Origin of the sequence: Enterococcus sp. DIV1316a, assembly GCF_050536915.1 — a bacterium.
Classification (GTDB): domain Bacteria; phylum Bacillota; class Bacilli; order Lactobacillales; family Enterococcaceae; genus Enterococcus; species Enterococcus faecalis.
In genome coordinates this window covers 1,265,586-1,323,256 of record NZ_CP172913.1, presented here as the reverse complement: position 1 = coordinate 1,323,256, position 57,671 = coordinate 1,265,586, and the positions used below count along the sequence as shown (strand labels likewise).

Annotated in this window: 59 protein-coding genes and 1 riboswitch (1 of these 60 only partly in view); of the genes, 7 read left to right on the top strand and 52 right to left on the bottom strand. The window is 38.0% G+C overall.

Translation table 11 applies throughout. The features are described from left to right. Nucleotides 1–207: 207 nt before the first annotated feature. Nucleotides 208–816, top strand: a complete 609-nt coding sequence (locus IGL56_RS06415) for an NUDIX hydrolase N-terminal domain-containing protein (RefSeq protein ID WP_002357557.1) — start codon at nt 208–210, stop codon at nt 814–816. A gap of 47 nt (nt 817–863) precedes the next feature. Here the strand turns inward: IGL56_RS06415 and IGL56_RS06410 are convergent, their stop codons facing one another. The 4 genes from IGL56_RS06410 to IGL56_RS06395 form a co-directional block, all read right to left on the bottom strand. Further along, the gene (locus tag IGL56_RS06410; protein ID WP_002357559.1) at nt 864–2,204 is read right to left on the bottom strand and encodes an NADH oxidase; all 1,341 of its coding nucleotides are present in this window, start codon (nt 2,202–2,204) and stop codon (nt 864–866) included. Between the two features lie 297 nt (nt 2,205–2,501). Continuing rightward, nucleotides 2,502–2,945, bottom strand: coding sequence for a Fur family transcriptional regulator (locus IGL56_RS06405; protein ID WP_002357560.1), 444 nt, complete (start codon nt 2,943–2,945; stop codon nt 2,502–2,504). Between the two features lie 138 nt (nt 2,946–3,083). Beyond that, nucleotides 3,084–4,016, bottom strand: a complete 933-nt coding sequence (gene cysK / locus IGL56_RS06400) for a cysteine synthase A (protein ID WP_002357561.1) — start codon at nt 4,014–4,016, stop codon at nt 3,084–3,086. 228 nt (nt 4,017–4,244) lie between these two features. Then, the gene (locus IGL56_RS06395; protein ID WP_002357562.1) at nt 4,245–5,105 is read right to left on the bottom strand and encodes a glucosaminidase domain-containing protein; all 861 of its coding nucleotides are present in this window, start codon (nt 5,103–5,105) and stop codon (nt 4,245–4,247) included. 354 nt (nt 5,106–5,459) lie between these two features. Between IGL56_RS06395 and IGL56_RS06390 the strand changes: the two genes are divergently transcribed. Then, nucleotides 5,460–6,650 carry an MFS transporter gene (locus tag IGL56_RS06390; RefSeq protein WP_002357563.1) on the top strand — a complete coding sequence of 397 codons (1,191 nt, stop codon included), beginning with the start codon at nt 5,460–5,462 and terminating at the stop codon, nt 6,648–6,650. Between the two features lie 51 nt (nt 6,651–6,701). Here the strand turns inward: IGL56_RS06390 and tkt are convergent, their stop codons facing one another. After that, nucleotides 6,702–8,696, bottom strand: coding sequence for a transketolase (gene tkt / locus IGL56_RS06385; protein ID WP_002357564.1), 1,995 nt, complete (start codon nt 8,694–8,696; stop codon nt 6,702–6,704). Between the two features lie 71 nt (nt 8,697–8,767). After that, nucleotides 8,768–9,010 carry a DUF896 family protein gene (locus IGL56_RS06380; protein WP_002382327.1) on the bottom strand — a complete coding sequence of 81 codons (243 nt, stop codon included), beginning with the start codon at nt 9,008–9,010 and terminating at the stop codon, nt 8,768–8,770. Nucleotides 9,011–9,160: 150 nt separating this feature from the next. On the opposite strand from IGL56_RS06380, the gene lexA reads away from it, so the two are divergent. Next, nucleotides 9,161–9,781 carry a transcriptional repressor LexA gene (gene lexA / locus IGL56_RS06375; RefSeq protein ID WP_002357566.1) on the top strand — a complete coding sequence of 207 codons (621 nt, stop codon included), beginning with the start codon at nt 9,161–9,163 and terminating at the stop codon, nt 9,779–9,781. Nucleotides 9,782–9,794: 13 nt separating this feature from the next. On the opposite strand, the gene queG is transcribed toward lexA, so the two are convergent. From queG to IGL56_RS06260, 23 genes are all read right to left on the bottom strand, one after another. Beyond that, nucleotides 9,795–10,964 (bottom strand): tRNA epoxyqueuosine(34) reductase QueG, encoded by a 1,170-nt coding sequence (queG, locus tag IGL56_RS06370; RefSeq protein ID WP_002381908.1) that lies wholly within the window; start codon nt 10,962–10,964, stop codon nt 9,795–9,797. Between the two features lie 23 nt (nt 10,965–10,987). Beyond that, nucleotides 10,988–11,482, bottom strand: coding sequence for a trimethoprim-sensitive dihydrofolate reductase (gene dfr, locus IGL56_RS06365; RefSeq protein WP_002365665.1), 495 nt, complete (start codon nt 11,480–11,482; stop codon nt 10,988–10,990). Nucleotides 11,483–11,499: 17 nt separating this feature from the next. Further along, a complete protein-coding gene (locus IGL56_RS06360; RefSeq protein WP_002398298.1) occupies nt 11,500–12,447 on the bottom strand; it encodes a thymidylate synthase in 948 nt (315 codons plus the stop codon). 17 nt (nt 12,448–12,464) lie between these two features. Further along, nucleotides 12,465–14,354: an ABC-F family ATP-binding cassette domain-containing protein gene (locus IGL56_RS06355; protein WP_002365663.1), complete on the bottom strand. Its 1,890-nt coding sequence runs from the start codon at nt 14,352–14,354 to the stop codon at nt 12,465–12,467. A gap of 110 nt (nt 14,355–14,464) precedes the next feature. Further along, nucleotides 14,465–16,519, bottom strand: a complete 2,055-nt coding sequence (locus IGL56_RS06350; RefSeq protein ID WP_002360309.1) for a cation:proton antiporter — start codon at nt 16,517–16,519, stop codon at nt 14,465–14,467. Between the two features lie 35 nt (nt 16,520–16,554). Continuing rightward, nucleotides 16,555–16,887 (bottom strand): ACP phosphodiesterase, encoded by a 333-nt coding sequence (locus IGL56_RS06345; protein WP_002357572.1) that lies wholly within the window; start codon nt 16,885–16,887, stop codon nt 16,555–16,557. Nucleotides 16,888–16,964: 77 nt separating this feature from the next. Further along, on the bottom strand, nt 16,965–17,441 hold the full coding sequence (locus IGL56_RS06340; protein WP_002365662.1) for a hypothetical protein: 477 nt from the start codon (nt 17,439–17,441) through the stop codon (nt 16,965–16,967). Nucleotides 17,442–17,452: 11 nt separating this feature from the next. Further along, nucleotides 17,453–17,647, bottom strand: coding sequence for a hypothetical protein (locus IGL56_RS06335; protein WP_002357574.1), 195 nt, complete (start codon nt 17,645–17,647; stop codon nt 17,453–17,455). Between the two features lie 193 nt (nt 17,648–17,840). Continuing rightward, a complete protein-coding gene (locus tag IGL56_RS06330; protein WP_002382324.1) occupies nt 17,841–18,689 on the bottom strand; it encodes a DegV family protein in 849 nt (282 codons plus the stop codon). Between the two features lie 75 nt (nt 18,690–18,764). After that, nucleotides 18,765–19,937, bottom strand: a complete 1,173-nt coding sequence (locus tag IGL56_RS06325; RefSeq protein WP_002365661.1) for an LCP family protein — start codon at nt 19,935–19,937, stop codon at nt 18,765–18,767. Between the two features lie 143 nt (nt 19,938–20,080). After that, on the bottom strand, nt 20,081–20,929 hold the full coding sequence (pheA, locus tag IGL56_RS06320; protein ID WP_002365660.1) for a prephenate dehydratase: 849 nt from the start codon (nt 20,927–20,929) through the stop codon (nt 20,081–20,083). Nucleotides 20,930–20,936: 7 nt separating this feature from the next. Continuing rightward, entirely contained in the window at nt 20,937–21,443 is a 507-nt protein-coding gene (locus IGL56_RS06315) for a shikimate kinase (protein WP_002360319.1), read from the bottom strand. A 19-nt stretch (nt 21,444–21,462) separates the two neighbouring features. Further along, entirely contained in the window at nt 21,463–22,749 is a 1,287-nt protein-coding gene (gene aroA, locus IGL56_RS06310; RefSeq protein WP_002357580.1) for a 3-phosphoshikimate 1-carboxyvinyltransferase, read from the bottom strand. A gap of 6 nt (nt 22,750–22,755) precedes the next feature. Then, nucleotides 22,756–23,850 carry a prephenate dehydrogenase gene (locus tag IGL56_RS06305; RefSeq protein ID WP_002357581.1) on the bottom strand — a complete coding sequence of 365 codons (1,095 nt, stop codon included), beginning with the start codon at nt 23,848–23,850 and terminating at the stop codon, nt 22,756–22,758. A gap of 33 nt (nt 23,851–23,883) precedes the next feature. Further along, on the bottom strand, nt 23,884–25,050 hold the full coding sequence (aroC, locus tag IGL56_RS06300; protein WP_002357582.1) for a chorismate synthase: 1,167 nt from the start codon (nt 25,048–25,050) through the stop codon (nt 23,884–23,886). Between the two features lies 1 nt (nt 25,051). Continuing rightward, on the bottom strand, nt 25,052–26,128 hold the full coding sequence (gene aroB / locus IGL56_RS06295) for a 3-dehydroquinate synthase (RefSeq protein WP_002357583.1): 1,077 nt from the start codon (nt 26,126–26,128) through the stop codon (nt 25,052–25,054). A 22-nt stretch (nt 26,129–26,150) separates the two neighbouring features. Beyond that, a complete protein-coding gene (aroF, locus tag IGL56_RS06290) occupies nt 26,151–27,176 on the bottom strand; it encodes a 3-deoxy-7-phosphoheptulonate synthase (RefSeq protein ID WP_002363948.1) in 1,026 nt (341 codons plus the stop codon). Nucleotides 27,177–27,212: 36 nt separating this feature from the next. After that, nucleotides 27,213–28,079, bottom strand: a complete 867-nt coding sequence (gene aroE, locus IGL56_RS06285) for a shikimate dehydrogenase (protein ID WP_002357585.1) — start codon at nt 28,077–28,079, stop codon at nt 27,213–27,215. Between the two features lie 487 nt (nt 28,080–28,566). Further along, on the bottom strand, nt 28,567–29,022 hold the full coding sequence (locus IGL56_RS06280; RefSeq protein ID WP_002357586.1) for a hypothetical protein: 456 nt from the start codon (nt 29,020–29,022) through the stop codon (nt 28,567–28,569). Between the two features lie 89 nt (nt 29,023–29,111). Further along, a complete protein-coding gene (locus tag IGL56_RS06275) occupies nt 29,112–29,486 on the bottom strand; it encodes a thioesterase family protein (RefSeq protein ID WP_002357588.1) in 375 nt (124 codons plus the stop codon). Then, nucleotides 29,486–30,706 (bottom strand): CCA tRNA nucleotidyltransferase, encoded by a 1,221-nt coding sequence (locus tag IGL56_RS06270; protein ID WP_025189102.1) that lies wholly within the window; start codon nt 30,704–30,706, stop codon nt 29,486–29,488. Before IGL56_RS06270 ends, IGL56_RS06275 begins: the two co-directional genes overlap by 1 nt. Further along, on the bottom strand, nt 30,703–31,482 hold the full coding sequence (dapB, locus tag IGL56_RS06265) for a 4-hydroxy-tetrahydrodipicolinate reductase (RefSeq protein WP_002357591.1): 780 nt from the start codon (nt 31,480–31,482) through the stop codon (nt 30,703–30,705). The genes IGL56_RS06270 and dapB overlap by 4 nt, the downstream gene beginning before the upstream one ends. After that, nucleotides 31,475–31,825 carry a nucleotide pyrophosphohydrolase gene (locus IGL56_RS06260; RefSeq protein ID WP_002363944.1) on the bottom strand — a complete coding sequence of 117 codons (351 nt, stop codon included), beginning with the start codon at nt 31,823–31,825 and terminating at the stop codon, nt 31,475–31,477. The genes dapB and IGL56_RS06260 overlap by 8 nt, the downstream gene beginning before the upstream one ends. Before the next feature lie 123 nt (nt 31,826–31,948). On the opposite strand from IGL56_RS06260, the gene IGL56_RS06255 reads away from it, so the two are divergent. Continuing rightward, nucleotides 31,949–32,833, top strand: a complete 885-nt coding sequence (locus tag IGL56_RS06255; protein WP_002357595.1) for a YitT family protein — start codon at nt 31,949–31,951, stop codon at nt 32,831–32,833. Nucleotides 32,834–32,870: 37 nt separating this feature from the next. On the opposite strand, the gene IGL56_RS06250 is transcribed toward IGL56_RS06255, so the two are convergent. The 10 genes from IGL56_RS06250 to IGL56_RS06205 all read right to left on the bottom strand — a co-directional run bounded on the left by IGL56_RS06250 (nt 32,871) and on the right by IGL56_RS06205 (nt 43,457). Beyond that, complete coding sequence (locus IGL56_RS06250; protein ID WP_002361802.1) at nt 32,871–33,410, bottom strand: ReoY family proteolytic degradation factor; 540 nt, start codon at nt 33,408–33,410, stop codon at nt 32,871–32,873. Nucleotides 33,411–33,419: 9 nt separating this feature from the next. Further along, a complete protein-coding gene (locus tag IGL56_RS06245; protein WP_263306705.1) occupies nt 33,420–34,676 on the bottom strand; it encodes a tetratricopeptide repeat protein in 1,257 nt (418 codons plus the stop codon). 9 nt (nt 34,677–34,685) lie between these two features. Next, entirely contained in the window at nt 34,686–35,726 is a 1,041-nt protein-coding gene (locus tag IGL56_RS06240) for a hypothetical protein (RefSeq protein ID WP_002357600.1), read from the bottom strand. 306 nt (nt 35,727–36,032) lie between these two features. After that, nucleotides 36,033–36,308 carry an HU family DNA-binding protein gene (locus IGL56_RS06235; protein WP_002357604.1) on the bottom strand — a complete coding sequence of 92 codons (276 nt, stop codon included), beginning with the start codon at nt 36,306–36,308 and terminating at the stop codon, nt 36,033–36,035. Nucleotides 36,309–36,555: 247 nt separating this feature from the next. After that, entirely contained in the window at nt 36,556–37,866 is a 1,311-nt protein-coding gene (gene der / locus IGL56_RS06230) for a ribosome biogenesis GTPase Der (RefSeq protein WP_002357608.1), read from the bottom strand. A 173-nt stretch (nt 37,867–38,039) separates the two neighbouring features. After that, on the bottom strand, nt 38,040–39,251 hold the full coding sequence (gene rpsA / locus IGL56_RS06225) for a 30S ribosomal protein S1 (protein WP_002357611.1): 1,212 nt from the start codon (nt 39,249–39,251) through the stop codon (nt 38,040–38,042). Nucleotides 39,252–39,364: 113 nt separating this feature from the next. After that, a complete protein-coding gene (gene cmk, locus IGL56_RS06220; protein ID WP_002357612.1) occupies nt 39,365–40,045 on the bottom strand; it encodes a (d)CMP kinase in 681 nt (226 codons plus the stop codon). A 235-nt stretch (nt 40,046–40,280) separates the two neighbouring features. Then, complete coding sequence (locus IGL56_RS06215; RefSeq protein WP_002357613.1) at nt 40,281–40,904, bottom strand: LysM peptidoglycan-binding domain-containing protein; 624 nt, start codon at nt 40,902–40,904, stop codon at nt 40,281–40,283. Between the two features lie 75 nt (nt 40,905–40,979). Beyond that, entirely contained in the window at nt 40,980–42,422 is a 1,443-nt protein-coding gene (locus IGL56_RS06210) for a RecQ family ATP-dependent DNA helicase (protein WP_430599862.1), read from the bottom strand. Then, nucleotides 42,423–43,457: a helix-turn-helix domain-containing protein gene (locus tag IGL56_RS06205; RefSeq protein ID WP_002357615.1), complete on the bottom strand. Its 1,035-nt coding sequence runs from the start codon at nt 43,455–43,457 to the stop codon at nt 42,423–42,425. Between the two features lie 35 nt (nt 43,458–43,492). Here IGL56_RS06205 and IGL56_RS06200 point away from each other — a divergent pair, with 35 nt between their 5' ends. Further along, a complete protein-coding gene (locus IGL56_RS06200; RefSeq protein WP_002357617.1) occupies nt 43,493–43,711 on the top strand; it encodes a ferredoxin in 219 nt (72 codons plus the stop codon). Between the two features lie 22 nt (nt 43,712–43,733). Here the strand turns inward: IGL56_RS06200 and IGL56_RS06195 are convergent, their stop codons facing one another. From IGL56_RS06195 to IGL56_RS06160, 8 genes are all read right to left on the bottom strand, one after another. Then, entirely contained in the window at nt 43,734–45,065 is a 1,332-nt protein-coding gene (locus IGL56_RS06195; RefSeq protein WP_065813707.1) for a zinc ribbon domain-containing protein, read from the bottom strand. A 255-nt stretch (nt 45,066–45,320) separates the two neighbouring features. Next, nucleotides 45,321–45,986: an ECF transporter S component gene (locus IGL56_RS06190; RefSeq protein WP_002384530.1), complete on the bottom strand. Its 666-nt coding sequence runs from the start codon at nt 45,984–45,986 to the stop codon at nt 45,321–45,323. A 71-nt stretch (nt 45,987–46,057) separates the two neighbouring features. After that, nucleotides 46,058–46,177: riboswitch (FMN riboswitch) on the bottom strand. 153 nt (nt 46,178–46,330) lie between these two features. Next, nucleotides 46,331–47,047, bottom strand: a complete 717-nt coding sequence (locus IGL56_RS06185) for a pseudouridine synthase (protein WP_002357624.1) — start codon at nt 47,045–47,047, stop codon at nt 46,331–46,333. A 3-nt stretch (nt 47,048–47,050) separates the two neighbouring features. Next, the gene (scpB, locus tag IGL56_RS06180) at nt 47,051–47,656 is read right to left on the bottom strand and encodes an SMC-Scp complex subunit ScpB (protein WP_002357625.1); all 606 of its coding nucleotides are present in this window, start codon (nt 47,654–47,656) and stop codon (nt 47,051–47,053) included. Next, nucleotides 47,653–48,447: a segregation/condensation protein A gene (locus IGL56_RS06175; RefSeq protein ID WP_002381915.1), complete on the bottom strand. Its 795-nt coding sequence runs from the start codon at nt 48,445–48,447 to the stop codon at nt 47,653–47,655. The genes scpB and IGL56_RS06175 overlap by 4 nt, the downstream gene beginning before the upstream one ends. Before the next feature lie 64 nt (nt 48,448–48,511). Continuing rightward, entirely contained in the window at nt 48,512–49,402 is an 891-nt protein-coding gene (xerD, locus tag IGL56_RS06170) for a site-specific tyrosine recombinase XerD (protein WP_002357627.1), read from the bottom strand. A 168-nt stretch (nt 49,403–49,570) separates the two neighbouring features. Next, the gene (locus tag IGL56_RS06165; RefSeq protein WP_002357629.1) at nt 49,571–50,500 is read right to left on the bottom strand and encodes an alpha/beta hydrolase; all 930 of its coding nucleotides are present in this window, start codon (nt 50,498–50,500) and stop codon (nt 49,571–49,573) included. Nucleotides 50,501–50,694: 194 nt separating this feature from the next. Next, on the bottom strand, nt 50,695–51,786 hold the full coding sequence (locus tag IGL56_RS06160) for a DUF871 domain-containing protein (protein ID WP_002357630.1): 1,092 nt from the start codon (nt 51,784–51,786) through the stop codon (nt 50,695–50,697). Between the two features lie 181 nt (nt 51,787–51,967). Between IGL56_RS06160 and IGL56_RS06155 the strand changes: the two genes are divergently transcribed. Next, nucleotides 51,968–52,717, top strand: coding sequence for a peptidylprolyl isomerase (locus IGL56_RS06155; RefSeq protein WP_002374887.1), 750 nt, complete (start codon nt 51,968–51,970; stop codon nt 52,715–52,717). A 43-nt stretch (nt 52,718–52,760) separates the two neighbouring features. On the opposite strand, the gene IGL56_RS06150 is transcribed toward IGL56_RS06155, so the two are convergent. The 5 genes from IGL56_RS06150 to obgE form a co-directional block, all read right to left on the bottom strand. Then, nucleotides 52,761–53,135: a YxeA family protein gene (locus IGL56_RS06150; RefSeq protein ID WP_002357632.1), complete on the bottom strand. Its 375-nt coding sequence runs from the start codon at nt 53,133–53,135 to the stop codon at nt 52,761–52,763. 142 nt (nt 53,136–53,277) lie between these two features. Beyond that, on the bottom strand, nt 53,278–53,823 hold the full coding sequence (locus IGL56_RS06145; RefSeq protein WP_002357633.1) for a TetR/AcrR family transcriptional regulator: 546 nt from the start codon (nt 53,821–53,823) through the stop codon (nt 53,278–53,280). A gap of 218 nt (nt 53,824–54,041) precedes the next feature. Next, nucleotides 54,042–55,340 (bottom strand): PTS sugar transporter subunit IIC, encoded by a 1,299-nt coding sequence (locus IGL56_RS06140; RefSeq protein ID WP_430599860.1) that lies wholly within the window; start codon nt 55,338–55,340, stop codon nt 54,042–54,044. Nucleotides 55,341–55,366: 26 nt separating this feature from the next. Continuing rightward, nucleotides 55,367–55,669: a hypothetical protein gene (locus IGL56_RS06135; protein ID WP_002357636.1), complete on the bottom strand. Its 303-nt coding sequence runs from the start codon at nt 55,667–55,669 to the stop codon at nt 55,367–55,369. Between the two features lie 138 nt (nt 55,670–55,807). Then, nucleotides 55,808–57,124 carry a GTPase ObgE gene (obgE, locus tag IGL56_RS06130; RefSeq protein ID WP_002384537.1) on the bottom strand — a complete coding sequence of 439 codons (1,317 nt, stop codon included), beginning with the start codon at nt 57,122–57,124 and terminating at the stop codon, nt 55,808–55,810. Between the two features lie 287 nt (nt 57,125–57,411). On the opposite strand from obgE, the gene gap reads away from it, so the two are divergent. Further along, nucleotides 57,412–57,671 carry the 5' end (the start) of a type I glyceraldehyde-3-phosphate dehydrogenase gene (gene gap / locus IGL56_RS06125; protein ID WP_002357638.1) on the top strand. Its footprint extends 751 nt past the window's final position, so the window shows 260 of its 1,011 coding nt (coding positions 1–260); it begins with the start codon at nt 57,412–57,414; its stop codon lies beyond the right edge, outside the window.

Sequence of the window (57,671 nt, the reverse complement as noted above, 5' to 3'; positions counted from 1 at the left end):
ATTTACAACCTCCTTTTTGTTTACATAACAAAATTATTGTATACCCAATCTTTTTTATTAAATAATAGCATAGGTAGTTTAAAAATGTAAGTTAGTCATTTATTCTTTATTATTTCCTTAAAACGACGCCTTTTCTCGCTAAATCTGCCCTTTCTTTATTTTTTTCTGTTAAACTAAACGTATTAAGTCTATGAGGAGCGTGCGTATATGGATTATCTGAACACTTATAAGCGGTTGCTAGCATTGGCAGATGCTGGTCTTTTTTACGGGAAAGATGCTTTTGATCAAGAACGTTACCAAGAACTACGAGAACTTACGTTACAACTTATTAGCGCAACCGGACACGAAGCGACTGTCTTGCCCGACTTAGAAAAAATCTTAACTAAAGAAGAAGGTTATCCAACACCGAAAGTAGATGTTCGCGGTTTGATAAAAAAAGAGAATCGTTTTTTATTAGTTGAAGATTTACGGACCAAAGAATGGTCATTACCTGGTGGCTATGCCGAAATTGGCTGCTCTCCTAAAGAAAATATTGAAAAAGAAGTATTGGAAGAAACTGGCTTAGTTGTTACAGCAAAAGAATTGCTTGCTGTTTATGATACAGATAAACGAAAAGACATTCCTCAACTATTTCAGTACTATAAAATGATCTTTTCTTGTGACATTCTAGAAAATCATCCCTTTGAAAAAAACATTGAAACCTCGAATTGTGCTTATTTTTCTTTAGATAATCTCCCCTCTCTTTCTATCAAACGAACAACGAAAGAGCAATTAATGGCATTAATGAACCAAACAACTGGAGCGCTTAGTGACTAACAAAAAGGATGAAGAACTTCTGTTCTTCATCCTTTTTCTATTATTAATTACATATTTTCTAAAGCGGCTTGGGCTAATAAGTTTAAGTAGTTCCAAGGGCGATCAAAATGTGGTTGGAAGAAGAAATCAGAAATCGCTAAATCTTCGACAGTCATTTTATTTTGGACCGCTAATGATAAAGTATTGGCAGATTGTGTGATATCATATTTAGACATCAATTGACCACCAACAATGCGTTGTGTTCCTTTTTCATAGACTAATTCCATCAGAACTTTTTCAGTTGTTGGCATAAACTCTGGACGATAGTTATCTTCGAAAACAGTTGCTTCGACATCTAGTCCGTTTAATTTGGCACTTTCTTTTGTCACACCTGTTGAACCAATTTTCCAACCGAATAAATATAAGCCAGAAGTTCCCTGTGTGCCACGATAAGCCAATTTTTGTTCAGTCAAATTACGACCTACTAGCATACCTTGACGAACAGCATTCGTTGCTAATGGGATATAATTTTTTGTTTGACTTGGGTTGTAGTGAACAACTGCACTATCACCCGCAGCAAAAATATCAGGATTGCTTGTTTGCATATACTCATTGACTTCAATTGCACCATTTGGTAACATGTCAACTTTATCTTTTAATAATTCTGTATTTGGACGGAAACCAACACACATAATCACCATATCTGCTTCGAATTCTTGACTTGGTGTAATGACTTTTGCTACTTTTCCTTGCTCATCTGCTACGAATTGTTGGACATTTTCACCTAAAGCTAAATTAACGCCACGATCAACTAATTCTTTTTCTAGAACATCTGTGAATGGCTTATCTAAATATTTATTTAAAATGCGGTCTAACCCGTCAACTAAAGTAACTTGTTTACCTGATTCTACAAAAGCTTCTACTAATTCAATACCAATATAACCGCCACCAACGACAACGACACGTTTGGCATCTTTCGCTTTTTCGATGATCACGTTGGCTTGTGAATAGTTTTTACATAATAAAATATTTTCAGCATCAATTCCTGGAATTGGTGGAATAATTGGCCAAGAACCAGTTGTCATCACTAATTTATCATAAGAAACGGTCTCAGTTGCACCCGTTTGTAAGTTTTTCGCTATAACAGTTTTGTCGTCCACGTTGATTTCTTCAACATTGTGTTCCATCTTCACTGTTGCTCCTAAAGAAGCCAGTTCTTCTGGATTTGAATAAAATAAATCAGCAGCATTTTTAACTACGCCTCCAACGTACAAGGCAATTCCGCAAGATAGGAAGGAAATATTGTCATTTCTTTCATATACAGTGACTTCCGCCTCCGGGTGATTTGCTAAAATACTTTTAACTGCTGAAGTTCCAGCATGGGTACATCCTACGACTACGACTTTCATGTTGTAAATCCCTTCTTTCACAATCTTTGTTTTGCAGAGGTGACGTCTCCCTCTGTCTGTTTAAAATATATCAGAGGAATCAAGCTTATTCGAGTTCTATGCTTGTGAATCGCATATAAAAAAATTCACAAACTGTTGCTAATTCTTAATAATAGCTAGTTAATTTTTTGTTTTTAAGAATTTAAAAGTCAATAACCACACAAAAAAACAAGCATAAGAGTGAAAACTCTTACGCTTGTGAAATTTGCCTAGACAAGTGACTTATCTTTTGATAAATTTTTAACAGTATGTAATTTTTTACACATTCTCCTGTTGTGCTTGTTGGCAATCTGGACATAATCCATATAATTCTAAACGATGTTCATTAATTTCGAAGCCTGTTAATTTACTAGCGGCCATTTCAACGTCCTCTAACCCTGGATAATGAAAATCAACGATTTTACCACATTTTTGACAAATCACGTGATAATGTTTCTTCGAACTAAAATCAAAACGACTAGATGCATCGCCATAACTCATTTCTTGAACGAAACCGATTTCAGTAAATAAACGTAGATTGTTGTAAACCGTTGCTACACTCATATTTGGAAAATGATCTTCTAGTGCGCGATAAATTTCATCAGCTGTTGGGTGTGTATGATTTTCGATTAAATATTCCAAGATAGCATAACGTTGCGGAGTAATTCGGATATTGGCTTCTTTTAATTCAGCAAGTGCATTTTTAACCAATACGTTGTCCATCTTTGTATCCCTCCCCTGTCTATCTTTCTTAAATAATACTATTTCTTATTACGATTGACAAGAATTATTGTAGGATTCTCGTGGAAAAAACGAGCATTTTACTAAACTAAGAGAAATGCTCGTTTTTTGGCGTGTTTTTTATTCTGGAAATTCGTAAAGAGCTGTCGAAAGATAACGTTCGCCGTTATCCGGAACCAGCGCTAAGACACGTTTGCCTGCGCCTAATTCAACTGCCAAATCAATGGCCGCTTTAATTGCTGCCCCTGCTGAGATCCCCACAAGGATGCCTTCTTTTGGCCCCATTAAACGAGCAGTTTCTAATGCGTCTTCACTAGAAACAGCGGCAACTTTTTGATAAACGGTGGTGTCTAAAACTTCTGGGACAAAACCAGCGCCTATTCCTTGGATTTTATGTGGACCTGGTTCGCCACCTTCTAAAACAGGCGACTCCGTTGGTTCTACTGCAACAATTTCAATGTCTGGAAAAATCCGTTTCAATTCATGGCCAACTCCTGTAACGGTTCCTCCAGTGCCAACACCAGAAACAAACGCATCTAAGCCACGTTTACCAAAGACATCAACAATTTCTTTTCCTGTTTTTTGTTCATGTACCATTGGATTAGCTGGATTATTAAATTGCAAAGGCATGAAGTATCCGTGTTCTTCTGCTAATGCTGTGGCTTTTGCAATTGCCCCTTTCATTCCTTCGGCACCAGGGGTTAATAATAAATCAGCCCCATATGCTTGCATTAATTTGCGGCGTTCAATACTCATAGTATCTGGCATCACAATCTTAACTGGATATCCCAACGCAGCACCTACCATTGCTAACCCAATGCCTGTATTACCACTAGTCGGCTCAATAATCGTTTGTCCAGGTTTTAGGCGACCATCTGCTTCGGCTTGTTGGATCATGCTTAAAGCAATTCGATCTTTCACACTGCCACCAGGATTAAAGAACTCTAGTTTAACAAAAACATCTGCAGCTCCTTCTGGTACCATCCGTTTTAATTTCACAACTGGGCTTTGACCAATTAACTCTGTTACTGATTTTACATAACCTTTAGTCATAATCCTACATCCTCCAATTTTACAAACAATATAATAATTCTTTCTCTAAGCATAGCTCAAAAAAACGATTTCTACCAGAAAAACGAATTTTAGTTTGTGAAAAATTAAATAAAAAAACGGATTATACTCATCCAATAATTGCTGCTAGCCCTACCTATTTTCACGATAAAAGACCTTACAAAAACTGCCGCTTTTGTAAGGTCCTTCTTCAACTAAATAATTGCAAAATTAACCGATTTGGATGGTTTGACCCACCGATAAAACAGAATCCAATGTTAATCCATTTAGTGACATTAAATTATCAACTGTCGTTCCAAAACGTGCAGCAATGTCCCACAATGTGTCGCCGTTTGCGACAGTGTAACTTTGACTAGCCACAGTTTCTGCTGTTGCTGTTGCAGAAGCCGCTGTATCGATTGTTGTATCAACGGTTCCCGTTGTATCTGAATAACTAGTGGTTTGAGCGACTGGTGCTCCCCAATCATATTGAGTTAAATTATATGCTTCAATTAACCAATTCAATTTTTCGGCATAGCCTGGATCAGTTGCATAACTTCCAGCTAAAGCGGCTGTTGCATCGCGATAACTGCTAGTATTACTCTTCCAAACGCCTGAATAATGGTATGTATCCCCAAAAGCAGTGGAACGAATAACATTGGCATGATCTTGGAACGATTCCGCATAAGAATTATAACTTCTAAATGCTGCTGTGACGGTCACCCATTGTCCGTCTAAATATTCTTTTGTTGGCATATAAACAGATTGTCCATTATAACTTCCTTTTACACCAAACAAGTTATAGTTCGGTGCAGATGCTAACCCAGAACTACCATAACTACTTTCTAGCAACGCTTGAGCAATCATGACGGAAGCATACATATCATTGCTATTGGCAACGGCTGCTGCTGAATTTCCGATTTCATTAATAAATGCTTGCTGGCTTGATTCTGCTTGGGCAGGTACCGCAGCACCAACCACAGGTGCTAAAATCATTGAAGTCCCCGCAACGGCGGTAGCACGTTTATAAGCTTTTTGCTTTTTAAGAGCTTTTTGAATATGTTTACTACTTCTTGTTAACTGTTCGCTCATTCATTTTTCCTCCTCACTGTCTCACTTTTCTATTTTACCGTTAATTTCCTATTGAAACAAGAAATAAACGTATTAAATTTTGAGTTTTAAAATTTCTGTAATGTAATTGAAATCTTGTTTGTATTTAATTAACCCTCTTCACACTTGTGAAAACAACCACTTCTTCTTTTCATTTTGATGAGATTTTTGTTATTTATCCTCTTACTTTTCTTTATTTATTGTGATAAACTTTTTAATGGACTTGTCACTTTTTGAACAAACTTTATAAGAGAAGTCTGTTTTTGTAGTCAAAACAACTATTACCGAGTAGTTGTTGTATTACAAAATGAATTACATAGAAATGTAGGTGGTTAGATGAAGAAACAACAATCGGGTTTAACAAATCAAGTGACGTTTTTATTAGCGTTAACTTGCGGGGTCGTGGTCGCCAATATGTATTATATTCAACCAATTGGCACCCAAATTGCTCAGGCCTTTCAAGTCAGTATTGGTTCTATTGGTTTTGTTACTATGCTGACCCAATTAGGGTATGCGCTAGGCTTACTTTTTCTTGTTCCATTAGGCGATGTCGTTGATCGCCGCAAATTAATCATTCGAGTAGCTGCGCTCTCCTCGCTGTCTCTAAGTGCTGCGTTTTTTGCACCAAGTTTTCTCCTGTTTGCACTCTCTTCTTTTTTTATTGGGTTGCTCTCTATTGTCGCCCAAATCATTATTCCTTATGCAGCGGTCATGGCGGGGCCAGCGAACCGTGGTAAAGTAACAGGTCGAATGCTTGGCGGACTATTGACAGGGATTTTATTGTCTCGAACGATCTCGGGTTTCATTGCTAGTGCAGCTTCTTGGCGAACAGTCTACCTAATCGCCGTAATATTCGTGTTAGCATTGGTCGTTCTACTTCAATTAAAATTGCCCAAAACAGTGATACATACTCAAACTTCAAATCGATTAACTTATTTAGGTTCTTTGAAAAGTCTTCCTAAGCTAATCAAATCGCAACCTTTGTTAAGAGAAGCAACTGTCAATGGCTTTTTTATGTTTGCAACCTTTTCAATCTTTTGGTCTACATTAATTTTCTTTGTTAGTAGTCCAGCTTATTATTGGGGACCGAAAGAAGTCGGTATTTTAGCAATTTTTGGTTTATCGGGAGCATTCGTAGCACCCATCATTGGTCGTCTATCCGATTATTATCCAGAGCGGAAGATTGTTTTGATTGGCCTGTTGATGCAGTTCGGTAGTTTTATCTTACTTTTTCTAGGTGGAACACATGTGGTCTTACTAATCTTAGCAATTATTGTTTTAGATATCGGTACTCAATTTGGGCAAGTAGCCAATCAAACACGCGTCCAAAATTTGGGAGAAGAAGCCAGCAATCGTAACAATACCGTCTTTATGTTTTTCTATTTCATCGGCGGTTCACTGGGTTCATTGATTGGTACATTAATGTGGCAAAACTATGGTTGGTCTGGTGTTACTTTAACTGGTATTGGGTTCCAATTGTTCGCATTATTTTTTCACTTTATGCTCTTTGCTCCCAAAAAGAAATGAAGCAAAAAAACCTGAATGCTATCACAAGCATTCAGGTTTTTTAATCTTTATTTATAGTGATTTATAGGTATTAACCACATTTTCAGGAGTAAAGCCGAATTTTTCAAGAACTAGACCGCCAGGTGCAGAAGCGCCGAAGTGATCAATTGTGATTGTTTTGCCTTCTGTTCCTACATAGCGTTCCCAACCAAAGCTTGCTGCAGCTTCAATCGCCACACGTTTTGTCACAGCTTTAGGTAACACACTTTCTTTATATTCAGCAGATTGTTTTTCAAATAAATCAAAACTTGGCATTGACACGACAGATACATCGATGCCTTCTTCCGCTAATTTAGCTTGTGCTTCCACTGCTAGATTTACTTCAGAACCAGTCGCAATTAAAATCCCTGATGGTTGTTCACCTTTTTGTGGTGACAATACATAAGCACCTTTTTGAACAGAATCAGAAGCGTGTTCTAACGTTCCTTCTAAAACAGGTAAGTTTTGACGACTTAGAACTAAAATAGTTGGTGTTTCCGTAGAAGTCATAGCAATTTTCCAAGCAGCAACAGTTTCATTGCCGTCTGCTGGACGAATCACATGAACATTTGGAATGCAACGAACACTTGCTAATTGCTCAATTGGTTCGTGTGTTGGCCCATCTTCACCCACCGCAACAGAGTCATGCGTTAAGACGTAAGTTACAGGAACTTTTTGTAAAGCGGCTAAACGGATTGCTGGACGCAAGTAGTCAGTAAAGACGAAGAATGTCCCGCCATAAACATGGCTACCACCGTGTAATTGAATCCCGTTCATTGCTGCAGCCATTGCAAATTCGCGAACACCAAACCAAATATTACGGCCTTCGTATTGACCAGGTTCAAAATCTTTTTCTGCAGCAACCATTGTATTATTTGAGGCAGATAAATCAGCTGAACCGCCCCAGAAACTTGGAACAACTTTTGAAATAGCTTGAATCGTTTCTTTACTTGTTACACGACTTGCGGCACTTGTTCCTAGTTCATATTTAGGCAATTCTTGTTCCCAACCTTCAGGTAATTGGTTGGCAAAAGCTTCTTTAAATTGTTTGGCTAATTCTGGATGCGCATGTTCATAGTTCTTAAACATCTCATTCCAAGCCTCTTCAGCTTTTTGGCCTTCGTCAATCATCGTTTCTTTAAAACGAGCAGCGACTTCCTCTGGCACAGTAAAGTCAGGGTATTCCCAACCATAAACAGCTTTAGCCGCTGTAATGCCCTCTTCACCAATTGGCGCGCCGTGAACGGAAGATGTTCCTTCTTTTGGTGCTCCGTAACCGATGACTGTTTTAACTTCAATCAATGTTGGTTTATCCGTTTCAGCTTTAGCCGCTTCAATCGCAGCCTCTATTTCATCTAAATCATTGCCATCTTTAACTAAAATATGTTGCCATCCGTATGCTTCATAACGAGCTCCAACATTTTCAGTAAAGGCTTTAGAAGTTGGTCCATCTAATGAGATGTCATTTGAATCGTACAAGACAATTAATTTACCTAATTTCATATGACCAGCCATTGAACTTGCTTCTTGAGAAACACCTTCCATTAAATCGCCATCACCACAAATTGCGTACGTATAATGATCCATAATAGGGAAACTATCACGATTATAAGTTGCAGCTAAATGCGCTTCAGCCATTGCCATACCAACAGCCATAGCAATCCCTTGTCCTAGAGGTCCTGTTGTTGCTTCAACACCATCTGTGTGGTGCACTTCTGGATGCCCTGGTGTTTTACTATCCCATTGACGGAAATTTTTCAAATCGTCAATTGTTACGTTGTATCCTGATAGATGTAATAAGCTGTACAACATAGCAGAGCCGTGGCCTGCTGAAAGTACAAAACGATCACGATCAACCCAGTTTCTAGAAGTTGTTGGGTTCACCTTTAAATGTTTTGTCCAAAGTGCATACGCCATTGGGGCAGCACCCATTGGTAAACCAGGATGTCCTGAGTTCGCTTTTTGTACGGCTTCAATACTTAATGTCCGGATTGTATTAACGCCCAATTGATCTGTCTTGTCAAACAAAAAAATCATCTCCTAATTTAGGTTTTTTTTACCTTTATTCATAGTGTAGCTTATTTCGACAATGAAAGCAATTACTTTCTGTTGTGAAGTCCTTTTTCACGCTGAATTTTTTTTAGTTTTTCAGGAGTCACATCGGTCCCTTCTTGATCCACGACCTTCATTCCTTCGATATGGTGACGCATCCCTCCACGAAATGCTTCTAAATACTCTTTACGTAATTCTTGTTGTTCGACTTTTTCTTTCGCACTAAGTTCTTCCACTTTTGCTTTATTCGCTAATTCATTTATACGGGCAATTTTTTCTTTCGATAACATCAAAATCCCTCCTTACTCTCACTGTCTATATTATAAGAACTGCCTTAAAAAAACAACTATATTCTGATATTTATAAAACACGAACGCTTGTTTGATTTCGTTCGCATTTTATGGTACACTAATTTTATCAATTGAAAGAAGGTGCGGGTTTTGGCGAAACGTACAGAAACAAGACAATTAGAAGTACTTAAATATATATACGAACAAGTCGAATTAAAGGGCTATCCGCCAACCGTTCGCGAAATTGGGAAGGCTGTTGATTTATCCTCAACTTCTACCGTTCACGGACATTTAGCTCGTCTTGAAAAAAAGGGTCTAATCTTACGTGACCCAACAAAACCGCGAGCAATCGAATTAACACCAGAAGGCTTGGAAAAGATCGGAATTCAGCCGACAACTATTCCGATGTTAGGTGTCGTAACTGCTGGTGAACCAATTTTAGCGGTGGAAGAAGCATCAGATTTCTTCCCGTTACCTCCTGATTTACGTACAGAAGAAAATGCTTTATTTATGTTGACGATTCGAGGAGAAAGTATGATTAACGCAGGTATTCTAGATGGCGACCAAGTGATTGTTCGTAAGCAATCGAATGCCAATAATGGCGACATCGTAATCGCAATGACCGATGAAGATGAAGCAACCTGTAAACGATTCTTCCGAGAAGTAGATCATATCCGCTTGCAGCCTGAAAATGATGCATTAGCGCCTATTCTTTTAGATAACGTTACAATTTTAGGTAAAGTTGTTGGTTTATATCGCAATCATATTTAATAAAAAAAGGAAGTCACTCCGTTGAGCGGCTTCCTTTTTTGCTTGTTAACAAGTAAATAGCCTTTTGAGCTTCCTCGATAACCTCTTCTTCAGTTTCTACAGAAAGTAGATAATTTAAAGCTTCTAAACTTTGCTCGGGTTCTCTTTTTGCGAGTTGACCTAACGACCAAGCAGCTGTTCCGCGAATGACAGGACGCTGATCATTTAAACAGAGAATAATTTGTGGGATAGCTTCACGGCCGCCCAAATTCGCTAACGCAATTAAAGCATTCCGTTGCAATGGTTTTTTACCACGCCAAGAGCCTGCTAAGTGTCCGAATTGCTGTTTAAACTCTTTATTGGAAATAGTTAATAACGGTGCCAATTTGGGATAAACTTCTTCAATCTTTGGCTCCATCTCTTCATGAAAATGAAAATCTTTTCCTTTATTATAAGGGCAAACCAGCTGACAAATGTCGCAACCATAAATAACGTTACGCATTTTTTTCCGATACTCTTCAGGCATCATGCCTTTTGTTTGCGTTTGATAAGACAAACATTTTTGAGCATTCATTCGACCGTCCCCTAACAAAGCCCCTGTAGGACACCCTGTGATACAACGAGTACAATCACCGCAACCATTTGGAACAGGTTCATCTGGTTCAAATTGAATATTGGTGGTCACCTCACCTAAATATACAAAGGAACCAAATTCTTCGGTAATCAGTAGACCATTTTTACCAATGAATCCTAAACCCGCCCGCTGAGCAACAGCGGTGTCAACATATTCGCCAGTATCCACCTGCGGCCGAAAGCGCCAGTGTTCTTTTTCTGCTTCAGTGGCAGCTTGCTCTTCAATAAAAGCAATTAATTTTTGCAACCGATCCTGCAAAATGTGATGATAGTCAATTCCCCAAGAGGCTCGCGCAAATTGTCCACGCTTTTCATCTCTAGGCATTTTTCCCTGAGCTTTGGTGGGATAAGCTAAAGCAATGGAGATAATACTTTTAGGATGCTCAAACGTTTTTTCTGGGTAAATTCGTTCTTCCACATTTTGATGTTCAAACCCCGAGTTATATCCTCGCTCTCGTTGTTCATGCAGAGAATCTTCTAATTCAATAAATGGTTCAGCATGAGTAAAGCCGATTTTATCGATGCCTAAACGTTGACTCTCTTGAATAATTTTTTCTTTCAATGTCGGCATTGCTCATGCCTCCCTTCATTTTATTATTTATCGTTTCGATGATACGTTTCATAGTCATGTGCATAGAGATTTTTCTCGTCCACGATGCCGGGAACAGTGGCAACTTTTTCCCAAACAGACCAGTCGATTTCTGGAAAGAAGGTGTCGCCTTCAAATGTTTCATGAATCATCGTCCGATATAAGACATCGCATGCGGGAATCAGTTCTTTAAAAACGACAGAACCTCCACCAATAACGGTCACGCCTTCATACTTGTCAGCATACGCAAGAATTTCCTCTACGGAATGCATAACCAAAACGCCTTCAGCTTGGTAATCCGGATTACTGGTAAGAACAATCGTTGTTCGATTTGGTAACGGACGACATCCCATGCCTTCGAAAGTTGCACGTCCTAAGACCAATGTATTATGAATTGTTTTTTCCTTGAAAAATTTCAAGTCGTTGGGTAAATGCCAAGGCAATTTGCCTTCTTTACCAATCACTCCTTGTTCATCTTGGGCCCAAATGGCTGCTAACATAGCTTCTCTCTCCTTTTTTATACGGCAATCGGCGCTTTAATCGTTGGATGTGGGTCATAGCCTTCTACTTTAATATCTTCCATATCAAAATCAAAAACAGAAGCCTTGTCTGGATTCAAAACGAGCGTTGGAAAAGAACGAACTTCTCGTGATAATTGTTCTTGCATTTGCTCCACATGATTTTGATATAAGTGGGCATCTCCTAGCGTGTGTACAAACTCCCCCACTGCTAAACCTGTTTCATGTGCAATTAGATGTGTCAATAAAGCATAGCTTGCAATGTTAAAAGGAACACCTAAAAAAACATCGGCACTGCGCTGATAAAGTTGACAGCTTAATTTTCCTTCATTTACATAAAATTGAAACATAGTGTGACAAGGCGGCAACGCCATTGAAGGCACATCTTCTGGATTCCAAGCAGAAACAATTAAACGGCGAGAATCAGGATTGGTTTTAATCATTTCAATCACATTAGCTAATTGATCGATAAAGCTACCATCTTTGGTTTCCCAGTGACGCCATTGCGCACCATAAATATTCCCTAATTCACCATATTTTTCTGCAAACTCTGCATCATTTAAAATGGTGTCACAGAACTTTTGATGTTCTTCTTTGTATTGTTCTGCAAACGCTGGATCTTGTAAGACACGATGCCCAAAATCCGTCATGTCTGGTCCTTGATAATCTGCGCTTTTTACGTAACGTTCGAACGCCCATTCATCCCAAATATGATTATTTCGCTCTAACAAATAGCGAATATTCGTGTCGCCTTTTAAAAACCACAATAACTCACTTTTAATCAAGCCAAACGGTACTCGTTTGGTTGTTAGTAAGGGAAATCCTTTGGCCAAATCAAAACGCATTTGATAGCCAAATAAACTATACGTCCCAGTTCCTGTACGGTCTTCTTTAAAATGACCTTCTTCTAAAATCTTTTTTCCTAGCGCTAAGTATGCTTCTTCCATCTTATTCCCTCCGTCTCTTAATCCGCGTATTCACTCAAGTATTCCCAACGATTCATTTTTTCTTCTAACAATTGTTCCGTTGCTGTTACCGCTTCTTGTAGTTCTTGTAAACGAACAAAATCATCACCCTGATGATTCATTTCTTCAGTTAATGTTTCTAATTTCGTTTCTAATTGTGTGATGTCTTCTTCAATTGTTGCCCACTCTTTTTGTTCCATATAAGTCAGCTTTGTTTTTTCTTTCTTTTCTGTCGATGCTTCTTTTACTGGTTTATTGAGCGGTTTTTCTTTGACCTTTTCTTGTTCTTTTTGGTTCGCCAAATATTCACTCATCGTGCCATAAAATGATAGGATCTGACCATTTCCTTGAAAAACTAACAATTTATCCATTGTTTTATCCAAGAAATAACGGTCATGAGAAACCGCAATTACCGCTCCTTTAAACGTTTGGATATAATCTTCTAAAATGGTCAACGTATCAATGTCCAAATCGTTGGTTGGTTCATCCAATAATAACACGTTAGGCTGACTAATTAATAATTTTAAGAGATATAACCGGCGTTTTTCTCCACCAGACAGTTTGCCAATCAGTGTGCCATGCATAAAACGAGGAAATAAAAAGCGCTCTAACATTTCAGCGACCCCAACGCTGCTTCCATCACTGCGTTTCACTTCTTCTGCTGCTTCTTGCAAATAAGCAATCATCCGTTGATTAGGATCCATTTCTTCGTTTTGCTGGGTATAATAGCCAATTCGGACGGTTTCACCGATACTATATAGGCCACTCTCTAAAGGAATGCGTCCAGCTAAAATATTTAATAACGTGGATTTGCCTGCACCGTTTTTACCAGTAATGCCAATTCGATCGTTTGCTTGAATGAGTAAATTAAAGTCTTTCAAAAGCTGTTTATGATCAATGGCATAATTTCCTTCCTTGATTTCCAGAACTTTTTTCCCTAAACGCTGCGTGGCAAAGTCTGCTTCTAAGGTGCCATTGGTTTGTACCTGATGCAAGTTTTCTTTTAAATCCTGAAACCGATCAATTCTTGCTTGCTGTTTCGTTCCTCGTGCTTGAACGCCTGCTCGCATCCACGCAAGTTCTTGTTTGAAGAGGCGTTTTCTTTTTTCTTCTTGTTCTACAGCGACACGTTCACGTTCGGCTTTTTCCATCACATACGTTTCATAGTTTCCTTTGTATTCATACAGTTTTCCAAAAGAAAGTTCGAAAATCCGATTGGTTACTCGATCTAAAAAGTAGCGGTCATGGGTCACCATTAAAACCGCACCACGATAGTTATTTAAAAAGTTTTCCAGCCATTCAATCGTTTCATAATCCAGATGGTTCGTTGGTTCATCCAATAACAGTAAATCAGGCGCTTCAATTAAGACTTGCGCCAAGCTTACTCGTTTTAACTGCCCACCAGAAAGCTCCCCTATTTTCTTTTCCAATGTGGGAATGCCTAATTTTTGTAAAATAATTTTTGCATTGGTATCTGCTGTCCAAGCATCTTGTTTATTCATGGCTTCTTCTGCTTGCGTGTAACGTCTTTGAACCCCTTCGTCTAAACCATTCTCACTTAAAGCAGCTAACGCTAATTCATAATTTTTGACCGCTTTTATGATCGGGCTGTCTCCCTGAAACACGGCTTCTGCAATCGTAATATTCTCGTCAAATGTTTGATTCTGGGAAAGGTACCCAATTTGATAATCACTTGGCTGCTGAATTGCAGCAAGATCACCATCACCGCTATCTACGCCAGCAATAATATTTAATAAACTGGTTTTCCCTGTGCCGTTAATCCCAATTAAACCAATGCGATCTTTTTCATGAATCAAAAAAGAAAGATGATCAAATAGTGTTTTTTCCCCATATGTTTTGGTTAAATCTGTTACTTTTAATTCTTTCACCGACACTACCAACTCCTTCTATTTTGGTCTTGCTTATTGTATCAAAAATTGGATTATAAAAAAAGTGCATGAGATAAAAATCATCTTGGTTTCATCTCATACACTATTACTTATTCTTTATTAAAATTTTTAACAAATCGTTTCAGCGGAACATTATTCACTTCGCCGCTAATCGAATAACTCTCTAATAAATTGACATTTTTTCGTAACTCGTTCGCTTCGATAATTGAAATGCGTTCAGATTGTTCGTAATGATCAATCATCCGTCGTTCTTCTTGGAAGCCTAATAATAGGTCTTTGACATAGTCTGTCTCCGTATGAACAATATATGAATCAATAAATTCGCCTTTTTCAAACTTATGGGCTAAATCCAAGCGTCCGTCAATGAAGAAATCAATTAAATCATCATCATAGACACCGCGCAAATTATCTAAACTCTTCAGAATAACTTGAGAATTTCTTAGAAAAACTTGGCGAATATTTTCTAGTTCTTCATTTCGTAATTCTTTTTCTTCTTCAGAAGCTTCACCACGATTGAAAAATAGCTTAGGATGTAAAAGAATCGAAATGATTTGTCGAGCAAATAATAACCAAAAGCCTACAATCGATAATAATTGTTTGGCAATCGACCGTTGCATCCGTGTAATTAAGCGTTGATACATACGATAACTTCTGACACTAATTTCTCCTTGTTTCAGACTTTCTTCTAAGCCGTCTCGTTCAATGGACACAATTAACGTCCGCAACTCTTGCACTTCTTGTTTTCGTTCTGCACTTAGCTGCTCGGTATACAATTCTTTTAAACGATCTTGATAATTTTCAATGACCGCATTCATTTCACCACGAGGATTCTCTTCATTTTGCTGTTTTAAGACATCAATAACATCACGTAATAAATCAATTTCGACTGACTCTTCATTTTCCACTTCCGTCTCTGAATCAGTTAAAAATGGTAAAACTAGAATCCCGCCAATCAGAGTCACCAAAATAACACAAGCCGTAATGAATAGTAATAACGGTCGTTCTTTAAAATGCTCGCCGTTAATCGCTGTTGGCAAAATAAAGATGGTGGCTAAACTCACTGTTCCTTTAACACCGCCAAAAGTTAAAATCAGCATTTCATTCATTGCGTTTTTAACTTTCTTAAGGCCATGTTGAAGCGTGTAAACACTGAAAATGGCTAAGAAACGAATCAAAAAGACAACGGCGCTAATAATTAGAACAACCATTAGTAGAAACCAGTTTGAATATTGTTGGTCAATCCAAATTGGCGAAAACACTTGAGAAAGTTCAATTCCTAAGAATAAGAAAACTAAGGCATTTAAGGTGAACTCAATCATACTCCAAATACTTTCGCCAACATTTGACAGTTCTGCTTCAAAAAGCGAAACTTTTTTCAAACTAGACGCTTGCATAATTCCAGCAATCACAGCGGCAATAATTCCAGAAACGCCAATCAACTCTGAAATTAAATAAGCAATAAATGGCAAGAGTAATTCAATCAACAAGTAGCCTGTAACATCTTTTGCCACCGCAGTTTCAAGTAAATGAACAATTTGCTGTTTTAATAGAACTAACACGATTCCGACTACCGCTCCACCAATACTGGAAATAACCAAGGTCCCTGCCGCTTCCACCGGCGAAAATGACCCCGTTAATAAAGCCGCTAATGCAAATTGAAAGGCTGTAACGCCTGATGCATCATTAATGAGTCCTTCACCAGATAAAATGTTCATCGAACGTTCAGGAATGTCAATTCGACCTGATAACGAACCTACCGCCACCGCATCCGTTGGCCCTAGAGCCGCTCCAAAAGCGAAGCAAGCGGCTAATGGTAAAGTAGGCAAAATCATATGCAGGGTCCAGCCGACTCCGACTAAGGTAATTAACACACCAAAAAAGGCCAAGAAAAGAATCATCCCGAAATTTTTCATCATTGCTTTCAGATTGATTAGCTCCCCTTCTCTAAATAAAAGCGGTGCAATAATCATTACTAAAAACACTTCAGGCTCAAATTCAATTTCCTGCCCCATTTTAGTTAAACCAATTAGAACGCCTACAATAATTTGCACAATTGGCAGCGGAATGACGGGAACAATCCGGTTGAATATGTTTGAGAAGGTAATAGACAGTGCAAAAACAATGATTAGAAAGGTAAATTCCATCCTATCATTCCCTTCTATATTAAATTTTTATTGACTTACCGATCAAAACATTTAAGTAATTTTTTCTTTTTAAGAATAATTTTCTTTTCAACTTCTTCTAACTCAGAACTGCGTTCGCAAAGTTCCAATTGAGCGCGTCGTGCTTCTAAACGAAGAAGTTCTCCTTTAATTAATTCAATTTTTTTGTAGCGTAAGAAATTTTTCTTTTGCATACGTTCTGCAAAGTGTTGTCGTTTTTCTTCAGGGATTGCTTGATATTTCTTTTTCAAGTCAGCGACACACTTTTCAAATTCTTCACTCACCGAAACAACTTCCTTCCAAAATTTAATCTGACTAATTATAACAAATTTTACCAAAAGTACAAGCAAAATTGCTTTCTTTTTTTCAAAAGAAATTCAGACAAAACTTAACGCGGGAAAAGCTGATTTCTAGGAGCTGAACATGGTTAATCTTCATTAACAATAATATCAATTTCTGCCTCTTCATTCATCCGTGTTGAAAGAAAAAGAACTATTTCTTCTAGTGGCGCAGAAAAGCGTAAAACCACCCCTCTTCTGCCTTTTTTTAAATACCCTAAACGAATACCGTTCGGCTTTTGAACAAGGACAATCTTTTCGATATCTTTAAAGGCCGTGCCCCGATTGTCAAAAGGATGCGTAATAATACAGTCCTCCGCAAAACCTCTTGCATCGTAAAGAAAACTGAAGATAATCAAAATATATAACACACTTCGAATCATTTCAATTTTATCTCCTGCCGAAAATGCATTGGCCAGAATCATTAAACTAAAAAAAGCAACTAAATATTTTGTTGTAGGATGTTTTGCAGCCGGAATTACAATACTTTTACGTACGAAGTAAAAGTAACCATACATAACGACGACAAATAAAAATAGCAATAACGTAAATCCATCGATAATCACAAACGACTCCTTTATTTCTTTTTCTTTTGAATATCTGTTAATATATCATTTATTTCTTTAATTTCTTTTTTTGATTCGTTAATCTTTTTGATAACCGCCTCACGGTTTTTTCCAGGCGGTAAGTCAATTGATTCTTGGTAGTAGTTTGCTAAAGCTTGAACTTTTTTCATTTTTTCGCTTTGCAACAAGGCTATATTTCTTTTCATTTAACCGCCTCCTCTTCCTTAGTATACATTACTTTGTAAGGAATTGCTTAATTTGCAAGATATTTTCTAATAAAAAGGAGTAATTTTACATTTTCTTATAAACAAAAAGTATTCGGCTGAGTAACAGCAGCAAACGACAAAATAATAGAATAAAAGATGAGACAGAAGTAGTTTACTTTTGTCTCATCTTTTATTATTGAGCTGAAATCGCTAAACCAATTGCTTTTTCCCCTAGGTGGGTCCCGATAACTGGACCAAAATGACCGATTTCAATTTCTGCATTTGGGTATAGCTTTTGTAATTTTGCTTGTTCTTTTTCAGCAACGATGCGGTTATTGGCATGAATCACGTACAGTTTAACTGGTGCTTCAATCCCTGCGTTTCGTTCACCAATAATCTTTTCTGCACGAGCAAAAGCTTTCTTTGTTGAACGGATTTTTTCAAATAATACAATCTTTCCATCTTCAAAAGTCAAGATAGGTTTAATCTTCAATAGTCCAGCAATCAAGGCTGCGCCATTCGTTAAGCGACCACCACGAACTAAGTTGTTCAGATCTTCTACAATTAGATATGCATACGTATTGTCACGAATTAAATCTAATTTGGCAAAAATTTCTTCTAAGCTGGCTTTTTCTTCTGTTAAATCTAAAGCAGCTTCTACCATGTGTCCCATTGGCATACTTGTAATTTTTGAGTCATATGGATACAAAGCAACGCCTGGGATTTCATCAGTAAGTCCGTGCAATGTATGAACAAAACCAGAGATTCCTGAAGAAAGATGAATGCTGATGATGGTGTCGTACCCTTGTTCAGCGATTGATTTGTAAAGCTCTAACACTTCTCCTAAAGCAGGTTGTGAAGTCGTCGGAAATTCTTTACTATTATTTAGCAATGCATAATATTCATCTGCTTCAATGTCAATGCCTTCGTTGTATATTTTTCCATCTAAAATGACTGGGATGGGAATTACAAAAAGATTCGGATGATCTTTAATGCGCTCGGGTAAATAAGCTGTACTATCTGTCACAATAGCAATTTTCATTTTGTAACCTCGTTTCACTAATTTTCCACGTTGTTTCTAATATAGCATAAAAAAGGATATTTTAAAATGCTTTCCTTATTCGTTCAGGAATTTTTCGATGGCGTCAGCATTTTTTTGTTCATCTACTTCTAAAATACTGCCTGCATAAGAGGATTCACCAAAATTCCAAGAATCTGGTACCGGAACCGATAATGACTCAACCCCTGCTTTTCCTTTAATCAACAATGATGGTCCATTCGTTAACATGAAACTAACAGGCACATCTGTCGACATATAGCCGACTAATTTCCCAAGTGATTCTGGGGTTCTTAATAAAGTCATTGGGTTTTTCATTTGGCTCATTACAGCTGACATAACTTGTTGTTGGCGACGAACCCGACCAAAGTCGCCTTCTTCATCCATCCTAAAGCGAGCGTATTGAAGTAAGACATGTCCATCCATGACCTGTTGCCCTTTTTCAATATCAACGCCATCTAAATTCAGTGATTTTTCTGCATCGATTTTGACACCTTTTGGAAACATAGAGTCAACAATTTTTTCAAATGATTGGAAATCTACCTTAGCATAATATTTCGTATCTAAATTAAAGTTTTGTTTTAACGTTTCACGAACCAATTCAGCACCGCCATAAGCGTATGCGGCATTAATTTTATTCGGCCCGACACCAGGAATGTCCACGAATGTATCACGCATAAATGAAATTAATTTCGGTTTTTTTGATGGTCCATTTAGTTGGAGAACCATTATTGTGTCGGCTCGTCCAGCATCTTCCCCACGTGTATCGCTGCCAAGGATTAAAATATTCTTAGCCCCGTTGCTACTTTTGACACCATTAAATGTTTCTACTTTTTCTTGAGGCAACGAGTCATCATGTTCTGCTGCAGATTTTCCTTTTAAAAACATGACTGTACTATAAGCAAATAACAGAATCAATAGGATCACTAGCCATTTGAAAAAGCGTTTTGTTTTTGATTTTTTACGTTTCTTTTTTGGTTTCTTGTCTTTTTTTCCGCGGGGTGGTTGGTCAGAACCGTTGCCACCACCTGAATCTGTTTGGTGTCGCCTCTCACTTCTGCGACTGTCCTCAGTATAGCTGTCTTCGTAAACTGGCTCTTGAAGGCTTTCAGCTAGTTCTTCTGGTTCTTCTTCTCTATGTTCACCCATTGATTTTCGGGGATTAAAGGTCTTTTTATGCTCTGCTGGTCTCGATTTTTCATGAATATGTTTATAACGATCTACACGACTCATCGTGTCACTCCTTTACCTCTGTGTTTTATCACCTTTCTTAGGATACCTCATTTCGCAGGAAATTCCTATTACAAATATGTAATTTAATAAAAAATGAAACTCACTTTATCTAATAAGTAAGCTTCATTTTCATTTTTAACTCTTTAAAGTGTGGACAAAACATAGATCGGGTAATCCCCTAAAATTTTTATTTCTGCGCCAATCAGTTCCAGTTCTGTTAAAGCTGCTTCAATTAGTTTTTCTGGTTGATCATTCACTAAGTCCATTAAAAAGAAGTACTCTCCGAGCTTTGTTTTCAACGGCCGCGATTCTATTTTGCTAAGATTAATCCCTCGCCAACTAAACACGCTTAATGCTTTGTGTAAAGAGCCAGGAACATTACTTGGCATCGTAATCGCCAGCGTTATTTTTTTCTCAGATAGCGGGAAAGAAATCGCTAAATTTTCAGAACCAAGAACCCAAAATCGGGTTTGATTTACCGATAAATCTTGTATATTTTTTTCAACAATGGTCAAATCATACATTTCCGCAGAAAGTTTTGGTGCAATAGCTGCAAAAGGTAATTCTGGATGTTCTGCAATGTATTTGGCGGCGTAAGCTGTTGAAGGCGTTGCTTCTAAAATCGCTTCTGGAAAGTTTTTCGCTAGAAACATCTGCGATTGAGCTAATGCTTGCGGATGTGATAAAATTTTCTGACTTTGTTGCCAGATCGCTTGATTCTCTTTTGCCACCATTAATTGTTGTTGAATCGGTAAAACTAACTCTGCTTGGACAGGTAACTGCGCTTGATGATACAAATAATCTATCGATGCGTTAACAGTTCCTTCAATCGTGTTTTCTATTGGAATAATGCTACATGCCACTTCTTGCTGTTCAATTGCTTTCAAGCAAGCTGGAATCGATGCGTACGGTATCAATGTAGCATCAGGAAAAGCAGCCAACGTTGCACTGTACGTAAAGGAACCAATCGGACCTAAATAACCAACTTTCATCGTTTCTCTACTCCTTTAATTGTTGCAGAATTTCATTGATAATTTCTTCTGGCGAGCGATTGGTCGTATCAATTGTCATCTTCGCACATTCTTCATAAAAATTTTTACGAGACTCAAATAAAGTAATGATTTCTTTTGAAGAACGTTCTATAGCTAAGGGTCGTTGGTTTTCAGTATCTTCTGCGATTCTTTTTAACAGCTCTTCTGGTGTCGCATGTAAATAAATCACTTGCTGAAAAGATTTTAATAAGCTACGATTTTCTGGTCCGACAACAATCCCGCCACCAGTTGAAAGGACGGCTGTATTTTTTGACAGCTCCTTTAAAAGTTGGGTTTCCTGTTCTCGGAAAGCTGCTTCACCATATTTTTCGAAATAGTCAGGAATTGAGCGTCCTATTTTTTCAATTAACGCTGTATCTAAATCAAGATGAGGCATCTTCAGTTTATTGGCCAAACTTTGACCAATAGTTGTTTTACCCGCACCCATGAAACCAATTAAAACAATGCTTTCCATGGTTCGTTATCCTCCTTCGTTAACAACTTAAACGTTCTAAGTCGTCAAAAAATGCTGGATAAGAAACTGAAACTGCTTCAGCCTTATCTAATTCAACAGTGCCTTCTTTTACAAGTAATGCAGCAATTTGTAACATCATCCCGATACGATGATCCCCATAACTGGTAACTCTTCCACCATGTAAAGAAGTTGGCCCATGTATAATTAAGCCATCATCAGTAGGCGTGATGTCGGCGCCTAAAATTGTTAATTCTTTCGCTACTGCATCAATCCGATTGGTTTCTTTGACTTTCAATTCTTCTGCATCTCGAATGATTGTCGTGCCAGTAGCCTGAGTAGCTAACAAAGCAATAATCGGTAACTCATCAATTAAACGTGGGATAATAGCGCCACCAATCTCTGTAGCTGTCAATTGACTCGTTTTTACAAGTAAATCGCCAGAGTGATTGGCCTCATCTTCATTTAAAATAGTGACGGAACCACCCATGTTTTTAATCACATCTAAAATACCTGTCCGCGTTTGATTTAAGCCAACATTTTTCAGAAGTATCTCGCTATCTGGGACTACTAAACCCGCAACTAAAAAGAAAGCTGCAGAAGAGATATCACCAGGAACTACCACATTTTGACCTGTTAATTGTTGCGGTCCAGTTAACATAATTTTTTTACCGTCTACTTCAAGTGTCCCACCAAATTGTCGAATCATCTCTTCTGTATGATCACGTGTCTTTTCTTTCTCAACCACTACAGAAGTGCCCTCGGCTTGCAAAGCGGCGAATAAAATAGCCGATTTCACTTGAGCACTCGCAACAGGCATTGTGTAGTCAATCGGTTGCAAATTTTGAGTCCCGCGAATAGAAATTGGCGGAAACTCCGTTTGCTGAACCCCTTGACATTCCGCTCCCATTTGGTTTAAAGGAAGCATCACACGATTCATCGGTCGTTTAGAAATAGACGCATCACCAGCTAGGCGCGTTTCAAAGGGACAGCCAGCTAAAATGCCCAGCATTAGGCGAATTGTTGTCCCTGAATTTCCAACATCAATTGTATTCTTCGCCTTTTTTAAACCTGCAAATCCTTGCCCCTCAACGGTGATTGTCGTCCCGTCATCTTCAATGTTCACACCCAAAGAACGAAACGCCGCTAAGGTACTTAAACAATCTTCGCCTCTTAGAAAATTTGTAATCGTCGTTTTTCCAGAAGAAATTGCTCCAAACATAATACTTCTATGGGAAATCGATTTGTCGCTAGGAACCATCAGAGTCCCTTGTAAATGTTTCACATTTGTACGTAGTTGCACCCTCATCACCTCTTATTTTTCATAACACGTATAGTTCGTTTCTTTAGATAAAATTTGTTTTGCAGCTTGGCAGTCTGGTTGATTTTTAAAAGACAATTGAAGAATCCCATAGATTTCTTCTCTCGTTTCTAAAATTTTAATATTTGTAAGAGAAAGGTCCGCTTCGCCTAAAATTTGCGTAATTTCAGCAATGATTCCTGGTTGATCTGGTACATCAACAAACAGATCATAGAAAGCTGGGATTACGCCTTCTTTATGAATGGGCAACTGAGCACGTGTTTCTTTGGCCTTATCAAAAAAATTACGAATAGCTGGGGCATTTTTTTCTGTTAACCATTGGCAAACAGTAGTCATCTCTTTTTGCCAATTTTCTAGTAAGTCCAATAATACTAAGCGATTGCTTAATAAAATATCCGTCCACATCGTTACATCAGAGGAAGCAATTCGAGTAATATCTCTAAATCCTCCAGCCGCTAGCTGCTGTGCTCTAGGGTAAGTGGTATTCAGTTGCTGACTTTCGTTCACTAAAGCTGCGGCAACAATATGTGGCAAGTGACTTAGAGCACCAGTAATTTCATCATGTTCCTGTGCAGGCATCGTAATAAACTTCGCATGCGTTCCTTTTAGTAACGTTTGTAACTCCTGAATCTGTTTGTTTTTTTCGCCATGGTCATCGGTAAAAATATAGTAGGCATTTTCAAACAAACGTTCATCAGCGGCTGTTACGCCGGATTTATGTGAACCAGCCATTGGATGACCACCAATAAAATTTTTCATGTTAAGCTTTGTTGCTAACTGATTAATTTCCACCTTGGTACTACCCACATCTGTGATCAGAGCAGTTTCTAGTGATAATTGGTTTAATTCTTCTAGTTGTACTAAAGTTGCTTTAACTGGGGAACAAAGAAAAATAATCTCTGCTCGTCTTGCCCCACTTGTTAAAGATTCAGCTATCTCATCAATTAGACCCGTTTTCTTAGCAAATTCAGTTGACTCCGCTTGATTATCGAAACCGATAATCTCACTGTTTGGATGCCCTTTTTTGATACACAAAGCCAGTGAACTCCCGATTAGCCCTAATCCTACGATTAAAATACGTTTCTTCATTTTTCCCTCCATATACCTTGCGACTTTTTTCCATTAAAAGTTTTGAGTATATAGACGATAACGTTTCACTGCTTCTTTCATTTGTTCAAATGAGTCACTATCAAATTTTTCGAGCATAGCCTTCGCTACTTCCGTTGCAACAACGGCTTCACAAACAACGCTAGCGGCCGGTACCGCCGTGCTATCAGAGCGCTCAACGCTGGCCTTATAAGGCTCTTTTGTATCAATATTCACGCTTTGTAATGGTTTATAAAGGGTTGGAATAGGTTTCATGACACCACGAACGATGATTGGCATTCCGTTGGTCATTCCTCCTTCAAAACCGCCTAAATTGTTGGAAGTTCTGGTATAACCAGTACTTTCGTCCCAAACAATCTCGTCCATCACTTGACTACCAGGGCGTTGCGCCATTTCAAATCCAATGCCAAACTCAGCACCTTTAAAAGCATTGATGCTTACAACAGCTTGCGCAATTTTGGCATCTAGTTTACGATCCCATTGAACATAGCTACCTAAGCCAGCTGGAACGCCACCCACAAGTACTTCTACTACCCCACCAATTGTATCGCCATTTTTCTTGGTTTGGTCAATTAGTTCTTTCATTTTTTCTTCTACGGAAGGATCTAATACGCGAACGGCAGATTGTTCAGATCGTTCTTGAATTTCACGAATCGTTAAATTTTCAGGAATCGTAGCTTCAATCCCGCCTAACACCGCGACATGCCCAGCGACTTGGATATCCAGTTCAGCTAAGAGTTTTTTAGCAACCGCACCAATCGCCACACGCATCGTTGTTTCTCGTGCCGAAGACCGTTCTAAAACATTCCGTAAATCATCATGTTGATATTTCATGCCACCGACTAAATCAGCATGTCCTGGACGTGGTTTGCTGACGCGGCGGATTTTCTTTTGTTTTTCAGGAACTGGCTCTACTGACATCACGGAGGTCCAATTTTTCCAGTCTTTGTTTTCGACAATCAACGTTACTGGTGAGCCAAGTGTTTTACCATGCCGAATGCCCGAAGTAATACGTACTTGGTCTTTTTCAATTTTCATCCGTCCTCCACGACCGTAACCGCCTTGACGTCTTGCTAATTCTCGGTTAATCTCTTCGCTACTTAAAGGCAAGCCGGCTGGTAAGCCTTCAATAATAGCAGTTAATTCAGGTCCATGTGATTCGCCTGCTGTAATAAAGCGCATCTTAAATTCCTCCTTCTCTGTTTAAAAATGCTCGAATTTCTTCCGTTGGTAAAGAGACAATTTTCGCTTGACCAATTTTTTCTAAGACAATGATTTTAATCTGTCCCCCACGTGTTTTTTTATCATGTGTAATGGCTTGATAGAGACGTTCTTCTGACCAACGATCTGTGGTTACTGGTAAATGGAACTTTTCTAGCATGGTGACCAACTCTTGGGTAGTCCCAAGTGGGGAAAGCCCTTGTTGTTCTGCGACTTGAGTTATTTGAATCATTCCTAAAGAAACGCCTTCACCGTGAGCAATCACCCCGTAACCAGCTGTATTTTCTAATGCGTGGCCGATCGTATGCCCAAAATTCAGAATCAAACGTAAGCCCAAATCTAATTCATCTTCTTCGACGACATCACGTTTAATCTTGCAACAGGCCGTGATAATTTCTTCTGCATGTGCCACTAAATCTTGTTCATTTTCCAAAGAGGATAAACGATGCCACAATTCAACATCAGCGATAGCTGCTGATTTTACAATTTCTGCAATTCCTTCACGCACACGTCTTGGTTCTAATGTTTTAAGTGTATTAGGATCAATTAAAACCCCATCTGGTTGGGCAAAAGTACCGACAAGATTTTTGGCTTTTTTAGTATTAACCGCTGTTTTACCTCCAATGCTACTATCTACTTGTGCCAGTAAGGTTGTTGGTACTTGCAAAAAGTGAATGCCACGCATATAGGTTGAAGCGACAAATCCAGCTAGATCTCCCACAACGCCTCCACCTAAAGCAATTAAACCATCACTTCGAGTCAATTGCTGTTCCGCTAAAAAATCATAAAGCAGCTGAGCTGTTTCGAGGCTCTTACTTTGTTCACCTGCCGCTACAGCAATCAATGATGTTTCAAAACCAGCAGCTTGCAATTCTTTCTCAACAGCTGCGCCATATAATTTATTCACCGTTTCATCGGTAATAATCGCTACCCGTTGTGGCTGCCACAGGCTACGTACCCAGGTGCCAATTTTATCTAAGGCACCTGTTTCGATGGTTAAATCATATGAATGTGTAGGTAACGTTACGGTTAATTTCATGTCCTCTACTCCTCTGTCTTTACTAATCTTCTAAAGCATTAATTTCTTTCATTGCTTTTTCGATGATATGAACTTCTTTCATCATACGTAGGTAAGTTTTTTCATTCAAGGATTGTGGCCCATCTGACCACGCATTCGCTGGATCTGGGTGAATTTCTACAATCAAGCCGTCCGCACCTGAAGCAACACCTGCTCGGGCCATTGGCGGTACTAAATCCCAGATACCAACACCATGACTCGGATCAACAATAATTGGAAAATGACTTAATTTTTTAATTAAAGGCACCGCACTTAAATCAAGTGTATTGCGCGTAGCGGTTTCGTACGTACGAATCCCACGTTCAATGAAGATCACATTGAAATTTCCTTGCGCAGCAATGTATTCAGCTGCGTTTAGCCATTCATCAATCGTACCAGCAATCCCGCGTTTTAAGCCAATAGGTTTTCCAGTTTTACCAACCGCTTGTAATAACTTGAAATTTTGCATGTTGCGCGCACCGATTTGTAAAATGTCACTGTATTTTGCGACAAGTTCTAAATTCGCTTCATCCATCACTTCTGTAATGACTTGCATATCTAATTCATCAGCCGCTTGGCGAATGTATTTTAGTCCTTCTTCTTCTAGTCCTTGGAAAGCGTATGGCGACGTTCTAGGTTTGAATGCACCACCTCGTAAAATTGTTGCACCTCCAGCTTTAGCAATTCGCGCACATTCGCGAATCTGATCTAAGCTTTCGATTGAACAAGGGCCCGCCATCATGGTCATACTGCCGTCACCGATTTTAACACCGTTCACATCAACCACTGTATTCTCTGGATGAAATAAACGACTCGTTAGTTTGTAAGACAACGAAATGCGGACACTTTTCTCCACGCCTTCTAATGCTGTTAACTCTGCTTCAACTAATTTTTCTGTATCACCAATCAAGCCTATCACTGTTTTTCCATTATCTTGACTTGTTTGAGTAGTTAAGCCTGCACCTGTTACTAAATCAATGACTTGTTTCATTTGCTTTTCGGTTGCATTTTCTTTCATAATTACGATCATTATATTCTCTCCTCATGCCTTTAAACGGCGCTCTTTTTATCTATTTTCAATTTTACGTTTTACGACTGATACAGGCATTTTTTGTCCTGTCCATTGTTCAAAAGCAACAGCTCCTTGATAAAGTAGCATGTCCAAGCCGTTGCTTGTTTCTGCGCCACGTAAACGGGCTTCTTTTAATAACTGTGTTTCTCTGGGATTATAAATAGCATCATACACGAATAACTTCGGTTGAATCATTGCATAATTTTCTATAGGACTACTATGTGCATGTGGATGCATACCCACACTCGTTGCATTAACTAACAAGACGCTTTCAGCAACATCTTTTGCTAGTTTTTCAGTATCCGCTAAATCGTTTAAATGGATTACACAGTTGGTTCGTTCAGTGAAATTTGCCAGTTTTTTTTGACTGTCGTTAAACCCCGCGCTTTTCCTGTTGTAAACGGCGATTTCTTTCACGCCATCTAAAGCAGCTTGGGCAATGATTGATAAGGCTGCACCACCTGTTCCTAAGATGGTCATTTTATTCTGAAAAACGTCAACCTTTTTCTCTTTCAAACTCCACATAAAACCAGTACCATCCGTGCTGTCTCCGTAAAGTTTTCCATCTTTGTTGACAATCGTATTAATTGCGCCAACCAGTTGAGCGGTAGGACTTAGTTCATCCATATAACTTACAGCCGCCACTTTATTGGGCATTGATAAGTTGGCCCCTAACATGTGAAACGTTCGAATCGCTTCAATTGCTTGTGGCAATGTCTCTTGTCCAACGTCAAACGCCAGATACCGAGCATCAACTCCTAAATTTTGAAATGCTGTATTATGAATCAACGGTGAAATACTGTGTTGGCTAGGTTTCGCGAATAACCCAGCTAAACGAGTGGCTCCAGTTATTTCTTTCATCCTGTGTGCTCCTTTACGAAATTTTTTTAGTAAGTTTCTGAAATCCTAATTTTTGGCCAAACAAAAAGGATATTCACAGTAAATTTTAAGAAAAATCTACAGTGAATACCCTACAAAAAAGCAATATAAAAGCCACTATAGATTTTCTTAAATCTACATGGCTGAAAGTCATCTTAAATTTCCCTAGCCATTATAGATACAAACGTTTGTTGTCTGTACCCATAATGTTATGAATACAAACCTATCTAAAATAGCTAAAGTAAAAGTTATTCAGTTGTGTATGGTTTTTCTTCGTTGTTGTCATAAGAATCACTCCAAAACTGATTTAATTAAGAATTGTTAACAGTATACAGCTAGAAAAAACATGTGTCAACACTTATTCGCTTATTTTTTCGACTATTCCATTAAAAACAATGTTATTTTATTCGCCAAAAGACTAAAAAAGCCACAGGAACCAGTCATTTCACTGATTCCTGTGGGGCAAAAATTATTTTAATTCTTCAGCGTATACATCGTCAACTGTTTGTGTTGGGTCGATAACAATGTATAAGTTTTTAGTTTTTTCGCTGACTTTTGTAGATTGATAGATGTTATCCAAGCCCTCATCTGTTTTATCTTTGTAAGGGAAATAAACTAAATCTGGTGTGCCATTTTTGTAAAGAATTTCCATACGTTCGATATCTTCATATTTTAAAGCACGAGAGAACATCCCTAATTCTAAGCCACCTAAGTTAATATCGTGGGTTTGAACATGATCTCCTTCTTGGAAAATTTCAATTTTGAACCCTTCACATGGATGAATTTCAACAAATTCACTACCATGGATACGGCCAAAACTTGTTGTAATATGTTTGATCCATAAATCACCAATAAAACGACGATCAATCGTCCAAGTTTCACCATTTCTGAAATAAAATTTAAGTCCTGTCATTTCTCTAGCCATAGCACAAATCTCCTTACTTAAAAATAATTTCTTACATTATTAGTTTACCATACTTTTGATAAACGGTCACAAACTTTCGCTGTAGATTCTTAATCTTTTGTTATTCTTTTTAAAAAAGAATCAATCTCAACTACTGCACGTTGGTGAGAACCTTTGGCAATTTGTCGTTCTCCTTCATAAGCAACAAATTCATAGCGTATTTTGTGTGCAGTCTGTTCAATGCTGGTCATCGTAACAACGATTGTCGCCCCTACCGCGGATGGAAATAAGTGGCGCAATTCTAACACCGTTCCGACAGTTGTTTCCCCAACTGATAATTGGTCCTTCACAGCTTCTTTGGCTGTTTGTTCAATCATGGCAGCTAAAGCAGGGGTTCCTAAAACTTCTAAGTCACCAGAACCGAGCATTTTAGCCGTTTGTGATTCTTTCACCAAGAATTCTTTTGTAAACATTTCTGTTGGCATTATGCTTTCTCTCCTTTTGAACGTTGTTTTTTGGCAAACGAAAGCAGAACTTCTTGTTTATTCTCTAAGCTACCTTCAACAACGTGTTGCTCGATTTCAGCAATCAGTTCCCCTAACCATTTGCCTGGTGTTTCTTCTAAGACGGCTAAAAGGTCTTTTCCTGTTATGGCCAATTCATGTCTTTGATGGATGGGTAATGCCTTAACTAACTCTTTTGTTACTTGTACTTGACTCTCTTGTTGGTAATAATATAAAAGCCTTTCAACAAGTACTGCTGATTCTTCGCCTAATTCATAAAGGATCATTGGCTGCCAGTCGTTACTCAAGCGAAAACGCAAACCGCGTACTAATTGTGAAACGTTTTGAATTAATTGATTTGAAAGTTTCCAAGCCTTTAAGAAGGAGCGAATTTCTGCTTCTGGTAAATTCAACGATTGAATAAGTAACGTCCACGCTTCTGCTTCTGTTTCAATTTGACGAGCAGGCAAGTCCATTAAACGAAAAAGTCCAGCCCCTTGTTCTCGTAATTTGGGACAATATTGATAGCATTCTGTTTCAATAAACGGAGCTAAGCCACCTTGTCGATTAACCCCTAAAAGCATTTTTACAAATTCAATCGTAATGCGTTCTACTGAAATTTTTTCTAATAAAGGATGAAATTCAGCGATAGCGGCTAAGGTTTTTTCTTCAATTTTAAAATCTAATTGGCTAGCAAAGCGTAAGCCCCGCATCATTCGCAGAGCATCTTCATGAAACCGCTCATGGGGATTACCGACAGCACGAATGGTTTGATTAGTTAAATCTTCGATACCATCAAATAAATCAATGATTTCGCCTGTGCTGTCGAGCGCCAAGGCATTAATCGTAAAATCTCGCCGTTTTAAGTCTTCTTTCAAGGAGCGAACAAAGGTGACTTCATCTGGTCGACGAAAGTCTTGATAAGTTGACTCGGTACGAAAGGTTGTTACTTCATACTGTTGGTCTTCCATCAATACAAGGACTGTGCCATGTTCGATGCCCACATCAACGGTTCGTTTAAAAATTTGCTTAATCTCTTCTGGATAGGCACTTGTCGCAATATCGACATCATGGATTGGTTTATTTAATAAAGCATCACGGACGCTGCCCCCGACAAAATACGCTTCAAAGCCCTGTGCATTGATTTCACGAATAACGGGAGCGGCTTCTTTAAATTCGTTTGGAATAGTTGTCAATTTCATAGCATCTGTTCCAATCCGTAAAGTAGTTCTGTTCTCTGTACCACTTGCCGACAAGCTAACGCTACTCCTGTCATGAATGAACGCCGATCATAAGAATCATGCCGAATAGTGAGCCCTTCACCTACACTGCCAAATTGGACTTGTTGGTGTGCCACTAAACCAGGTAAGCGGACACTATGGATTCGCAGACCCTCGAAATCAGCCCCGCGTGCCCCTGGTATTGATTCTACCTCTTGCGGATTCCCTTGTTTTTTTGCTGGCCGAACTTCTTGAATCATTTCTGCAGTTTTTATAGCCGTTCCGCTCGGTGCATCCAATTTGTTATCATGATGTAATTCAATGATTTCCACATCCGGAAAATACTGTGCCGCTTTTTGGGCAAATTGCATCATTAAAACTGCCCCAATTGCAAAATTTGGCGCAATTAAGCCGCCGATGGCTTTTTCTCGAGATAGGTTTGTCAATTCGTTGATTTGTTCCTCCGTAAAGCCTGTCGTCCCAACAACTGGCGCCATACCATGTTCCAACGCAAAACGTGTATTTGGATAGGCGGCTTCAGGAACCGTAAAATCAATCCAAACATCTGGTTTGACAGCTAGGACTTCTTCTAAGCGCTGAAAAACGGGAATTGCTGTTTCATCATTGAAAGAAACAGTTTCTTGTGCTTCATGAGGATCATACACACCTACTAATTCAAAGTCTGCGGTTTCTAAGACCATTTGTGTAGCAGTACTGCCCATCCGTCCTTTAAACCCAGCGACAATTATTTTAATCATGTGTTTTCCCATCCTTTCTTTCAAAGCGATAGCGATCCCGCTTGTTAAATTTGGCCATATTTTCTTCAAAAACTTCGGTTAAATCAATCTCTAAAGAATTTGCCATGCTAATCAATACAAAAAAGACATCTCCAAGTTCCTCTGATACTGTCTTTGGTTTTTCGTCTGCTTTTTTCTGTTTTTCACCATAATAATGATTGACTTCACGGGCTAATTCTCCGACCTCTTCCGTCAAACGAGCCATTTGTCCTAATGGTGAAAAATAGCCTGTTTTAAACTGTTGAATATAATCATCAACTTCTGTTTGCATCGATTGCAAACTACGTTGTTCTGATTCTGACATTTTACCCCAACCTTTCTTACTCTACCTCCTACATCTTATCAAAAACTTGGCTATCTGGAAAGGTTCTACTTGTTGTTTTATATAGAGAATGATACAGTTTATACTGTAAAAGGACGTGATTAAATGGAAGAACAAAGATTTTATTTTAAAGATGTGTTATTTATTGTATTAGGAAGCTGTATCTATGCCTTTGGTTTGGTTACTTTCAATATTGCCAATGACCTGGCCGAAGGTGGTGTCACGGGGATTACTTTGATTTTAAGAGCCTTATTTCATTTTAACCCAGCATATACGACATTATTAATCAATATTCCGCTCTTATTAATTGGTGGTAAAATTTTAGGCAAACGTTCCCTCTATTATACGCTAATTGGTACCGTGTCGTTATCGGTATTTTTGTGGTTTTGGCAAAAATTTCCTGTTGAAATTAATTTAGATCATGATTTATTGATTGCTGCTCTCTTAGCTGGTTTGGCCGCAGGATTCGGTAGTGGCCTTGTTTACCGCGTAGGCGGAACCACTGGTGGGACCGACGTCATTGCCCGCATTTTCGAAAAATACTTTGGGATTAGCATGGGACGCTCGTTGTTACTTTTTGATGTTGCAGTCTTACTCCTCTCGTTGACCTATATTGATGTCAAACGAATGATGTATACTTTAATTGTGTCCTTTGTTTTCAGTCGTGTTGTTGATTCTGTACTCGATGGAGCCTATGCTGCGAAAGGAATTTTAATTGTTTCCAATCATTCCGAAGAAATCGGTCAAAGTTTAATGGCTTCTTTAGAACGCGGGGTAACATATTTAAATGGTGAAGGTGCTTATTCACAAGTGGAAAAACGGGTTCTCTACACGGTAGTCAGCCCTCGAGAAATAATGGAAGTCAAACGGATTGCTAATGAAATAGATGAAAAAGCCTTTGTGTCCATCATTAACGTACATGAAGCAATTGGCGAAGGCTTTACTTATGCAAAACCCAGCAAACAACGGCGCTTTAAATTAAAACAATAAATAAAACCCAGCATTTATTGAAAATGCTGGGTTTTATTTATTGTTGCTTCAAACGATTTAATTCATCGGATAATTCTAAAAACGCTTCTTTGTTGCCTGTTTCTAAAGCATCATCAATTTGAGCTTTAATTAATGCCATTCGCTGCGTTTGTTCTTCTTGCTTAAAGTATTGATCAATCGCTCTGGCAACTTCCTGATCCACTTGTTCATTCCATGGCGCAAACGGATTATCTTCTAAAACAGATAAATACTGGCTCGTTTGCCAAGCCTCTGGAAATACACATTCTAAATAAAGAGCTTTCCGCCAATTCATCCGAATCTCGTGAAAAATTTGTTCCGGATCTGTAAATTCTTGTGCTTGGATAAAAAGCAATAACGGCTCCTTACCTAAACCATCCGCTACCACACGGATCCCCCGATCGGTTTTCTCTACGTTCTCAACAAAATGAACATTATTTAAAATCGCATCATGCGTTAATAAGTAATTTAAAATCCACAGTACTTCTCTTCTTCCAAAAGGCACGGTATTCACTAACCAAGTTAAAAATTTTTTCTTTTCTGATAAACTAACAAACATCGTCGTTTCCTATCTTTCTTCCATATCTGCTAGCACAGATTGCATGTCGACATCACCAGGTTCATGTTCCAAATAGTGGTATAACAAGTGTTTTGCTTTTTCAAGTTCGCCTTCTTCTCGTAAGAACAATGCGTATTCTTTTAGAAATTCTGGTTCGTGAGACAATTCTTGCGCTGCTTGTTCATAATGAACTTTAGCGACGGCAAAGTTTTCTAATTCGTTGTACGCTTTTGCTAAATTCCATTCAGCATAAGGATGATCCGTTTCCTCTAAATCATTTAAGATAGTAATTACTTCCTCAAAACGCTCTTCCGTGATGTAGAGATTACTTAAGGTCAAACGACTTTCATCTGTTTTCTCACCTAATTCCAAAGCTTTTAACAACCAGTTTTCAGCACCAGCAATATCGTGTAAGCGATAGGCATTTTCAGAGGCAAATTGGTATAACTCTACTTGGAAGGGGTTTTCCGCAATTCCTTCTTCGATCACCGCTTTTGCTTCCTCTAATTGCTCTTCTTCTTGGAGCGCTTCCGCTAAATATAGATAAAGTGATTGATAATGTGGGTTTAGTGTTTTTAATTGCTGGAACAACGTAATGGCTTTTTGATTCTCATGTAACTGTAAATAAGTGAAAGCTAACTGGAATAAACGATCGTCTGTTTGTTCTTCTTTGACCGCGGCTTCCAAATAAGGAACTGCTTCTTCAAAATCACCTAACATGCTGTAACTACTTCCTAAGCGTTCATTCAAGGAAATAGCAGAGATTTGCGCTGTCCCGCTTTCTACAATGCTTTGATAACGAGTAATAGCCTCAACAAATTGACCATTTGTAAAATATAGTTCTCCCAAAGCAAATTGAATTAACGGCTCTTCTGGCATAAGATTGGCTGCTTCTTTTAATTTCGCTTCACTGACTTCTGGAATCCCTAAAACTTGGTACAAATCCGCAGTGACTAAGAGACTTTGGATATAACTGTAACTAGTTTCTGGAATTTTTTCTAAATAGATGAATGCGTCATCTATTTCATTATTTTCAATGGCGATTTCTGCTAATGGAATGTTTAAGCCATCTGCATCGGGAAATTGTTCCAACAATTGTTGGAAAATTTGTTTGGCTTCTTCTAGAAAACCTAAAGATAATAACGTTTCCCCTAAATCAGCTAAGGTATTTTCATCATCTTTCTTTAATGCTTCTTCAAACATTAACTGTGCTTCTGCTAAATTTTCAGCTTGTAATGCTTGAACCATTTTTTCACTATATGACATAATTTCCCCTCAAATCTCTTTTAAAATTTCTTGGTATCTTTCAATCGTTGTTAACAGTTGATCGGGCGTTGGCTTTAAAGCTGCTCCTAGCTGACCGATTTTTTCCAACACCATAGGAGGACCTAGTGTTTCTGTGTGAGCCAAGACTTGTTCTGCGTAATCAGCACTTAAAATTTCTTTTGGAAACGCCACCGGAAAACCTAAGCGAATAAACCAAACGATAAAATTTTTAAATTGAAAGTCAAAGTGATTGACTTGCTGGCTCCATAAAACTTGTAACAATAATCCCAATAATCGTTTCATGGGACCTGATAACAAATGGCCATTTTCGGTTGTAGCAAAGGCCGCTTCAAAAACTCGGCCAAATTGATCCACTTTTTCCCCTGCTTGTTCATACAAAGATAACAACTCGTCTAAAATACCATTAAATGACGTTTGATTCAACCGTTTTTTATCTGGATACGTTTGGTATAACATTTGTAAATAAGTATAATCACAGACAAGACCCGCTCGAATAAAAACGAGCAAATCAATTAAAGGAGCGGCACCTTTTTTATTGGTCAAGGTACTATCAAACAAAATTTCTTCTGAATGATTTTCTATATGCATAGTTGCATGCTGTGCTTGCTGAATTGTGACACTTGGTAAAAGTCCTTGCCGTAACGCTTGAACAGACACAGGCATCAGCCAACATTTGGAGGAACACTTACTTACTTGGTGCAAAAATGCGGTTAATTGTAGTACCCCTTCATTACCTAAACCAATCAATAAAACATCCTGATTTTCTGGCCAATCAGCTAAGAAACGTAACACACTTTCTAATTCTGATAAGTCATTGCAATGAACATCATTGCGACAAATATACCAGTTTAATCCCAACTGTTCCCCAAAGGCATAATTAATCTTCTCCGAAAAAAGATCATAGTAACGCTGATTCGCCAAAACAACGATTGACTCCGTCGTTACTGGTCGTTTTTTTAGGACGGAAGCAAATGTTTCTCCATAAATAATAGCGACCTTGTTTTCCCCTCTAGAATAGTTGTATTTCATTGATTCACCACCTTAAGACTGTTTCCTCTTCCTTCACCCCAAGTCTAGCATAACCACTAAAAAACAGCTACTGGCAACAACTTATTTTTGTCCTTCATTCATAAATCTTTCTCTTTTTATCAAAAAAGCAAGGAGCGAGTGTCGAACCGTTCCCGCTTGATTCTCGGAGCGAAGCACGTTTTTCTCACCTAAGGTTCGTTACAATTTAGCCTTTTAGCGTACTGTTTCGACCACCTCTTAAAATAACATTTTTTATGTATGATTCAAAAAAGAACCCTTGGAAACCAAGGGTTCTAATTGTCTGTCTTATTTCACTGCATCTTTCAATGCTTTACCTGGTTTGAATGCAGGTACTTTGCTTGCAGCGATTTGAATTTCTTGTCCAGTTTGTGGGTTACGTCCTTTACGAGCTGCGCGTTCGCGAACTTCAAAGTTACCAAAACCGATTAATTGAACTTTTTCACCTTTAGCAAGAGTTTCTTGAATTGTTGAAAAGACAGCGTCTACTGCTGCAGTAGCATCTTTTTTAGTTAAACCAGTTGAAGATGCAACGTTTTCGATTAATTCTGCTTTATTTGCCATGGATCATTTCACCTCCTCTATAAGAGATACGATGTTTTTACACACCTAAAGTTCCGTCTATTTTTGAGTGGTCCAAAAACAGACAGCAAATATTGATCTGGTTCAATATTCTGTTAACAAGATAGCATAAGAAAGTTGTAATAGCAAGGTTTTTAGTGTATTTTAACCAGTTTTTTCAAAAAATAATCATTTTTTCTCAAAGTTGATAAATTTATTTGAATATCTAAAAAAAGTATGGTAGAATGCACTATTTTCGGCGTCGCGGAATGATTTTAATTGGCGTGCCCTCAAACGTAAATGCTTTTCTGATTTGATTTTCTAAAAACCGGGCATAAGAAAAGTGCATTAGTTCTTCTTCGTTGACAAAAATAACAAATGTAGGTGGTTTGACTGCCACTTGTGTTGCATAAAAAATCTTCAAACGTTTTCCTTTATCGGTTGGTGTTGGATTAATTGCTACAGCATCCATTACAACGTCATTTAACAACGCTGAAGGAATCCGTAAGTTTTGATTCATACTTACTGTTTCAATTAGTTCAGGCAGTTTGTTTAAACGTTGTTTGGTTAATGCAGACACAAAAATAATGGGTGCATAATCTAAATATTGGAATTCATCACGAATTTCCGCTTCAAAATCACGCATTGTATTTGTATCTTTTTTGACTGTATCCCATTTGTTGACCACGATAATAATACCGCGACCTGCTTCATGGGCATAGCCCGCCACACGCTTGTCTTGCTCACGAATACCTTCTTCTGCATTCAAGACCATTAAAACAATGTCTGAGCGTTCAATCGCCCGCATTGCGCGCATGACGCTATATTTTTCAGTTGATTCGTATACTTTCCCACGTTTACGCATACCAGCCGTATCAATCATTAAGAACTTTTGACCTTCTTCAGATTCAAAATACGTATCGATTGCATCTCGCGTTGTTCCTTCAATATCTGAAACAATCACGCGATCCTCACCAAGAATAGCATTAATCAATGATGATTTACCGACATTTGGACGCCCGATTAAACTGAATTTAATTGTATCTTCGTCCTCTTCTTCTGAAGTGTTAGGAAAATGTTTAACTGCTTCGTCTAACACATCGCCAATGCCTAAACCATGACTACCAGAAACTGGGAAAGGATCCCCTAGTCCTAAAGCATAAAATTCATAAATATCATTACGCATTTCAGGATTGTCAACTTTATTAACAGCTAAGATCACTGGTTTATTACTACGATATAAAATTTTTGCTACTAACTCATCTGCATCAGTAATTCCTTCACGACCACTAGCAACAAAGATAATCACATCTGCTTCATCAATCGCAATTTCTGCTTGGTGTTTGATTTGATCCATAAATGGTTCGTCACCTAAATCAATCCCACCGGTATCAATAATACTAAATTCACGCCCTAACCATTCTCCAGTTGTATAAATACGGTCGCGTGTTACGCCAGGAGTATCTTCTACAATCGAGATACGCTCACCGGCAATGCGGTTAAAAATAGTCGATTTACCGACATTCGGTCTACCGACAATCGCAATAGTTGGATTTGCCATTTGATTCCCTCCTTGAGAATTTCAATCCTTACTAGTTTACCTAATCAAACCTTAAAGTGCAAGAAAAGTTTTAGTTTCTGCTGATTTTCTAACCAATTCAAGAAAAAATGAGTTTGACATAGCCGATCTGTTTACGGCTATGTCAAACTCATAAATTTCAAGAAAGTAACGGGTTATTCCTCTTCTTTCGCGTCAGATAAAGCGTCACCTAAAATATCGCCCATGGTAAAACCAGTATTTTCTTCAGGCAATTCATATTCCTGTTCTTCTTTTGGTTCTTCTTGAGACTCAGGTTTTGGTTCTAACGCTTTGATACTTAAAGCAATACGATGTTCCTCTGGATTAACTTCTAAAACTTTCACTTGTACTTGATCCCCTTCATGAAGGACTTCATGAGGCGTTGCAATATGCTTGTGAGAAATTTGAGAAATATGCACTAATCCTTCCACACCAGGGAAAACTTCCACAAAGGCACCGAAGCTTGTTAGGCGTTTTACTGTGCCATCTAAAACAGTCCCAGCGGCTGCTTTTGTTTCGATATCTGTCCATGGTCCAGGCAATGTTTCTTTAATAGATAAAGAAATACGTCCTTCATCTGGATTAATTGAAAGAATTTTTACTTGAACGTCTTCGCCAACAGTTAACGCATCACTTGGTTTGCCCACATGCTGATGAGCAATTTCAGAAACATGAACTAAACCATCCACGCCACCTAAATCAATGAATGCGCCGAAATCTGTTAAACGAGCTACTTTCCCTTCAACAACGTCTCCGTCATGTAAAGAAGAAAGTAATTCTTCTTTTTTCGATTCTTTTTCAGCTTCAACAACTGCTTTATGTGAAAGAATTAAGCGGTTTTCTGAAGGTTCGATTTCAATAATTTTAAATGCTAGTGTTTGACCTTTATATTCAGAAAAATCTGCAACAAAATGATCTTCAACCATTGAGGCAGGAACAAATCCGCGAACACCAACATCAACAACCAAACCACCTTTAACAACATTTGTAACAGGTGCTTCGATTACTTTGCCCGCTTGGAAATCTTGTTCAATTTCTTCCCAAACTTTTTTAGCATCTAAACGGCGTTTTGACAGTAAATAACTGCCGTTTTCTTTATCTTTGCCAATTGATGTGATAACAACTAAATCTAACACATCACCGACTTTCACAAGTTCGTGTACATCTTCAACTGGTAAAGTCGATAATTCCTTTGCAGGAACAACGCCTTCAACGCCCGCTCCTTCAATGCCGACAACAACTTGTTTGTCTTCAATGGCTAAAACTTCGCCTTTAACAATATCGCCAACACTGACTTCTTGAACGCTGTTCATTGCATCTTCCATTGTTTCGTTGTTTGCTACTTGTTTGTCTTCAAAATCTGTCATGCCTCTTATCCTCCTATGCCAACAAAAATTCCAAAACTTAGCTATATATACTTACATAGTACGAGATTTTTGTAAAAAAATAAAGCGATTTCTTCTATTTTTCTTAAAATTCTTTAAAAAAGTTCAAAACCTTTTTGTTTAATCACATTTTGTATGGCGGCGACGACTTCTTCAATCGTCAACCCTGTTGTATCGATTTTCACAGCATCACTTGCTTGGACAAGGGGTGATACTTCTCTGGTTGAATCTAAATAATCCCGACGTTCAATCTCCGCCTTCAAGGTTTCAAAATCCGTCTCAATCCCTTTTTCTTGATTTTCTTTAAAACGACGTTCTGCACGTTCTTCAACGCTAGCCACCAAGAATATCTTTACTTCGGCCTTTGGTAGAACTGCAGTACCAATATCTCGACCATCCATGACAACTCCGCCGGCTTGACCAATTTTCTGTTGTAACGCCACCATTTCTTCTCTAACTTTTGCATGTTTTGAAACAGCTGAAACAGCATTCGTTACATCTGGCTGGCGAATCGCTTCGGTCACTTCATGACCATCGATAAAAACACGTTGGCCATTCTCTGCTTGCTGAAAAGAAATAGTGTGGTTGACACAAAGCGCTACTAATGGCTCTTCCGCTTGAATGTCGATTTGATTTTGCAAGGCCAAATACGTAATCGCTCGGTACATGGCCCCCGTGTCACAATACACATAATTCAATTGTTTTGCTAAAATTTTTGCAACTGTACTTTTGCCTGACGAAGCTGGTCCGTCAATAGCAATACTGATTTTCCCCATGAAAAAACTCCTTAACTGATATGCATCCTTTAAAATGCGCTTCTTCTTTTATATTAAAATCAGAAGAAAAGAACTTGGATTTAAACTGATGACGAGTTTCTAACGAAAAAGCAATAAGCCGAAATCCCTCGAAAGACGCAAAACATCTTTCGGAAATTTCTGCTTATTGGCATTCTCATGTAATCATTCGTCGCGGTTTAGCCTTGAAAGTGCTGTCCAAACCTCTTTTTCTGGATTATTTAATACGTAATGGTTGTCCTGGATAAAACACAGATGTATCAATCCCAGGATTTAACGCTAAAATTTGTTCTAATGTCATTCCGTTACGTTCGGCAACTTGACGTGCCCCTTCGCCACTTTGAACGGTATCATAAACAGGTTGTTGGTTCTGCGCTTGTTGCTGTTGTTGATTTTGAGCTTCTTGTTGTTGCTGCTCTTGTTGTTGTTGTTGTTGCTGTTGTGCTTGTTGGTCCTGTTGTTGCTGTGCAGCAGCATCAGAACTTGAAGGTGTTGTATTTTCAGCTGGTTGGCTGCTTGCTGGTTCTGAGCTTTCCACTGATTTTGACGTACTTTCTTTTTTCTTCTCTTTTGATGATGATTGGACTAATGAAGAAGATGGCTGGCTATTTTTGCTAGCACTTTCGTTCGGTTTCTTGTCTTGCATCATCCATAAGAAAGTCCCAATTGGAATGGCAATAATTAATAATAGCAAAATAACTAAAACAGTTAGAAATAATGAATTTCCTCGTTGCTGTTGGCGTTTTGCTAAACGAGAACCACCACCATTTTGATCAGGTTCATAAATTGATTGTTCCCATGGCTCACGAGCTTGGTTTTTCTTTTTGTCCTTTTTACTCACTGCTAATTTCCTCCTAAACTTCTCTCGCTTGTTATTATATCATAGCTTTTGCCAACTGCCGACTAAAAAAATGAATTAATCACGTTCTTTAAATAATTTTAGAAATTTAGAACGCCAACCTCCTTCATTTTGATTGCTGGTCTTGTTCGATTTTACTATTGAATCTTGGTAAATGTCAAAGAATAACGCACAATTATCACAACAAGTTTCCGGTGATTGTTTGACAATCGGTTCTTGAAAATAAGTTTGAATCAACGTTCTTCGACAGGTTGTGGTTTCAATATACGTCAGCATCCCTCTTAATTGCGCTTGACGATCTTTTTCTTTCTCCTCTAAACGATGCTCTAGCTCTTCAAAAGAATAATCCTTGGCTAAATAGCCTTGAACCCATTTTTGTTGTAACTCGGTGGCATTTTCTAACAAACCTGCTTGTTCTTCTCCTTCAATCAGCGATTTTAATGTCGCTCGATTCGCTCTTGTCTCTTCTAAGAAAAACCGATGAATAAATTCATCCCCTTTTTTATACAATAATAGCGCCCAACTTTTTTGACCATCACGTCCAGCTCGCCCGATTTCTTGCAGGTAATTTTCTAAGCTATCAGGCAAATCAAAATGAATCACTCCACGAACATCAGGTTTGTCGATTCCCATCCCAAAAGCATTCGTTGCACAAAGAATATCGATTTGATTATCAATAAATTGTTCTTGCAAGCGACTACGTTCACTAGCCTCCAAGCCCCCATGATAATAGGCTACCTTAAAACTGGTTTTCGCCTGAATAAGTTGACTGATTTGTTCTGTTTTGTTGCGCGTGGCGCAATAGATAATGATTTTACCAGCCGTTTTAGATAAGTAATCTAGTAATACTTCTTCTTTTTCTAACGTTTCCTTCACGAACAAGCCCATTTTTTTTCGATTCACTGAAGAAAGAACTTCTTGATAGCTACCATGAGAAAATAATTGTTTTATAATTGCGTGCTGTACAACGGGTGTCGCTGTGGCAGTTAACGCCAAGGTCAAAGGAAAGTCTAGCTGTTTTTGGACCAGATCTAATTTACTATATTCAGGGCGAAAATCGACGCCCCACTGATAAACACAATGGGCTTCATCCACCACAAATAATGCAATTTTTTGGCGTTGTAACACACTAAGTACTTCTTGCTGCAAAAGCATTTCTGGGCTTAAAAACAGATAATCATATTGGAACATTTTCGCTAAAATATAACGCTTTTCTGAATACTGTAACGTACTGTTTAAGGCAACCGCACCTTTAATTCCTTGTCTTTGTAATTGACGCACCTGATCTTCCATTAACGAAAGTAAAGGAGAAACAATTACCGTTAGTCCCTCTAACTTCTGGCCCACAAATTGATAACACAATGATTTACCGGTGCCTGTTGGCAAAACAGCCAATGTATTCATACCGTCAAGTAAGTTTGTAATCACTTCTTTTTGACCAGGCTTAAACGCTGCATAACCAAATCGAGTGAATAATTCTTGTTCTAATGTCAACAACACTCACTCCTTTTCTTGCCAAATTTGTTGGATTTGATATAAGCGGAAATCTAAATAAGAAAGCGTCGCTTCTTGCGCTCGCCAATCCCGATACACCCACAACCGCGGATCTTGTTCTATTTGAGCCAATTTTTGGAGCATTGCCTCCTTTTCAAGATAAACAGACGCCTGCAGCTGCCCTTGAATAGCCAACTCTAATAGATGGTCATGAATGGTACTCGGTTTTATTTTTCGCTGCTCAGCAATTTCTTGAAGCGTCTTGCCTTCCGTTAACAATCGTTGGGTTTCTTGCATACTTTGGTTTAGATTTTTTTCTAGATACGGCCATACAAGCGTTTGTAAAGCAGGATAGTTTCCTCCGTACATTATCAACTGCAGTAAATGATGAACCGCTTGCGTGTGCCACAAACGCTGTTCAAGAGCTGTCTTATGGCTTGTTAATTGCTGAGGAACTTTGCCAGTTTGCTGATAACCAGAAAGTTGCGCAACCAAATAGTCGCTTTCTGCTTCAGGTAGTAACTCAAACCCTCGCAACAGTTCTTCTTTGATTGATTGAACGCGCTGCTCTTTCTTGTCTTGTTGTAACCATCGTTTCAAATATAGTTGCGGAATCGGTGTTGATAAAAGTGGAATATACTGTTTTTCCTCAAATGATAAATACGAAGTCACTTGCACGGCAAATTGAATGAGTTGCCAACTTTCTCGATCACTTCTGCCAAAACGATAAAGATCAATTGCAGGATAATCCAGCAACGAAAAATGGTGCTCCTTTAAAAATAGTTGCCCTTCTTTTGTTAGTTGAATTTCATTTGTCTCTTTGTGATACTGAATTTGTTTCGCCTTCGAAAGTTTTTCAAGAAATTGAAAAAAGGCTTGTTCGGAAATCGTTGGCCACCAGCCAATGAACCGTAAACAATCATATAAAAAACCATAAATCAAAACAGAACTAGTCCGTTTGCCTTTTAAAAGATGATACAAAGTTGATGCACGTACCTTGTATCCATGAGATAATAACGCTAAAATAAAAGTTGCTTCCATAGTAAACCTCTTTTAGATAGGATGTGTCACTGTTTATGCAATCACGTTTAGTTCCTGAAAAATGTATTGCTTGTGGACTTTGTCAAGTTTATGCGCCCAATATATTTGATTATGATGATCATGGGATTGTCCTTTTTAAAGACGAGCCGCATGCTCGACAACAATTTATTCCAGAAAACGAACGCGAGAATGTGTTAAAAGCGTACCGCAAATGTCCCACGCGTGCAATAGAAATAAGCAAAAATGAGTGCTAAATAATTTAGCACTCATTTTTGCTTAGAGTATTTTTTCGAGCCAAGCAAGTGTTTGTTCATCTATCGAAACAAACTGTAATTGTCCTTCTTTTAGCGGTTCTTTGACTAGATGAATTTGATCATTTAGGCCATTGATCCATTCATAACGAAGACCATTTTCTTTTGCTTTAGAATTTTTAGCTTCTAAATAATAATTGACATGGTAATTTTCTTTACCATCCAATTGTAGCGTATTAATGGTCACTTCAAAATCTGGTGAAACATCGGTCGATTTCTTTTCACGTAATCGTTCAAGTGATTCTATAAAAGAAGGAAATTGAGGATTATTTTCCCCACCAACGAGATATTTTTTAGCAAATTCTGTACTATCCGTATGACTTTTCACTTGTTTGGCAAATGCTTGATAAAAGGTTTCTAGCGCTTTGCGGGCATCATAGTCGCTAGCTAACGGAAAATTCAATTGTAGCGTTGGATTATCGGAGAGCGCTTCGACAAAATCATTTTCACCAATCGTTTCTTTTGATGTTTGAATTTCTTCTCCATTAATCGTCTTTTTAAGTTGAATCGTCATCCCTTTGGACCAGAACAAAGGGCCAATCGTTTTGCTTCCATTCGTTAGCGTACCAACTTTCCGATCATTAATATAAATATCTGCGTCTGGCAGATTGCTTTCCACAACAAAATTCATTCGTTTAAAATCTAAAGGAATACTAGAAATATAATTTTCCTCTTCTAATAAACGATACTCTTCTGTGATAACAGGTTCACCGGTGCTATCTTTCACTGTGGCTGTAAAGGTATATTGTCCTGGCGCTAAGGGTCCCAATTCCTTTTGATAAGTGGTTGAGTCGGAAGTGCCCACTTCCCGCCCGTTCATTGCCAGCGTCACACCGCGCTGATTCGTCGTTAACTGAACAGAAACAGGCGTTAAAATGAATTGATAACGGTGAAAGAAAAATGCTGTTTGACTTGTTTCACGAATAGTTAAACCATGTAGCTTTTTATCCTTTAATAGCGCTTTTTCTAATTTTTTTAGCTCAGTTGGATTTTTTTGATAATAAGTGATTAAAGGCTTAATGCTTTGCGGATTCACTTGAAATTCAGACTCGTTCGTCCTCATTTTTTTACTTAATTCTTGGGCATCACCATTCTCAATCGCTTCAATAAAATGAGAAATTTGTTGTTCCTTAGAAAAATAATGCGTCCCGAGAAAATAGCTACCCGCTCCAAGAACGATGAACACAAAAAGAAACACCCAGATCCAGCTTCTTTTTGATCTGATAGGAGTAGATTCGTTCCCTTTATTCATTGATGGTTGTGCTTGGTTTTCCTCTTGATGCATTGATTCATTCATTAGCGGAGCGCCGCATTCTTCACAAAAGGACTCCGTATCACGATTCACATGACGACAATTTTTACACTTTTTCACTCAGGAAAACTCCTCTTTCTTTAATGATTTCTATCATACCAAGGGAAAGTTAAAATTACAATGCAGATGGTTTAGTATTTTTTAACAGAATGATGACAGATTATGACAACCTCTTTTCTTTTAGGCGTAAATTTTAAAAACCCACTGTCAAACATTGTTCAACAGCAGGTTTTTTATCATTTATTTTGTTAACGGTGTTTTTTTCTGAATAGTATGTTGTTTTTTTGATAGCCATGGCAATAACTTCGCATGTAGTACTAGAAAAACACCACTGACTAAGAGGCCTTTAATAAGGTTGAATGGCACAATACCAATCGCCACATAGCTTGCTAAAGATGTTCCTAAAAATTGTTGTGTGGTCACACCATATAATTGTAAGTAAACTGGTGTAATGACAAAATAATTCGCAATACTCATGAAAATCGTCAAGGCTAAGATCCCACTTACTAGGCCCACTATCCGATTTGTACGGATATTTTTCTTTTTACCAAAGAAATAAAAAATTGGCAAGGTGAAGATACTACTTGCTAAAAAGCTAGCGAAATCTCCCACCATATTTTGCGGTGCTAGTCCGGTTAAGAACAGGTGTAGCAACGAACGAACAAAAGCAGTAATTACTCCTGCTAACGGTCCGTACAAGAACATTCCGAGTAAAATCGGAATATCACTAAAATCGATTTTCAAAAAACTAAACGCCGGCATAATCGGAAATGCCACAAATTGTAATACTGTACCGATTGCGGCCAACATTGCAATGCTGACCATTTTTTGTACCTTGTTGTTCATCTGAAATCCTCCAATTAAGGACCCATCTTCAACGAACTTTTTGATTCGCTTCTTTGTCATACAAAAAAAACCTATTTTTCTGCAGGGAAAAATAGAGTAGGATTATCTGATGAAAAAGCGTCTCAAATAAGCCCTATCTTCTTTATCCAGACTATACTGTCGGTATTGGAATTACACCAATTCAATCGTTAAAAACGAGTCGTGGACTATAACCACCGGTCGGGAATTACACCCTGCCCCTGAAGACGAACCTTGTATTATATTTTTTTACTTACTTAGTGTAACCCATTTGAACAATGAATGCAACTAACTAAGCTTTTTTATTAAATTTCATTGATTGTTTCATTTCTCAAAAAAAAAACAATCCCTTCGCCATAAGCGCGAAGAGATCGAGTCATTTTATCTTATTTAGCTTGATTTAATAATTGACTGATTTCTTTTTTAGTTAAATCACGATATTGCCCTGGTCGCAAACCTTGTAAGGTCAACTCACCGTAACGTTCACGTTTTAATTTTTGAACAGGGAAACCAACAGCTTGAAACATTTTCTTCACTTGATGATTACGTCCTTCATGAATCGTTAATTCCACGACACTGCTACCTGTTTTAATATCCGCTGAAAGAATTTGAAAATTGGCTGGTGCTGTGCGTTTGCCATCAATGCGAATGCCTTTGGCTAATGGCAATAGATCCCGTTTAGTAGGTACACCTTTAATTTTTGCTACGTAGACTTTATCTACTTCATGTTTAGGATGGGTTAATTTTTGTGAAAAACTTCCATCATTCGTTAAAAGTAACAACCCAGAAGTATCATAATCCAGACGACCGACTGGATAAATTCGCTCAGTAACATCTGTAAAATAATCCGTTACTACTTTACGGCCTTTATCGTCAGACACCGCAGAAATAACCCCTCTTGGTTTATAGAATAAATAATAACCATATTCTTCTTGATAAATTGGTACACCATCAACCTCAACAGTATCTTGTTTACTTACTTGCGTTCCTAATTCTTTGACCACTTGGCCATTGACTTTTACGCGGCCTTTGACAATTAATTCCTCTGCTTTGCGACGCGAAGTCACCCCAGCATGAGCAATTGCTTTTTGTAATCTTTCCATTGTTTAAGCTTCCTCGCCTTCTGTTGTTTCAGACATTGGGTTCGTTTCTTGATAACGATCAAAAAATAGATCCATTGGTAGTTCTTCTTCTAATTCATCTTCCATTTGTTGGATATCTGGTAATTCATCTAAACTTTTCAACCCAAAGTAATCCATAAAATACTTCGTTGTGCCATACAAAATCGCTCTACCAGGACCATCGACGCGGCCTTTTTCTTCTATCAACTGACGGGCAACTAACTTTTGGATAGAGCCAGAAGTCTGTACGCCACGAATTTCATCAATTTCAATACGCGAAATTGGTTGCTTATAAGCAATAATGGATAATGTTTCTAGCGCCGCTTGTGATAAGGCGTTCGACATAGGCGATTGCGCATATTTTTTTAGTAATGAGGCATATTTTTTCTTCGTTGTTAAGACAAAATGATTGCCGACTTCTAAAATATTTAACGCCGATTTATTGTCAGAAGCATAATGTTCTTTCAATTTCGTTAATTCTTCATAGGTTTTTGCTGTTGACTTCTCTAATAAGTACGCCAGCTCTTCCAAGCCAATTCCTTCTTCGCCAACCACAAATAAAATTGCTTCAATTTGACTAACTAATGTCACTGTGTTTCCTCCACCTCTGTTGTATCTTCCTGCTGGGTTTCTGTATTAAATAACAAAATTTCACTATAATTATTTTCTTGTTCAGCATAAATCACGCCTGTTTTCATTAATTCTAAAAGAGCCATGAACGTTGTCACAATTTCTTGTTTGGAATAAGAATCGAAGAAAGAATCAAACGACACTGCCTTCCCTTTCTGTACTTGACGCATACGCTCTGAAATAGCGGTGATTTTTTCTTCGATGGAAACATCGTCACTAGCAACAGTTGTTTCAACAGGCTGGCGATTTTTTTTCTTTTCTAACATGGCGTGAAAGGCTAGAAATAAATCAATTGTATTGATTTGATTAGGCGGTAGTGTTGTATCTTCCTCTTTATAATCATCCATATCCATTGGTTCTTTTGTATAATAGAGTTTACGTTCTTCTTCTTTTTCATGTAAAACAGTCGCTGCATATTTAAATTTCCGATACTCCAATAACTGAGCTACTAAAGCTTCCCGTGGGTCTTCCTCTTCAAAAAAATTTTCATCATCAATGATTTCAAGCTCTTGTTTTGGAAGCAACATCTGACTTTTAATAGCCATTAAGGTGGCAGCCATGACTAGATATTCTCCAGCGACTTCTAACTCTAAGGTTTGCATCGCATGAATATAAGACATGTATTGTTCAGTTACTGCTGTAATGGGAATGTCATAGATATCGATTTCTAATTTTTGAATTAAATGTAGTAGAAGATCCAGTGGTCCTTCAAAGACATCTAGTTTTAAATTAATTTCTTGCAAAAACGACACCTACTTTCTTTTCTCGACTTCCTAGTTTACCATAAATTTATTCGTTTGTGGGCATTCTCGCAAATTAAGCCCGAGGAAAATGTTCCTTATAAACATCTGCCATTCGTTGTTTGGTAATATGTGTATAAATTTGTGTCGTGGAGATATCTGCATGTCCTAATAATTCTTGCACGATTCTAAGGTCTGCGCCATTTTCCAACAAATGTGTCGCAAAGCTATGCCGTAATGTATGCGGCGTAATATTTTTCTCTATCCGGGCTTCTCGGACAATCTGTTTTAAATTTTTCCAAATGCCCTGTCTAGATAACGGTTCGCCATGATGATTAACGAACAGGTGTGTTTCATTCGGATGGTTTTTAATCAATTGAGGTCTGGCTTCGTTCATATAGCGCTCAATCCATTGAATCGCATAATCGCCTAAAGGAATAATTCGTTCTTTGTCCCCTTTTCCGATTGTTTGCAATAAACCAATGGATAAATGCAGATCCCCTAATTTTATTTCAATTAGTTCACTAACTCGCAGGCCCGTTGCATACATCACTTCTAAAATAGCACGATTCCGCATACCTAGTGGTTTACTTGTATCAGGCGTTTCAATTAATCGAGTCACTTCGTCAACAGATAATGTACTTGGCAATTTTTGAACTTTCTTGGGGGAGTCAATATGTTGCATCGGATTATGTTCGCTTAAGCGTTCTTGACGTAAAAATTGATGAAATCCTCTCAAACTAGAAATCATCCGAATCACACTTGCTGAAGCTTGCTGTTCTTCGTGAAGGGATTGCAAAAATTCTGTAATCATGTAACGGTCAACTTCGTCCCAAGAATGCAGGCCTTGTTCTTGTAAAAAGGCTACGTATTTTTTTAAATCTCGTTCGTAACTCCGTCGTGTGTTATTTGATAAGCCCCGCTCTATTTGTAAATAGTGTAAATAATCGACTAATTGTTCTTCCATTATCCTTCCCTCATTTCTAGTACTATCCTATCAGATTATGCCCTAGATTGCATGGGTAAATTCCAACTTATTAAAAAAAATCAACTGATAACAAAAGACTTGTTCACTAAGTCGTTAACTTAAGAACAAGTCTTTTGTTGTTGCTACTATTAGTAAAGAATAAATTTGTTATTTTATATATTTATCTAGAAAAGCAGCTACTGTTTCCTTATATTTTTCTGGGTTTTTATTATAAGCTTTCGCATGCTCTGCTCCAGGCACGACATATTTCTCTTTAGGTCCTTGGGTTGCATTATAAACTTCGTCTAACATACTAAACGGCACAAACGTATCATTTTCACCATGAATAAAGAGCATTGGTAAATGATTCTTTTGCAATTGCTTAACAGCACTTGCTTCCCCAAAGAAATAGCCAGCTCTAAGTTTCGTAATCCCGCTAGTAACATTAACTAATGGGAAACTTGGTAAATTGAAAAGCTCTTTCAATTGATATTGCAACTCCTGATTGACTGTAGAATAGCCACAATCTTCCACAATGGCTTTCACGTTATCTGGTAATTTTTCCCCGCTCGTCATCATGACTGTAGCAGCACCCATACTGACACCGTATAAAGTGATTTGTTCTTGCTGACCATTTTCGGTTAAAACTTTCTCAATCCATTGGACATAATCTTTACGATCGGGCCAGCCGAACCCAATATAATCTCCTTGACTTTTCCCGTGACCACGCGCATCTGGCGCTAACACATTGTATCCCCAATCATGATACATTTTCGCAAAGACAGACATCGTTTCTGCCGAACCCATATAACCATGCGCCATAATAACGGTACGATTACTTTTTTTGTCGGCTGGTAAATAAATGGCCTTTAGACGTAGCCCATCTTCCGAAGTAATTGACCATTCTTGTCGATTTTTGTCATCTTTAAACCACGCGCCTTCAGGTGTCTGGACCACTTTTGACCCTGGGGTATTCTCATTTATAAAGTCTTTCTTTCCTGGAACTACTGCATAATTATAAAAATATAAGCCTGCCGCAATTAAACCAATTGCAATTACTACAATAAGCGCAATCAAAATTTTTAACCATCGATTCATCTACGTACTCCTTTTATTTAAACTGTATGATTCATTATAAGTTGTCGCCCTTTTTTTGACAACTACCATTCAAAGATTCAGCCATCTTTCTTTACCACTACAATGAGACAATTTTGTTGCGACAAAAAAAGCATAGCACAAAAATGTTACCTTTTGCGCTATGCTCCACTTATCTATTTATAGGAAACTAAAAATTATTTATTTTCAATAAGTTTAAAACTTGACCATGGTTTCAAAAATTCTAATAAGAAACGTTCGTCATCAGAAATACGACCAACCACATTTACACGGCCATCATTTTTCATTTCTTTTAAAGCAATTTGTGTTTCCCCTTTGTATTGTCCATAGCCAACGTTGTCAATCAAGACATCGCCTCGAACAATATCTCTCGTTGTATGAGCTGGGAAAGGACGATCTTTATAGTAAACACGTGTCATTGTTGAACGCAAAACGTAATCAGAACGATCTCCACGATAACTGTGTAAGTTATCGAACAATGCAATTCTTTCATCTTCTGTGATTTCTGGTTCTGTATCCACTTTGATCGAAGGATACGGTGCATGAAAGGCTTCTGCCATTGCTGCTAATTCTGCTTCTGAGGCATAAGCATTTCCGACAGAAATATCATCGATTAATCCTGTTAAAACTAAATGCTTAACTTGCGTTGCAATTTCTAAATCGCGGTGGTCTTCCAAAGAACATAACCCATCTTGTGTCGGCCATGGTCCAAATGTAGCATCGTGTGAGTTCACAAACGCCATCGTATTTAAATTATATTTTCTAAATTTTTCTGAACAATAAACAAAATGATCATAGCCTAAGCCTGTATAGCGATGTGGATAGAAATTATGTGAGCCTAGTAAATTTTCTGTGTTTGGTGAGTAGGCCATAATATTATCTACATAACTTGTCCCTGAACTCATATTAATTTCAATTTTAATACCATAAGGGTTTCTTGTCATATTCGCCTCTTCTTGCCCAGTAAAACCAAGATCTAAACGAATACCGTAAGCGCCCATATCATGGAAAAATGATAAATCATCATAAGAGATGCCTAATTGTTCGAACAATGCAGGATTAATATCGACCATCACTTCCATACCTAATTGGTTGGCGTAATCTACGACTTTTTTAAACTCTGCTAATACCTTTTCCCGATCATCATTGATTTGCAATAAACTAGTAAAGACACGCTTAAAGCCGTATTTATGAGCCAAATCCAAATATGCTTTGTCCTTTTCAAATGTTGAACGTTCTGGATAAATTGAAATACCTAATTTTCCCATGTGATTGCCTCCTAAATTGTAAAACATAATAATGTATCTGCTTACATTGTAACAAAAAAAACAAAAGTGGTCTACACCTTTCCTATAGGAAATCTTATAAAAATTCCACTGGTTTGTTATCTTCTCTTTTGTTATGATAAAAAAGAACCTAATTGTCAGTGTGAAAGGAAGAGGAAAACAGATGAAACATAAGAAAATGCTTGCTGTTGCTTCAGTTGCAGCATTCACCTTGCTTTTAGCAGGCTGTAACACAACCAATAATAAAGGCACGACCGCAACGAGTGATTCTGTCGCTAAATCCAGTGAAAGCAAAACAAAGGATTCGGTCGACTTAAATTCACTAGATTTACCACAACTAGATGACAAAGTTGCCGAAGATCAAGACTTAGTCCAAATGGTTACTTCAATGGGAAATATTGAAATCAAACTATTTCCTAAACAGGCTCCAAAAACTGTCGAGAACTTTATGAAACATGCCAAAGATGGCTATTATGATGGCTTGACTTTCCACCGCGTCATCAATAACTTTATGATCCAAGGTGGCGATCCTAGCGGTGATGGAACTGGCGGAAACAGCATCTGGAATAAACCATTTGAAGATGAATTTTCAAACCAGTTATATAACATTCGTGGCGCATTATCAATGGCGAATGCAGGACCTAACACTAACGGCAGTCAGTTCTTTATTGTCCAAAATACAGATGATCAATCTGATGGTCTTTTATATGATGATTATCCAAAAGCAATCATTGATGCTTACAAAAAAGGCGGCTATCCTTCTCTTGATAAAAAACATACTGTTTTCGGTCAAGTTACCAAAGGAATGGATATTGTCGATAAAATTGCCAAAGTCGAAGTTGGTGCCAACGATAAACCAAAAACTGATGTTAAAATTGAAAAAATCAATATTCTTCAAGAAGCAAAAAAATAACAAAAAGTCAGAACGTACGCTGAAGATACGTTCTGACTTTTTGTTATTTTTGAATCGCTTGTAATGCCTTTTCTGGTACTTGGTCTTGATTGACCTCTTCATACGTATTGATGTGGGCCCCTTTATTTGAGACTTTTAGATAATGATCTGTTTTTAATTCATGGTCCGCTGTGAAAGTTATTTCTCGCGTTTTGCCTTCCTCATCTGCGGCTACTTGCGTATAACTAGCAATTCCATAGCCATTAACGCTATCGGCTTTCTTTGTTTTAACATACACATTTCCTTCTTTAACCAATGGATTTAATTGATCTAACACACCAGCTAATTCGCCAGAGTTCTTCTCTGCGTAAAACTTGGCCCCAAATAAACCACCACCAATAACAATTGCTGTCACCACTAAAAATTTAATAAATTTCATCACATAAATCCTCCCGAGTAATTATTCTCTGTTACTTCTTCCAAAGTATAGCAAGTTTTAAACAATCCTTCCTCGGGCGCAACGACCAGTTTTTTCTCAGACTTATGTCGTATTTTTGTTATTTTGAATAAATAACAAAACACTACTCTTCTATCAATAATTGACTTAATAATTGAATTTCTTGATTCTTAGTTAAGTCAATTGTTTTCATTGTAACCGCTGTGGCTAAACCTAAATAGATTACCACCATTTTAGGAAATAATTCGACAAATTTTCCTTTGTCCATTTGTACATATTTTTTATCCAATAATAAACGCTCTTCAAAAAAATCTTGAAGCATTTGCTGCAATTCTTCTTCATAACCATGTGCTTTCATAAATAACGCCGTATAGATTTTTTGATGTTTTTGGGCAAATAATATAAAGTTCAGACCCAATGCAATCACTGGGTCTGAGGCACCGACATCTACTTTATAAAATAATTGCATACGATGAAATAACGATTTAATTAAGGTTCGTTTTAAATCGTCCATGTTGACAAATTCTAAATAAATTGGCTGCGTAGAAATCCCCATAGTATCTGCAATATTTCTAGCAGTTAAATTAGAAAAACCTTTATCTACTAAAATTTTTTCAGCTACGTTTAAGATTTTTTCCTTTGTATATACCTTCGTTCTAACCATTTTCATACCCCTTTTCTCTTTTAGTTAACAATAACTTTATTATGTTCACACAAAAGAAAACCATTTTCATTATATATATAATATTTTACACTTTTTTATGCGTTTCTTTTCTCAAAATTTTCTATACATTTCAAAAAAATTGAGAATTTTCATCACCTATAAACAAATAGGTCCAGAACAAAAGGTCATCACCTTTTGTTCTGGACACTAAACGGCTGCACTCTTTATTCTTCTATTTGTTTGCCTTGTTCTTTGGCAAGCTCATTTTTATCATAAGCTACAAAGAACGGATAGTAAATCAAGATGGCCACTAGAATTAAAACAATATTCAAAACAGCAGCACGCCAATCGCCGCCTGTCGCCATAAAGGCGCCAATTGGTCCTGGTAAGGTCCAAGGAGCGGTAAAGACAACTTCACTTACTAAACCTAATTTTGTGGCAAACCAAGCAATCGTTGCTAAAACCATTGGTGCAAAGATAAAAGGAATCATTAAAATCGGATTTAAGACAATCGGTACACCGAAAATAACTGGCTCATTAATATTAAAAATAGACGGTGCTAAAATAGCTTTTCCTAGTTTTGAACCATATTCTGATTTTGCCCGAATGGCTAATAATATAGCTAAACCAATTGTGGCTCCAGCACCACCAATCCAAATGAACCATTGGTAAAAAGGTTCTGCCGCAATCCGAGGTAATGCTTCGCCAGCTGCTTTAGCAGTCGTGTTTTCCTCTAATAGTTGTAGCCATAGAGGACGCGCCAACGATCCTACGATTGAAGCGCCGTGAATCCCAAAGAACCAGAAAAATGTTGTTAAAAAGACTAACAACAAGACACTCAATAAAGAGTCCGCTGCTTGAACTAGTGGTCCTACTAAGTTCCCTACAAATGTGTGCCAATCAAAGCCTAAATAATAAGTGATTGAACCAATCAATAACATGACAATTAACGTCGGAGTCAACGATTCAAATGAACGAGCAACAGCAGGTGGAACGTTATCAGGCATTGTAATTTTGAACTTAGACTTATCTGTTACTCGATAGATTTCGACAGCAATAATTGACGTCACAATCCCGACAAACATCCCTGCACCACCCAAATTAGCCATTGGTAAAACAAACCCAGAAACGCCAGCTGCTTTACTGGCTTCTTCAGGAATCGCTACAGGTACTAATGTTAACAAAAAAGCAATCGTAGCCAAAATCCCTCCAGAGACTTGATCAAGATTATATGATTTCGCTAAACTAGCGCCAATGCCAAAAGTCGCATATAACGCCATAATGTACATTGTCATTCGGTAAGGCAATAAGATTGTAGCAGCATTACTTGTTAAAAATTGAGTAATGCCCCAAGATTCTGGTAACGGCGGAAACGCAATAATTAGAAAAAAAGAACCGACAATAATTAAAGGTAATGTCGCAATAATCCCATCCCGCACCGCACGTAAATGGCGCTGATTGGCAATTTTAGCCATTGGTCCAGCTAGATGATTTTCAATCCAAACAGTCAGTTTATCTAACATAAATAACACTCTCCTCTGTTTTTCTCTTAAAAAATAACTCCTTTAATCAGCCATAAATAAGAGATAAGCTCTAATAAAATAAGAGAAATTAAAAACAACCAAATAAAACGCTTACAAAAACCTGTTTTCGTTTCAATAAAATAATGACTATACGCTAACGCAAAAGCAATCCCAACAGGCAAAAAAATCATGGCACCAATATTAAACGGCAGATTGAAAGTCCATAATAAAACACTCGGCAACAGGACACCACATAAGAGCCCCATACTAAAAAGAAAACCGGCACTTTTAACTGAAAACTTAGGAACCATTGCTTGATTGTTTTCCATTTCAATTTCGCTCCTTTCGTTTGTTATTTTGTTACATTTAAAATTATAAGCTATTAAAAATATTATTTCAATCTATTCGCTAATTTAATACTAATTTTAAAATAAAAAACCAGTTCACTGAGTGAACTGGTTTTATGCTTATTCGACAAATTCAAATTCAAAATTACCAATCCGAACAATGTCGCCATCTTTCGCGCCACGTGCTCGTAATGCCTCATCGACACCCATACCACGTAATTGACGTGCAAAACGCATTACTGTTTCATCATGATCGAAATTCGTCATTTCAAATAATTTTTCTAATTTTTCACCAGATAAAACCCATGAAGCATCTGGTTCACGATCAATCGTAAATTCTGGACCTTCTGGTTGGAATCCATAACGAACGGTTTCTTCCTCTACCACTTCATCTTCATATAATGGGAATTCAGGCGTTACTTCCAACAAGTCAGCTGTTGCATTTAATAAAGGTTCAATACCTTTACGAGTAACCCCAGAAATTGGGAAAATAGGTAGCTCATCGGCATACTCATCGGTGCGTTCCTTCGCAAGTTGCTCTTTAAATTTCGCTAAATTCTCTTCTGCTTCAGGCATGTCCATTTTATTGGCAACAATAATTTGAGGTCGTTCCATCAAACGTAAATTGTGTGAAGCCAATTCTTTATTGATTGCCAAATAATCTTCGTAAGGATCGCGTCCTTCCATGCCACTCATATCAATGACATGTAAAATAACACGCGTCCGTTCAATATGGCGTAAGAACTGTGTTCCTAAGCCGACACCTTGAGAAGCTCCTTCAATTAAGCCTGGCAAATCTGCTGCAGCGAAGCTTCGACCGTCACTAGTAGTCACCATTCCTAAGTTTGGAACTAACGTCGTAAAATGATAGGCACCAATTTTCGGACGAGCGGACGAGATAACAGAGAGTAACGTTGATTTCCCTACAGAAGGAAACCCAACTAAGCCAACATCTGCTAAAACTTTTAATTCTAATTCAATTTTACGTTCTTGGCCCGGTTCGCCGTTTTCGGCAATTTCTGGTGCAGGGTTTCTTGGGGAAGCAAAGCGAATATTCCCACGACCACCGCGTCCGCCTTTTGCTACTACTAAGGTCTGACCATTCTCAATTAAATCCCCAATTAAGGCTCCAGTTTCTGCATCACGAACTGTTGTACCTGGTGGAACTTTGACAAGTAAATCTTCTGAACCACGACCGTGCATTCCTTTACTCATACCATTTTCTCCAGGTGTCGCCTTAAAATGACGATTAAACCGGAAATCCATTAATGTGCGTAATCCTTCTTCAACAACTAAAACAACGTCGCCACCGCGACCGCCATCACCACCAGCGGGACCCCCGTCTGGTACATATTTTTCTCTACGGAAAGCAACCATTCCGTCGCCGCCTTTACCAGCTTTGACATCAATCGTCACTTGATCTAAAAACATGGACATATAATTTGTCCTCCTATTCTACTTCTACTATCTTTAATCACCTCAAAAAGCGTGATTCGAAAGTCTTTATTATTGTATCGGGAAAACAACCGTTTGTCTAGCAATTCTAGTTAGTTATCGTTGGAAAAAGCAAAATTTCTCATGAATCTTTCGCTTTCTTTTTGTCGCTTCGCTATCAGTCTTTTGACAAAAAAATTTTAGAGGTTCATACTATAGATAGTTGAAGAAAATCACTTTTTCAGCAAGGGTCCAAAGAAACACAAACATCTAAAGGAGGAATTTTTGTTATGACAGTCAAAGTAGGAATTAACGGTTTTGGAAGAATTGGTCGTTTAGCCTTTCGCCGAATAAAAGAAGTTTCTGATGATATTGAAGTTGTGGCAATCAATGATTTGACTAGCCCAACAATGTTGGCTCACTTATTACAATTTGACTCTACGCATGGCACCTATCCTGGCACCGTGACAGCCACTGAAAATGGCATTGTTGTTGACGGCGAAGAAACCCGTGTCTACGCAGAACCAGATGCAAGTAAAATCCCTTGGGT

Bases quoted from the DNA above. Each gene is read 5' to 3' on its own strand.
- IGL56_RS06350 (WP_002360309.1), bottom strand. From the start codon at position 16,519: ATGGAATTTACCTTTCTAATCATTGTTTTTGCACTGTCTATTACCTTC.
- xerD (WP_002357627.1), bottom strand. From the start codon at position 49,402: ATGGAAGAACAATTAGTCGATTATTTACACTATTTACAAATAGAGCGG.
- IGL56_RS06410 (WP_002357559.1), bottom strand. From the start codon at position 2,204: ATGAAAGTCGTAGTCGTAGGATGTACCCATGCTGGAACTTCAGCAGTT.
- IGL56_RS06165 (WP_002357629.1), bottom strand. From the start codon at position 50,500: ATGAATCGATGGTTAAAAATTTTGATTGCGCTTATTGTAGTAATTGCA.
- IGL56_RS06260 (WP_002363944.1), bottom strand. From the start codon at position 31,825: ATGTCAGAATCAGAACAACGTAGTTTGCAATCGATGCAAACAGAAGTT.
- IGL56_RS06280 (WP_002357586.1), bottom strand. From the start codon at position 29,022: ATGGCTAGAGAAATGACAGGACTTAAATTTTATTTCAGAAATGGTGAA.
- IGL56_RS06135 (WP_002357636.1), bottom strand. From the start codon at position 55,669: ATGGAAAACAATCAAGCAATGGTTCCTAAGTTTTCAGTTAAAAGTGCC.
- IGL56_RS06250 (WP_002361802.1), bottom strand. From the start codon at position 33,410: ATGTTTGTTAGTTTATCAGAAAAGAAAAAATTTTTAACTTGGTTAGTG.
- cmk (WP_002357612.1), bottom strand. From the start codon at position 40,045: ATGGGGAAAATCAGTATTGCTATTGACGGACCAGCTTCGTCAGGCAAA.
- IGL56_RS06240 (WP_002357600.1), bottom strand. From the start codon at position 35,726: ATGAAATACAACTATTCTAGAGGGGAAAACAAGGTCGCTATTATTTAT.
- pheA (WP_002365660.1), bottom strand. From the start codon at position 20,929: ATGAAAGTTGGTTATTTAGGTCCGATTGGTTCCTTTACGTACAGTGCA.
- IGL56_RS06405 (WP_002357560.1), bottom strand. From the start codon at position 2,945: ATGGACAACGTATTGGTTAAAAATGCACTTGCTGAATTAAAAGAAGCC.
- IGL56_RS06140 (WP_430599860.1), bottom strand. From the start codon at position 55,340: ATGTTAGATAAACTGACTGTTTGGATTGAAAATCATCTAGCTGGACCA.
- IGL56_RS06160 (WP_002357630.1), bottom strand. From the start codon at position 51,786: ATGGGAAAATTAGGTATTTCAATTTATCCAGAACGTTCAACATTTGAA.
- aroA (WP_002357580.1), bottom strand. From the start codon at position 22,749: ATGAGGGTGCAACTACGTACAAATGTGAAACATTTACAAGGGACTCTG.
- IGL56_RS06235 (WP_002357604.1), bottom strand. From the start codon at position 36,308: ATGGCAAATAAAGCAGAATTAATCGAAAACGTTGCATCTTCAACTGGT.
- IGL56_RS06190 (WP_002384530.1), bottom strand. From the start codon at position 45,986: ATGACAAAGAAGCGAATCAAAAAGTTCGTTGAAGATGGGTCCTTAATT.
- IGL56_RS06195 (WP_065813707.1), bottom strand. From the start codon at position 45,065: ATGAATGAATCAATGCATCAAGAGGAAAACCAAGCACAACCATCAATG.
- IGL56_RS06305 (WP_002357581.1), bottom strand. From the start codon at position 23,850: ATGAAGAAACGTATTTTAATCGTAGGATTAGGGCTAATCGGGAGTTCA.
- IGL56_RS06150 (WP_002357632.1), bottom strand. From the start codon at position 53,135: ATGAAATTTATTAAATTTTTAGTGGTGACAGCAATTGTTATTGGTGGT.
- IGL56_RS06395 (WP_002357562.1), bottom strand. From the start codon at position 5,105: ATGAGCGAACAGTTAACAAGAAGTAGTAAACATATTCAAAAAGCTCTT.
- aroF (WP_002363948.1), bottom strand. From the start codon at position 27,176: ATGATCGTAATTATGAAAGAAAATGCAACCGAAAAGCAAATGAAACAA.
- IGL56_RS06185 (WP_002357624.1), bottom strand. From the start codon at position 47,047: ATGGAAAGATTACAAAAAGCAATTGCTCATGCTGGGGTGACTTCGCGT.
- queG (WP_002381908.1), bottom strand. From the start codon at position 10,964: ATGCCGACATTGAAAGAAAAAATTATTCAAGAGAGTCAACGTTTAGGC.
- IGL56_RS06335 (WP_002357574.1), bottom strand. From the start codon at position 17,647: ATGAAAAGAAATATAGCCTTGTTGCAAAGCGAAAAAATGAAAAAAGTT.
- obgE (WP_002384537.1), bottom strand. From the start codon at position 57,124: ATGTCCATGTTTTTAGATCAAGTGACGATTGATGTCAAAGCTGGTAAA.
- aroE (WP_002357585.1), bottom strand. From the start codon at position 28,079: ATGAAAGAAATAACTGGAGCCACTCGTTTAGCTGGGTTATTCGCGAAA.
- cysK (WP_002357561.1), bottom strand. From the start codon at position 4,016: ATGACTAAAGGTTATGTAAAATCAGTAACAGAGTTAATTGGTCAAAGC.
- der (WP_002357608.1), bottom strand. From the start codon at position 37,866: ATGGCAAATCCAACTATTGCGATTGTCGGTAGACCGAATGTCGGTAAA.
- aroC (WP_002357582.1), bottom strand. From the start codon at position 25,050: ATGCGCTTTATTACAGCAGGCGAATCACATGGACCTGAATTAACTGCT.
- IGL56_RS06245 (WP_263306705.1), bottom strand. From the start codon at position 34,676: ATGTCATATAGTGAAAAAATGGTTCAAGCATTACAAGCTGAAAATTTA.
- rpsA (WP_002357611.1), bottom strand. From the start codon at position 39,251: ATGACAGATTTTGAAGACAAACAAGTAGCAAACAACGAAACAATGGAA.
- IGL56_RS06205 (WP_002357615.1), bottom strand. From the start codon at position 43,457: ATGGAAGCAACTTTTATTTTAGCGTTATTATCTCATGGATACAAGGTA.
- IGL56_RS06275 (WP_002357588.1), bottom strand. From the start codon at position 29,486: ATGCCAACAGAAATGTTTACAAAAGAATTCTTGGTGAAAGAATCACAA.
- dapB (WP_002357591.1), bottom strand. From the start codon at position 31,482: ATGATTAAAATAATTGTCGCTGGGTTTAAAGGACGGATGGGCAGTACT.
- IGL56_RS06390 (WP_002357563.1), top strand. From the start codon at position 5,460: ATGAAGAAACAACAATCGGGTTTAACAAATCAAGTGACGTTTTTATTA.
- IGL56_RS06325 (WP_002365661.1), bottom strand. From the start codon at position 19,937: ATGAGTCGTGTAGATCGTTATAAACATATTCATGAAAAATCGAGACCA.
- dfr (WP_002365665.1), bottom strand. From the start codon at position 11,482: ATGTTAGCAGCCATTTGGGCCCAAGATGAACAAGGAGTGATTGGTAAA.
- IGL56_RS06360 (WP_002398298.1), bottom strand. From the start codon at position 12,447: ATGGAAGAAGCATACTTAGCGCTAGGAAAAAAGATTTTAGAAGAAGGT.
- IGL56_RS06145 (WP_002357633.1), bottom strand. From the start codon at position 53,823: ATGAAAATGGTTAGAACGAAGGTATATACAAAGGAAAAAATCTTAAAC.
- IGL56_RS06315 (WP_002360319.1), bottom strand. From the start codon at position 21,443: ATGGAAAGCATTGTTTTAATTGGTTTCATGGGTGCGGGTAAAACAACT.
- IGL56_RS06330 (WP_002382324.1), bottom strand. From the start codon at position 18,689: ATGAAAATTGCTATTGTGACAGATAGTACAGCTTATTTACCCGAGCGC.
- aroB (WP_002357583.1), bottom strand. From the start codon at position 26,128: ATGAAATTAACCGTAACGTTACCTACACATTCATATGATTTAACCATC.
- IGL56_RS06155 (WP_002374887.1), top strand. From the start codon at position 51,968: ATGAAACATAAGAAAATGCTTGCTGTTGCTTCAGTTGCAGCATTCACC.
- IGL56_RS06380 (WP_002382327.1), bottom strand. From the start codon at position 9,010: ATGTTATCGAAAGAAAAAATTGCCCGTATAAATGAATTAGCGAATAAA.
- IGL56_RS06255 (WP_002357595.1), top strand. From the start codon at position 31,949: ATGGAAGAACAAAGATTTTATTTTAAAGATGTGTTATTTATTGTATTA.
- IGL56_RS06270 (WP_025189102.1), bottom strand. From the start codon at position 30,706: ATGAAATTGACAACTATTCCAAACGAATTTAAAGAAGCCGCTCCCGTT.
- IGL56_RS06200 (WP_002357617.1), top strand. From the start codon at position 43,493: ATGCAATCACGTTTAGTTCCTGAAAAATGTATTGCTTGTGGACTTTGT.
- IGL56_RS06415 (WP_002357557.1), top strand. From the start codon at position 208: ATGGATTATCTGAACACTTATAAGCGGTTGCTAGCATTGGCAGATGCT.